The organism is Candidatus Kurthia intestinigallinarum (assembly GCF_003991225.1).
Lineage (GTDB): Bacteria > Bacillota > Bacilli > Bacillales_A > Planococcaceae > Kurthia > Kurthia populi.
On the sequence record NZ_JTFC01000007.1, the window covers coordinates 1 to 57671 of the forward strand.

The 57671-nt window shown below is 37.9% G+C and carries 51 protein-coding genes and 2 other annotated features (1 of these 53 running past the window's edge); of the genes, 43 read left to right on the forward strand and 8 right to left on the reverse strand.

Annotated features, from left to right (window positions below; all coding sequences use genetic code 11):
- Nucleotides 1-145: transposase (locus QI30_RS01550; RefSeq protein ID WP_148113845.1), on the forward strand; the 145-nt coding region annotated here is incomplete at its 5' end.
- A 118-nt stretch (nucleotides 146-263) separates the two neighbouring features.
- On the opposite strand, the gene QI30_RS01555 is transcribed toward QI30_RS01550, so the two are convergent.
- Nucleotides 264-2735: a transglycosylase domain-containing protein gene (locus QI30_RS01555; protein WP_126989194.1), complete on the reverse strand. Its 2472-nt coding sequence runs from the start codon at nucleotides 2733-2735 to the stop codon at nucleotides 264-266.
- A 311-nt stretch (nucleotides 2736-3046) separates the two neighbouring features.
- Nucleotides 3047-3236, forward strand: a binding site (T-box leader).
- A gap of 121 nt (nucleotides 3237-3357) precedes the next feature.
- Between QI30_RS01555 and tyrS the strand changes: the two genes are divergently transcribed.
- A complete protein-coding gene (tyrS, locus tag QI30_RS01560) occupies nucleotides 3358-4626 on the forward strand; it encodes a tyrosine--tRNA ligase (RefSeq protein WP_126989195.1) in 1269 nt (422 codons plus the stop codon).
- A 43-nt stretch (nucleotides 4627-4669) separates the two neighbouring features.
- Here tyrS and QI30_RS01565 read toward each other — a convergent pair whose 3' ends face one another.
- Nucleotides 4670-4906: a glutaredoxin family protein gene (locus QI30_RS01565; RefSeq protein ID WP_126989196.1), complete on the reverse strand. Its 237-nt coding sequence runs from the start codon at nucleotides 4904-4906 to the stop codon at nucleotides 4670-4672.
- Nucleotides 4907-4976: 70 nt separating this feature from the next.
- On the opposite strand from QI30_RS01565, the gene QI30_RS01570 reads away from it, so the two are divergent.
- Together QI30_RS01570 and QI30_RS01575 are read left to right on the forward strand one after the other, a co-directional pair.
- A complete protein-coding gene (locus QI30_RS01570) occupies nucleotides 4977-5297 on the forward strand; it encodes a rhodanese-like domain-containing protein (RefSeq protein ID WP_126989197.1) in 321 nt (106 codons plus the stop codon).
- On the forward strand, nucleotides 5294-5890 hold the full coding sequence (locus QI30_RS01575) for a YIP1 family protein (RefSeq protein ID WP_126989198.1): 597 nt from the start codon (nucleotides 5294-5296) through the stop codon (nucleotides 5888-5890). The genes QI30_RS01570 and QI30_RS01575 overlap by 4 nt, the downstream gene beginning before the upstream one ends.
- A 52-nt stretch (nucleotides 5891-5942) precedes the next feature.
- Here QI30_RS01575 and rpsD read toward each other — a convergent pair whose 3' ends face one another.
- From rpsD to hisJ, 3 genes are all read right to left on the reverse strand, one after another.
- The gene (rpsD, locus tag QI30_RS01580; RefSeq protein ID WP_126989199.1) at nucleotides 5943-6545 is read right to left on the reverse strand and encodes a 30S ribosomal protein S4; all 603 of its coding nucleotides are present in this window, start codon (nucleotides 6543-6545) and stop codon (nucleotides 5943-5945) included.
- 247 nt (nucleotides 6546-6792) lie between these two features.
- Nucleotides 6793-7272 carry a GAF domain-containing protein gene (locus QI30_RS01585; RefSeq protein WP_126989200.1) on the reverse strand — a complete coding sequence of 160 codons (480 nt, stop codon included), beginning with the start codon at nucleotides 7270-7272 and terminating at the stop codon, nucleotides 6793-6795.
- A gap of 14 nt (nucleotides 7273-7286) precedes the next feature.
- A complete protein-coding gene (gene hisJ / locus QI30_RS01590) occupies nucleotides 7287-8078 on the reverse strand; it encodes a histidinol-phosphatase HisJ (protein ID WP_126989201.1) in 792 nt (263 codons plus the stop codon).
- Nucleotides 8079-8213: 135 nt separating this feature from the next.
- Here hisJ and QI30_RS01595 point away from each other — a divergent pair, with 135 nt between their 5' ends.
- From QI30_RS01595 to QI30_RS01635, 9 genes are all read left to right on the forward strand, one after another.
- On the forward strand, nucleotides 8214-9914 hold the full coding sequence (locus QI30_RS01595; protein ID WP_126989202.1) for a septation ring formation regulator EzrA: 1701 nt from the start codon (nucleotides 8214-8216) through the stop codon (nucleotides 9912-9914).
- A gap of 141 nt (nucleotides 9915-10055) precedes the next feature.
- Nucleotides 10056-11213 (forward strand): cysteine desulfurase family protein, encoded by a 1158-nt coding sequence (locus tag QI30_RS01600; RefSeq protein ID WP_126989203.1) that lies wholly within the window; start codon nucleotides 10056-10058, stop codon nucleotides 11211-11213.
- The gene (gene thiI, locus QI30_RS01605; protein WP_126989204.1) at nucleotides 11200-12405 is read left to right on the forward strand and encodes a tRNA uracil 4-sulfurtransferase ThiI; all 1206 of its coding nucleotides are present in this window, start codon (nucleotides 11200-11202) and stop codon (nucleotides 12403-12405) included. Before QI30_RS01600 ends, thiI begins: the two co-directional genes overlap by 14 nt.
- A 217-nt stretch (nucleotides 12406-12622) precedes the next feature.
- The gene (gene mbcS, locus QI30_RS01610; protein WP_126989205.1) at nucleotides 12623-14194 is read left to right on the forward strand and encodes an acyl-CoA synthetase MbcS; all 1572 of its coding nucleotides are present in this window, start codon (nucleotides 12623-12625) and stop codon (nucleotides 14192-14194) included.
- A gap of 116 nt (nucleotides 14195-14310) precedes the next feature.
- Complete coding sequence (rarD, locus tag QI30_RS01615) at nucleotides 14311-15204, forward strand: EamA family transporter RarD (protein WP_126989206.1); 894 nt, start codon at nucleotides 14311-14313, stop codon at nucleotides 15202-15204.
- Between the two features lie 20 nt (nucleotides 15205-15224).
- Nucleotides 15225-16247, forward strand: coding sequence for a signal peptide peptidase SppA (gene sppA, locus QI30_RS01620; RefSeq protein WP_126989207.1), 1023 nt, complete (start codon nucleotides 15225-15227; stop codon nucleotides 16245-16247).
- Between the two features lie 11 nt (nucleotides 16248-16258).
- Nucleotides 16259-16777 (forward strand): RDD family protein, encoded by a 519-nt coding sequence (locus QI30_RS01625; RefSeq protein ID WP_126989208.1) that lies wholly within the window; start codon nucleotides 16259-16261, stop codon nucleotides 16775-16777.
- Between the two features lie 37 nt (nucleotides 16778-16814).
- Complete coding sequence (tpx, locus tag QI30_RS01630) at nucleotides 16815-17315, forward strand: thiol peroxidase (protein ID WP_126989209.1); 501 nt, start codon at nucleotides 16815-16817, stop codon at nucleotides 17313-17315.
- An 89-nt stretch (nucleotides 17316-17404) separates the two neighbouring features.
- The gene (locus tag QI30_RS01635) at nucleotides 17405-18343 is read left to right on the forward strand and encodes a class I SAM-dependent methyltransferase (protein WP_126989210.1); all 939 of its coding nucleotides are present in this window, start codon (nucleotides 17405-17407) and stop codon (nucleotides 18341-18343) included.
- A gap of 54 nt (nucleotides 18344-18397) precedes the next feature.
- Here QI30_RS01635 and QI30_RS01640 read toward each other — a convergent pair whose 3' ends face one another.
- The gene (locus QI30_RS01640; protein WP_029499460.1) at nucleotides 18398-18847 is read right to left on the reverse strand and encodes a universal stress protein; all 450 of its coding nucleotides are present in this window, start codon (nucleotides 18845-18847) and stop codon (nucleotides 18398-18400) included.
- Nucleotides 18848-19127: 280 nt separating this feature from the next.
- Here QI30_RS01640 and ald point away from each other — a divergent pair, with 280 nt between their 5' ends.
- Nucleotides 19128-20246 (forward strand): alanine dehydrogenase, encoded by a 1119-nt coding sequence (ald, locus tag QI30_RS01645; protein ID WP_126989211.1) that lies wholly within the window; start codon nucleotides 19128-19130, stop codon nucleotides 20244-20246.
- Between the two features lie 101 nt (nucleotides 20247-20347).
- Here ald and QI30_RS01650 read toward each other — a convergent pair whose 3' ends face one another.
- Entirely contained in the window at nucleotides 20348-21430 is a 1083-nt protein-coding gene (locus tag QI30_RS01650) for a M24 family metallopeptidase (RefSeq protein ID WP_126989287.1), read from the reverse strand.
- Nucleotides 21431-21648: 218 nt separating this feature from the next.
- On the opposite strand from QI30_RS01650, the gene QI30_RS01655 reads away from it, so the two are divergent.
- From QI30_RS01655 to rplT, 27 genes are all read left to right on the forward strand, one after another.
- Nucleotides 21649-22329 (forward strand): metal-dependent hydrolase, encoded by a 681-nt coding sequence (locus QI30_RS01655; RefSeq protein WP_126989212.1) that lies wholly within the window; start codon nucleotides 21649-21651, stop codon nucleotides 22327-22329.
- A 105-nt stretch (nucleotides 22330-22434) separates the two neighbouring features.
- Nucleotides 22435-23745, forward strand: coding sequence for a DRTGG domain-containing protein (locus tag QI30_RS01660; RefSeq protein ID WP_126989213.1), 1311 nt, complete (start codon nucleotides 22435-22437; stop codon nucleotides 23743-23745).
- 103 nt (nucleotides 23746-23848) lie between these two features.
- The gene (locus tag QI30_RS01665) at nucleotides 23849-24778 is read left to right on the forward strand and encodes a DHH family phosphoesterase (protein WP_126989214.1); all 930 of its coding nucleotides are present in this window, start codon (nucleotides 23849-23851) and stop codon (nucleotides 24776-24778) included.
- Complete coding sequence (dnaE, locus tag QI30_RS01670) at nucleotides 24717-27875, forward strand: DNA polymerase III subunit alpha (RefSeq protein ID WP_370323568.1); 3159 nt, start codon at nucleotides 24717-24719, stop codon at nucleotides 27873-27875. Before QI30_RS01665 ends, dnaE begins: the two co-directional genes overlap by 62 nt.
- A 127-nt stretch (nucleotides 27876-28002) precedes the next feature.
- Nucleotides 28003-28647, forward strand: a complete 645-nt coding sequence (locus QI30_RS01675) for a FadR/GntR family transcriptional regulator (RefSeq protein ID WP_126989215.1) — start codon at nucleotides 28003-28005, stop codon at nucleotides 28645-28647.
- A gap of 3 nt (nucleotides 28648-28650) precedes the next feature.
- Nucleotides 28651-29514, forward strand: a complete 864-nt coding sequence (gene accD / locus QI30_RS01680; RefSeq protein ID WP_126989216.1) for an acetyl-CoA carboxylase, carboxyltransferase subunit beta — start codon at nucleotides 28651-28653, stop codon at nucleotides 29512-29514.
- Nucleotides 29507-30463, forward strand: a complete 957-nt coding sequence (gene accA / locus QI30_RS01685) for an acetyl-CoA carboxylase carboxyl transferase subunit alpha (RefSeq protein ID WP_126989217.1) — start codon at nucleotides 29507-29509, stop codon at nucleotides 30461-30463. The genes accD and accA overlap by 8 nt, the downstream gene beginning before the upstream one ends.
- Nucleotides 30464-30638: 175 nt before the next feature.
- On the forward strand, nucleotides 30639-31595 hold the full coding sequence (gene pfkA / locus QI30_RS01690; RefSeq protein ID WP_126989218.1) for a 6-phosphofructokinase: 957 nt from the start codon (nucleotides 30639-30641) through the stop codon (nucleotides 31593-31595).
- Between the two features lie 20 nt (nucleotides 31596-31615).
- Nucleotides 31616-33373, forward strand: a complete 1758-nt coding sequence (gene pyk, locus QI30_RS01695) for a pyruvate kinase (protein ID WP_126989219.1) — start codon at nucleotides 31616-31618, stop codon at nucleotides 33371-33373.
- A 445-nt stretch (nucleotides 33374-33818) separates the two neighbouring features.
- Nucleotides 33819-34934 carry a citrate synthase gene (citZ, locus tag QI30_RS01700; protein ID WP_126989220.1) on the forward strand — a complete coding sequence of 372 codons (1116 nt, stop codon included), beginning with the start codon at nucleotides 33819-33821 and terminating at the stop codon, nucleotides 34932-34934.
- Nucleotides 34935-35066: 132 nt separating this feature from the next.
- Nucleotides 35067-36329 carry an NADP-dependent isocitrate dehydrogenase gene (gene icd, locus QI30_RS01705; protein WP_126989221.1) on the forward strand — a complete coding sequence of 421 codons (1263 nt, stop codon included), beginning with the start codon at nucleotides 35067-35069 and terminating at the stop codon, nucleotides 36327-36329.
- An 87-nt stretch (nucleotides 36330-36416) separates the two neighbouring features.
- Nucleotides 36417-37355: a malate dehydrogenase gene (gene mdh / locus QI30_RS01710; RefSeq protein ID WP_126989222.1), complete on the forward strand. Its 939-nt coding sequence runs from the start codon at nucleotides 36417-36419 to the stop codon at nucleotides 37353-37355.
- 142 nt (nucleotides 37356-37497) lie between these two features.
- Complete coding sequence (locus QI30_RS01715) at nucleotides 37498-37938, forward strand: MaoC family dehydratase (protein WP_126989223.1); 441 nt, start codon at nucleotides 37498-37500, stop codon at nucleotides 37936-37938.
- A 49-nt stretch (nucleotides 37939-37987) separates the two neighbouring features.
- Nucleotides 37988-38695 carry a response regulator transcription factor gene (locus QI30_RS01720; protein WP_126989224.1) on the forward strand — a complete coding sequence of 236 codons (708 nt, stop codon included), beginning with the start codon at nucleotides 37988-37990 and terminating at the stop codon, nucleotides 38693-38695.
- The gene (gene pnpS / locus QI30_RS01725) at nucleotides 38695-40158 is read left to right on the forward strand and encodes a two-component system histidine kinase PnpS (RefSeq protein ID WP_126989225.1); all 1464 of its coding nucleotides are present in this window, start codon (nucleotides 38695-38697) and stop codon (nucleotides 40156-40158) included. The genes QI30_RS01720 and pnpS overlap by 1 nt, the downstream gene beginning before the upstream one ends.
- Nucleotides 40159-40503: 345 nt before the next feature.
- Nucleotides 40504-43131, forward strand: a complete 2628-nt coding sequence (gene polA, locus QI30_RS01730; RefSeq protein ID WP_126989226.1) for a DNA polymerase I — start codon at nucleotides 40504-40506, stop codon at nucleotides 43129-43131.
- A gap of 11 nt (nucleotides 43132-43142) precedes the next feature.
- A complete protein-coding gene (mutM, locus tag QI30_RS01735) occupies nucleotides 43143-44015 on the forward strand; it encodes a bifunctional DNA-formamidopyrimidine glycosylase/DNA-(apurinic or apyrimidinic site) lyase (RefSeq protein ID WP_126989227.1) in 873 nt (290 codons plus the stop codon).
- Nucleotides 44016-44026: 11 nt separating this feature from the next.
- Nucleotides 44027-44629, forward strand: a complete 603-nt coding sequence (gene coaE, locus QI30_RS01740) for a dephospho-CoA kinase (RefSeq protein ID WP_126989228.1) — start codon at nucleotides 44027-44029, stop codon at nucleotides 44627-44629.
- A gap of 149 nt (nucleotides 44630-44778) precedes the next feature.
- On the forward strand, nucleotides 44779-45798 hold the full coding sequence (locus QI30_RS01745) for a glyceraldehyde-3-phosphate dehydrogenase (RefSeq protein ID WP_126989229.1): 1020 nt from the start codon (nucleotides 44779-44781) through the stop codon (nucleotides 45796-45798).
- Nucleotides 45799-45987: 189 nt separating this feature from the next.
- On the forward strand, nucleotides 45988-46473 hold the full coding sequence (gene nrdR / locus QI30_RS01750) for a transcriptional regulator NrdR (RefSeq protein WP_126989230.1): 486 nt from the start codon (nucleotides 45988-45990) through the stop codon (nucleotides 46471-46473).
- 30 nt (nucleotides 46474-46503) lie between these two features.
- Entirely contained in the window at nucleotides 46504-48291 is a 1788-nt protein-coding gene (locus QI30_RS01755) for a DnaD domain protein (RefSeq protein WP_126989231.1), read from the forward strand.
- A gap of 9 nt (nucleotides 48292-48300) precedes the next feature.
- Nucleotides 48301-49233, forward strand: a complete 933-nt coding sequence (gene dnaI / locus QI30_RS01760; RefSeq protein ID WP_126989232.1) for a primosomal protein DnaI — start codon at nucleotides 48301-48303, stop codon at nucleotides 49231-49233.
- 55 nt (nucleotides 49234-49288) lie between these two features.
- Nucleotides 49289-49523, forward strand: a binding site (T-box leader).
- Nucleotides 49524-49604: 81 nt separating this feature from the next.
- The gene (thrS, locus tag QI30_RS01765) at nucleotides 49605-51536 is read left to right on the forward strand and encodes a threonine--tRNA ligase (protein WP_126989233.1); all 1932 of its coding nucleotides are present in this window, start codon (nucleotides 49605-49607) and stop codon (nucleotides 51534-51536) included.
- A 307-nt stretch (nucleotides 51537-51843) separates the two neighbouring features.
- Entirely contained in the window at nucleotides 51844-52572 is a 729-nt protein-coding gene (locus QI30_RS01770) for a glucosaminidase domain-containing protein (protein WP_126989234.1), read from the forward strand.
- A gap of 338 nt (nucleotides 52573-52910) precedes the next feature.
- A complete protein-coding gene (gene infC, locus QI30_RS01775; protein WP_126989235.1) occupies nucleotides 52911-53417 on the forward strand; it encodes a translation initiation factor IF-3 in 507 nt (168 codons plus the stop codon).
- 34 nt (nucleotides 53418-53451) lie between these two features.
- On the forward strand, nucleotides 53452-53649 hold the full coding sequence (gene rpmI / locus QI30_RS01780; RefSeq protein ID WP_010288254.1) for a 50S ribosomal protein L35: 198 nt from the start codon (nucleotides 53452-53454) through the stop codon (nucleotides 53647-53649).
- 78 nt (nucleotides 53650-53727) lie between these two features.
- The gene (gene rplT, locus QI30_RS01785) at nucleotides 53728-54087 is read left to right on the forward strand and encodes a 50S ribosomal protein L20 (RefSeq protein WP_126989236.1); all 360 of its coding nucleotides are present in this window, start codon (nucleotides 53728-53730) and stop codon (nucleotides 54085-54087) included.
- Nucleotides 54088-54183: 96 nt separating this feature from the next.
- Here rplT and QI30_RS01790 read toward each other — a convergent pair whose 3' ends face one another.
- The gene (locus QI30_RS01790) at nucleotides 54184-54621 is read right to left on the reverse strand and encodes an Rrf2 family transcriptional regulator (RefSeq protein ID WP_126989237.1); all 438 of its coding nucleotides are present in this window, start codon (nucleotides 54619-54621) and stop codon (nucleotides 54184-54186) included.
- A 170-nt stretch (nucleotides 54622-54791) separates the two neighbouring features.
- Here QI30_RS01790 and hmpA point away from each other — a divergent pair, with 170 nt between their 5' ends.
- Both hmpA and QI30_RS01800 read left to right on the forward strand, forming a co-directional pair.
- A complete protein-coding gene (gene hmpA / locus QI30_RS01795; protein ID WP_126989238.1) occupies nucleotides 54792-55958 on the forward strand; it encodes an NO-inducible flavohemoprotein in 1167 nt (388 codons plus the stop codon).
- A gap of 331 nt (nucleotides 55959-56289) precedes the next feature.
- On the forward strand, nucleotides 56290-57671 hold the 5' portion of the coding sequence (locus tag QI30_RS01800; RefSeq protein WP_126989239.1) for a DUF5776 domain-containing protein. Its footprint extends 346 nt past the window's final position; only the first 1382 of its 1728 coding nucleotides appear in the window; the start codon lies at nucleotides 56290-56292; its stop codon lies off the right edge, out of view.

Genomic DNA, 57671 nt, shown 5'->3' on the forward strand with positions numbered 1-57671 from the left:
TGACGTAGAACCAGTTTTTGGATTTCTGAAGGCTAATTTAGGTTTCACTCGATTCTCCGTCCGAGGAAAATCGAAAGTAAAAAATGAAATTGGCCTCGCATTAATGGCGACAAACTTAAGAAAATACGCAATAAGGGAATGGTAATTCCCAATTTGCGCATAAAAATAGAGAAGGTGATGTCAAATTCGACATCACCTTCTCTATTAAAGACTGGAATTTTTACTTATGTCCCAGCCTCTTTCATTAAATGAGCTTCCCATTATTAGAAGCCGTTATCGGTTTGTGTTGTGCCTGTAGAATTTGTTGTTCCAGAAGACGTAGTACCGTTCGTATCAGTAGTACCGTTTGTACCAGTAGTACCGTTTGTACCAGTAGTATCGTTTGTACCAGTAGTATTTGTTTCTTCGCTTTCTTTTTTAGGTCCATTTAAGGCCTCTGGATTGCCACCGAAAGGCTGTAAAATACTTGTTGGTGAGTACGTATTTAATGATAGGTTTGCATTTACAAGATCGCTTGAGCAACTATAACCTTGAATTGAACAAGTTGAACGTGTTACGACATCTGATGGACGACTGAAATAGTCGCCATTAGCCGTTGCTAGATCTGGATTTGTATCGTAGATTGAGTTCATCAATTGACCCCATAGGCGGTTTACACGTTCAGATGGTTTACCGTAATAGCCTGAACCATAATCTAATGTTTTAGGCATATCATAGCCTAACCAAACTCCTAATGAAATGTCTTTGTTATAACCCATAAACCATACATCGTTATAGTTTTGTGTTGTACCAGTTTTAGCTGCAAAGTCCGCATTGAACTTTAATGTGCCATTTGCTTTTTTACCTGTTCCAGAATCTAAAACATCTCGTAGCATATCATTAATAATATAAGATGTAGCTTGGGAGAATACTTTTTTAGATTTTGATTTATGTTTATAGATTGTTTTGCCATCCTTGTCAACAATTTTAGTAATCATATAAGCATCAACATATTTACCACCATTAGCAAACGTTGCAAATGCATTGGTGTTTTCCTCTACAGTAGAACCAACTTGCAAGCCACCCAGTGCAGCAGAATAAGTTGTACGGTCTGTTTCTGTGATGTATTCAAAACCTAGTTTATCTAAGTAATTCATAGGTTTATTAGCAAAGTTTAAACCATATAAACGTACAGCGGGTAAGTTTAATGAGTTTTTCAATGCGTAACGTGCAGAAACAATCCCTTTTGGTGTAGCACCGCCATAGTTTTCAAGAGGCTTAGCAGTTGACCAACCATGAGATGTTACTTCAACATCTGGCAGGGCACTACCGGCGCTAATAATTCCTTTTTCAATTGCTGGTCCATAAACAAGCAATGGTTTAATAGTAGAACCAGGCTGACGCTTAGACGATGTTGCATGATTTAAATTTTCTAAATCATAGTCGCGACCACCAATGAAACTTTTGATTTTACCAGTAGAATTTTCAATTGCCATTGCACCTACTTGCACAGGGGCCTCAACTGTTTTTGTTTCGCCGGTTTCTTTATCGGTTGTTTGTGTTGATAATGTTGTGCCATAACTTGAGAAATTCGTTTTAACATTATTCATCGCATCATACATCTTTTTATCAACAGTCGAATAAATTTTATAACCTTTTGTACGTAATTCACGGTCAGCTAAAATTTCATATTTTTCACGAAGGCGTGCTTCTTCATCAAGACGATTTGTATCAATACCATCTTTTTTTGCAAGGATTTTAGCCATTTCTTCTGTTGCACGTTTTTCAATTTCAGTTGTTACATAAGGGTATTTTTCCGTTGCGCGAGGTTCGCGTTCACGGAAATCTTTTTTTATGTTATATTTTAATGCTTTTTTATATTGTTTTGTTGTGATTTTATCAGTTTCATGCATACGATATAACACAGTTTTCATACGGTTAATACCAATTTTTAATTGCTTATTATCTTTTAAAGCACCTGATTGCGTATAAGGTGTATAAGCATATGGAGATTGCGGAATACCAGCAATATATGCAGCTTGTGCTAGGTTTAAATCTTTTGCTTTGACGTTAAAAATACCTTCTGCTGCCGTCTCGACCCCAGCGATGTTTGTGCCCGTAGAGTTACGACCATAAGGGATAACATTTAAGTAGGCCTCTAAAATTTCATCTTTTGTCATGAATTTTTCCAAACGCTTTGCAAGTAATAATTCTTTTGCTTTACGTTCGTAAGATACTTCATTCGTTAAGATTTGGTTTTTAATTAATTGCTGTGTTAGCGTAGAACCCCCTGTTTGAGAGTCTGAATTTGAAATATCTTGGAATAAACCACGTAATACCGCTTTTGGCACGATACCATCGTGATTTTCAAAGTTTTCATCCTCAGTTGCGATTACAGCATTAATAAGATCTGGTGATACTTTATTTAGTGTAATTTCTGTACGTTCCAAATCTGTACGCATTTTCCCTAAGTATTGATTGCCCGCAAAGTATAGTTTACTCGTTTCTTCATAATTGTGAACGGTAGAAACCATTTCTTGTTTTGAAACAAGTGGTTCTTCTTTTACGAGTGAGGCAAAATAACCTGCGCCAATCGACCCGACAAATACGATACCAAGAGCGATGATAAGAGCGAATAGTAGCAGAAGATTTCGCACAACGCTTGTCGTAATACGGAAATATTTCATCCAAGTTTTATTCGATAATTCATCGATTCGTGCATCAAATTGGTCGACCCATTGTTTGATTTTATTCACTCACATGACGTTGCAAAAAGCTCACCAAGGCGTGATGTTGCTACTTTCTGAACGCCTTCCTCCTTTATGTTCTAAATTAAGGGACTACATTAGTGCAACGGCTAATATAGTTTTGAATGTTGTTGTCAAAATGTATTATGTATCATTTACTGATTCATACACTACATCTTACCCTAATACGTCATTAATATGCCACTCAAAATAATTGGCACCTATTAGTGTTTTATTTCACTAAAATCTCGTCTATTATACCATATTCACGTTCTTTTATTGACAATTGATTTTGGAACAGTGATAATAGCCTATATATGATTCGAACGGTGATGAATGCGAAGTAATCAGTGGATTCCCTGTATAGAGAGCTAGCGGTTGGTGGAAGCTAGTCATAATGCATTGATGAATTACACATTCTGAGGGAGACGTATACGCTGCGATAAGGCGAAAAGAAGCGGGAGATTTTTTATCTCCAAGCCGGGTGGTACCGCGTTATACGTCCCTAACGTCCCTGCATCAATTTTTATTGATGGCAGGGACGTTTTTATTTTATACGTCATATAAAGAGGAACGGATCGTACGTAGTTTTGTTCCCAAAAAAGACGCTTAAATTTTAGGAGGAATAACAATGACAAACGCTTTAATTGAAGATTTAAAATGGCGCGGCCTATTGTACCAACAAACAGACGAGGAAGGTATGGCAAAGTTATTAGACGATGAAAAAGTAGCATTATATGTTGGCGTAGACCCAACAGCGGATTCTATGCATATCGGTCATATTGTGCCAATGTTAACACTACGTCGTTTTCAACAAGCAGGGCACCAACCAATTCTTTTAGTTGGTGGAGCTACGGGTATGATTGGAGATCCTTCAGGTCGTTCAACGGAACGTAACCTTTTAACTGGAGAACAAATTGAACATAATGTGAATTGTATTAAAGGTCAACTTGGACGCATTTTTGATTTTAATAATGAAGCAAACGGCGCGCAATTAGTAAATAATTACGACTGGTTTGGTAATATGACAACAATCGAATTTTTACGCGATTTCGGTAAATTGATTAACATCAATTACATGCTTGGTAAAGATACCATTTCTTCTCGTTTAGAATCAGGTCTATCATTCACAGAATTCACATACACATTAATTCAAGGTATGGACTTCAATCATTTATATAATCACCACAATGTACGTATTCAAGTAGGAGGTTCAGATCAATGGGGTAACATTACCACTGGTCTTGAAGTTATTCGTAAAACACATGATGAAGAAGCAAAAGCATATGGCTTCACAATTCCACTAGTAACAAAAGCTGATGGTACAAAATTCGGTAAAACAGCAGGTGGCGCAGTGTGGTTAGATGCAGAAAAAACATCTCCATATGAATTCTACCAGTTCTGGTTAAATACGGGCGATGCTGATGTTGTAAAATACTTGAAAATTTTCACATTCTTATCTCGTGAAACGATTGAAGCATTAGAAGAAAAAGTAGCAACAGAAGCACATTTACGTGAAGCGCAAAAAACATTAGCATCTGAAATGACAAAATTAATTCACGGCGAAGAAGGTTTAGAGCAAGCACTTAAAATTACAGCTGCTTTATTCTCAGGTGATTTAAAAGCATTATCAGTAGAAGAAATGAAAGTAGCATTTTCAGGGGTTCCTTCAGTAGAAGTAGCAAAAGAAGATGCTAATATTGTTGATTTATTAGTAGAAGCAAAAATTTCATCATCAAAACGTCAAGCACGTGAAGATGTAACAAATGGTGCAATTTCTGTGAATGGTGAGAAAGTAAAAGAATTAGACTATACAGTTGATACAAAAGACCGTTTAGAAGATGCCTTTACAATTATTCGTCGTGGCAAGAAAAAATACTTTATGGTGAAATTTGCATAACTAAAAAAAGAGTTTCTCTCTAACTAATGGGAGAAACTCTTTTTTATTTGCTAAGATGCTGAATAATTTTAGTTGCTTGATTAGGATCATAACCTAAAATCCAGTGCCCTTCAAGAAGTGTTTGAGGTGCCCCTAAACGTCCTGTTTGCGCCATTAAATATTGAGAAATTTCAGGTCCATCAATTAAAATTGTTTCAAATTCAATTTGTTGTTCCAGTAAAAATTTTTTCATTAATGTACAGTAACCACAGTTGGGCGTCGAATAAATAGTTGCTTTCATTTCATCACATGTCCTTTCATGTTAAGCTAACTATAGCGAATATTTTTAAAATACTCAAGGGAGGTACAGTATGCAACATATTACAGCAGAAAAAGTACAACACTTGCTAGAAGAAGGAGAAACCTTGCATGTAGTTGATGTTAGGGAGGATTTTGAAGTAGCACATGGGATGATTCCGGAAGCTATTCATATACCTCTAGGAGAGTTACCATATCGTATATCAGAGCTTGACCAAAGAGTTCCGTATATTTTTGTTTGCAAAGCAGGTGTACGTAGCTATAATGCAGCTACATATATGGAAAGTATGGGGTTCGAAACGACAAATTTAAGTGATGGTATGCTTGGCTGGTTAGGTCCATTAACATTACTAGAAGTGGAGGGAAATAAATGAATTTAGAATTATTCAAGTTAGCTTGGAAAAGTCCCAGAGAAGCAGTTCATTATGTAAATAAAAATAATTTCTCAAAATATTGGTTTGTACTATTTTTAGCAGGTTTTGGTAATGTTATTTTTAGTAATATTGACGACAAAACATTTGAAATTACTTGGTTACAAGTATTAGTGTCAGTCATTTTAGCCATTCCAAGTGTCTGGCTAGGCGCGATTATTGCCGGTTTCTTTACTCACTTTATTGCAAAGTGGTTTTTCAAAGGAACAGGGACATTTAAAGAAATGCGAAAAGGTTATTATGTATCGCTTTTACCTTATGTCATTGCTACACCAGTAGCATTGATTTATGTGATTTTATCAAAAGTAGCAGCGTTTAACTTAGAATATTTTGTTTTATTTATGAGTTTATTAATTGTTGTTATTGGGATTGTGACACTCGTCTTAGAAGTTATTGTTATTTCAGAGGTAGAAAAATTATCTATTGGACGTTCAATCGGTGTTATTATCGTTATGATTATTTTTGGTATTATTCTAGTTTTCTTCATTGTATTTATCGTTGCGAGTATTTTACTGTTAATTGGTTTTGGGTCGTAATAAATAAAAAAAGCAGATTGCCTTTTGGCAATCTGCTTTTTTAAATACGCTACTAGCGAGAGTAGAACTCTACAATGTACGCTTCGTTGATTTCAGAAGATAATTCAGAACGTTCTGGTAAACGTACGAAAGTACCTTCTTTTTTGTCAGCGTCGAAAGTTAAGTATTCAGGAACGAATGTGTTAACTTCGATAGCTTCGTTTACAGCAGTAAGGTTAAGAGATTTTTCACGAAGAGAAATAACTTGACCTGGTTTTACGCTGTAAGATGGGATATCAACGCGTTTACCATCAACTGTTACGTGGCCATGGTTTACTAATTGGCGAGCTGCACGACGAGTGCGAGCTAAACCTAAACGGTAAACTAAGTTGTCAAGGCGAGTTTCAAGTAAGATCATGAAGTTTTCACCGTGTACACCTTGTTGTTTGCCAGCTTTAACGAATACGTTGTGGAATTGACGTTCAGTCATACCATACATGTGGCGTAATTTTTGTTTTTCTTGTAATTGTAAACCGTACTCAGAGATTTTTTTGCGTTGAGTAGGGCCGTGTTGACCTGGAGCGTATGGACGTTTTTCGATTTCTTTACCAGTACCGCTTAAAGAAATGCCTAAACGACGAGATAGTTTCCAAGATGGACCTGTATATCGAGACATTTAAAGTCCCTCCTATGATTTTTATTTGGTATAAAACAAAAATCAGTCGTATTTAGTTATAACTGACATTTTGCTTTCATGTATGTTCGTTCATGCAGCCGACGAATTACTTATACACCATCTAGTTAAAAACTAGAGGAACAAACTGAACAGCTATACCATACAACCGCTGCGTTTATTTTACACAAGAGCTATTGTACGGGAAGAGATAGTATAAAGTCAAGCGTAAAACAAAAGATGCTATATACTATAAGTATTTTTCAAGTGTGCGAGCAAATAACTCAATGCCTTCTTTATCTATTTCTGAAAAACGAGAAACTGTAGGGCTATCAATATCTAATACACCGTATAAAGAGCCATTTTTAGAAAGCGGAACGACGACTTCAGAATTCGTAGCGGCATCACAGGCGATATGACCAGGGAAGTCATGTACATCTGTTACTAGCTGTGTTTCCATTGTTTTTGCGGCTGTACCACAAACACCTCGTCCAATTGCGATGTGTACACAAGCAGGCAAGCCTTGGAACGGACCAAGTAATAATTCGTCTTCTTTATAAAGGTAGAAACCACACCAGTTGACATCGTCTAAAAACTGATTAAGTAATGCAGAAGCATTGCTTAAAATAGCGATTTGATCTTTTTCTCCTTCTAATAGTGCGGATAATTGTTTTGATAATAGTGTATATTGGGCAATTAAATCGCCATCGTATGCTTTTTTTTCGAACATAATTGTTCCTCCAATTATTTTATAATGTCAGTATAATATTTGTGTAAATCTGCTACTTGATGCGCATCGGAGCCAAATATCAGTGGTAAGCCAATATTTTTTGCGTAAGTAATATATGGTTTAGGTGGATAGGGTTCTTTACAATATTTCTTAGAAAGGCCGGCACTATTCACATCCAATTCATAGCCATCTTCAAGCATCGTATCTAAAATATGATGTATATGTGCCTCATCATTAATTGTTTGGCCATGTGCGAGTTGGAATTTATGAATAAGTGTAGGGTGACCGATTCTTTTTGGTTTAAAGCGTCCTAGATCCGCTTTAATCGATTGCATAACTGTATCGTAATACAATTTATAAACTGCAGCAACAGAACCTACCTCAGCTGCAAAGTTATTAAATACTTCAGTTGAAAAATCGATACACGTGTACTGTCCTTGATGTTTTAAAAAATGAACGGATAAGATAGCATCATCAAATAGATAGCCAAATTCATTTAAAAAATCGGTTGTTTGTTTTTCGAATCCGACTATGTAATCTAACTCTACTCCTAAACGAATTTTAATTTTATTTGCATAATCCGTTTGAAGTTTTTGAATTTCGGAAACGTATTGATAAAAGGCTTTTTGCGTCATAAAGCTATCCTGATCAGGTGTGGGGTCGATAAATCCATTTGGAATGGGTGCATGCTCAGTAAAAGTAATATCACCGAATCCTTCGTTAATTGCTTTTTCAATATAGCTAATTAGTGTATCAGTTGAACCGTGTGGGCAATATGGTGAGTGAATATGGCCATCTCGTTTCATAGAATTCCCTCCAATTTAGTGGAAAAATGATGAAAATGTATAGAAATCGATAAACAAAAGTAATAAAAACATGGTACTATTAAACATAATATAGAATAAGAAAAGTAAATAGTACAAGGACAAGGGGGACTTACGATGATCAAATACATTATTCCAATCATCATCGTACTAATCGTAATTATAGCAGTCATCTTTGTTTTTCGTAACAAGCATCTAACAGAGATGCGCCGACTGCAAGCGCTAAAAGATGATCTTCAGAAAAAACCAGTACAAGAAGAGCTAGCGAAAGTCAAAGGCTTAAATATGAACGGTCAAACAGAAGCAATGTTTGAGAGCTGGAAAAACAAGTGGGAAAATTTAGATGATCAAGAGTTCCCTAAAATCGACAACTTGTTACATGCATTACGTGGTAATGTTGATCGTTTCCAATTTGGGAAAGCAACGATTGTAGAACAAGAAATTGAATCACATATTCATGGGGCAGATAAAATAATTGATCAAATTTTAGAAGAGTTAGATCATTTATTAAACAGCGAAAAACAAAGTAGCATTGAAATTGAACAACTTCAAGAGCAATATAAAACATCAAGAAAAACGCTACTAGCACATCAGTATTCATTTGGACCAGCGGCACGTCCCCTTGAAGAACGTCTAGAATTATTTAATCCACAATTTGAAGATTATCACCAGTTAACAGATGCCGGAGATTATTTGAAGGCACGTGAAATTGTGGAACATTTGAATCGTGAAGGGCAAGAAATTTTTAAATTAATTTCAACAATTCCAGGGTTACTTAGAGAAATCCAAAAACAAATTCCATCAGATTTACAGGAATTGCGTTTAGGTCATAATGAAATGGAAGAGACAGGGTTCTTTCTTAAGCATTTGGAAATTTTAGAATGGATTCAAGCGACCGAGCTAGAATTAACAGAGCTAAAAGATAAAATTGCGGAGTTAGATATTGGTACGGCAGAGCTTCGCGTTCAAGAAATTCGTGAAGACATCGAACATTATTTTGATTGTCTCGAAGCAGAATATAACTCGAAAAAATATGTTGATCAGTATGTAACACCTGTAGGTACACGTTTACATGAAGTGCTATCGTACACATTAGCTACTGCTCGTGAAACAGAAGAAGTGCAAAAGGGCTATCATTTAACGGGTGACGAAATTGCGACACCATTGAATTGTAAGCAAGAACTTGTAACCGTACAACAGCGCTATGAGACAATTGTACATGAATTAGAGGAGCATCAAGCGGCTTATACAATGGTAGAAGGCGAACTAAAAGAAATTGCAAATGATGCAGAGCGTATTTTTGAAGAGCAAGATGCATTTTCGGATCGTTTAAAAAATTTACGTATTGACGAAAATAATGCGTCTGATACGTTGAAGCAATTAACCGCAACACTGCGAGAGACGGAACGTCGATTACATAAGGCAAATATTCCAGGTATTCCAGATGACATCGAGTCTCGTTTGTCAGAAGCAGATGAACAATTGTTTGTTGCAGATCAAAAATTGAAAGCTGTACCACTTGATATGCCAGAAGTTTTTGAAGCAGTAAAAACTGCAGAATTAGCTGTTACAGAAACGACAAAGCATGTAGATAGCATGATTGAAGATGTGAAGTTAGTAGAGCTACTGATTCAATATGGTAATCGCTACCGTACAACAAAGCCTGGTATGAATGACAGCCTAGTTGAAGCAGAGGATGCATTCAATAATATGCGTTATTCAAAGGCGCTTGAAATTGTTGCAAAAGCGGTTGAGAAAGCAGAACCAGGGGCGCTTAAAAAGATGGAAGAGTTAGTTGATGAAGTATTAAGTAAATAACCATTAATTAGTGCATCAGAATAAAAAATATCTGATGCACTTTTTTTATTGGTTCAAATTCCTGTTAAAGCACATTTTTTGTTATATAATATGTACTTAGCAAAAGACATATGTTTTTGTTAGAAGGAAGGAATTGACACAATGATTTATCTTGATCACAGTGCAACAACGAAGCCAAGTGCTGATGTCATGAAAGCATTCGTACAGGCAAATGAACGCTATTATGCCAATCCTGCGTCTCTTCATGAAATGGGCGTTGAAGTGAATATATTACTAAATCGTTCTCGTGAACAAATAGCAGGGCTTATTCATACAGAACCTGAACATGTTATTTTTACATCAGGTGGCTCAGAATCAAATAATTTTTTAATTAAGGGAATTGCACGCGCAAATACACATCGCGGAAAACATATTATCGTTTCAAGTATCGAGCATGCTTCTGTTTTAGAAACAGCTCGTGCATTAGAAAAAGAAGGATTTCATGTTGATTATGTTGATGTCGATAAGCACGGTATTGTTGATCTAAATAATTTAAAAGCAAAATTAACAAAAGATACAGTTGTCGTAAGTATTATGCATGTTAATAATGAGATAGGTGCTATTCAACCAATTGAAGAAATTGCAAAAATTGTTCATGAGGGCAGTCGTGCATTTTATCATGTAGATGCTGTACAAAGCTTTGGTAAATTGCCAGTTTACTTTAACGGTGAATTAGGTCCAGATGCGATTTCTGTTTCTGGCCATAAAATTAATGGGTTAAAAGGAACGGGGATTGCAGCACTTAGAAAACGTACAACAATCGAAGCAATTATTCACGGAGGAGGTCAAGAAATGGGCCTTCGTAGCGGTACGGTGGCTGTACCACAAGATGTTGCAATCGCAAAAGCAGCTCGTTTGGCGGAGCAGCATCGCACTGAAAATGTGCAACAGTATATAAAATGGCGCAATGCAATCCACACATTTTTAGATCCTATGGAAGATGTGTATGTGCTTTCTTCAAATGAAGGAGCACCGCATATCGTATCATGCTCAATTCGTGGTATTAAAGGTGAAGTAATTGTAAATGCAATGCAACGTCAAGGCGTGATTGTTTCAACTTCAAGCGCTTGTCACTCAAAAGACAATCAAATTAGCCATGTTGTACAAGCGGTCGGGGTTCCAGACGGATTTGCACGTGGTGTTATTCGTATAAGCTTTGGGCAAGGTTTAACAGACGCAGATATTGAAAAATTTAAAGAGGCATTTTCAAATGTCGTGAAACAAGTAAGAGGAGAGATTAAAACCCATGAAATGGCATGAGATTTTAGTACGTTACGGTGAAATTACGACGAAAGGGCGTAACCGTAATCAATTTATTAATCGTCTACGCGATAATTTAAAAAGCACGTTCAAAGATTTAGAAGGTATGAAAATTCGTTTAGAGCGAGATCGTCTGTATATTAACAGTCCATCAGATGACGATATGAATGCATTAATTGAACGCTTACCAGATGTGTTCGGTATTCAATCATTTAGCCCCGTAGCAGAATGTGCAACGGATTTAGAAGCAATGAAAGCATTAGGTAAAGAAATTGTTGCAGATTTAAACTATGAAGGAAAATCATTCAAAGTGAATGTGAAGCGCTCATATAAAAAATTTGAATTAGAAACATATGAATTAAATCGTGTAATCGCAAGCCATGTATTAAGTGAATTACCAGGTATGACTGTTGAAATGAAAAATCCAGATATCGAATTACGTGTAGAAGTACGTGAAGAAGCCACATATATGTCAGTAGATGTGATTCCTGGCGCTGCTGGCTTACCTGTAGGTTCAAATGGTAAAGCCTTATTACTATTATCTGGTGGTATTGATAGCCCAGTAGCAGCTTATTTAATGATGAAACGTGGCGTAACAGTAGAAGCGATTCACTTCTTTAGTCCACCGTTTACAAGTGATCAATCGTTAGGGAAAGTAAAAGAATTATCTCAAATTGTAAGTAAATTTGGGGGTAAAATTCGTTTGCATGTTATTCCTTTTACAGAAATTCAACAAACGATTCAACAAGCGGTACCTAAAAATGTCACAATGACTACAACACGCCGATTGATGATGCAAGTAGCAGATTTAGTACGGGAAGAGACAAAATGTAAAGCGCTTGTTACAGGTGAAAATTTAGGTCAAGTAGCTTCACAGACGTTGGATAGCTTAGCAGCGATTAACGCAGTAACAAATACACCGATTCTACGTCCATTGATTACGTATGATAAATTAGAGATTATCGATATTGCACAAAAAATTGGTACGTATGAAACGTCGATTATTCCATTTGAAGATTGCTGTACAGTATTTACGCCGGCGAATCCAAAAACAAAACCTCGTATAGAAAAAATGGAATACTACGAAAGCTTTACAGATTTTGATGAAATGATTGCAAAAGCGGTGCGTAATCGTGAAATACATGATTTCCCTAAGAAAGAAGTCAAAGCAGACTTTGATGATTTACTATAAGAAAAAAACTTTTCTGGAATCTCTCGAATTTTTTCGAGAGATTTTTGTGTTTTAAACAGAAAAAATATTCCTTTTTCGAGAAAATAAATGTAAAATATAAATGTATAAAAATTCCAATGGTTTTTATATGACAAATGTTAGTACAAGGTACTAATGTTTAGTGTTAGTATGTGGTTAATTGATAAACGAATCGAGTTATTTATTAGGGGGAGTTCATATGGAACAAAAAGATCTTATCGCACCACAACGCTATAATTTAGCGGAGGAAATTCGTCGATTTGCAACTGGGGAAAACCGTACGGCACTAATTTATGAAGATGAAGCGGGCAACAAAAATCAGATTTCATATGATGATTTAGTAAAACGCGCTAACAAGGTATCACATGCATTACAAGCACAGGGGTTACAAAAAGGTGATGTCATGCTTGTTATGGTACCAAGATTGATTCAGGCATATACAATTTACCTAGCTGCCATTCAAGCAGGCATTGTTGTAATTCCAAGCTCTGAAATGCTTCGTGCAAAAGACATTGATTATCGCATTACACATAGCCATGCAAAAGCAGTGGTTGCGTATGCGCCATTAATTGATGAGTTTGAATACGCTGAGCATGTGGAAGGCTTAAAAAAATTCACGATTGGTGAAGCAGAAGGATGGACAAATCTTTCAACGTTTGCCGATGACTTTAGCGAAGACTTTGATGTGGCAGACACAAATAGCAAAGATACAGTCTTTCTTTCTTACACAAGTGGAACAACTGGTAACCCTAAGGCAGCAGTTCACACACATTCATGGGCATACGCGCATTTACGTACAGCATCACGTGCGTGGTTAGGTGCCGAAGAAGGTCGTATTGTTTGGGCAACAGCAAGTCCAGGCTGGCAAAAATGGATTTGGAGCCCGTTTTTATCTGTATTAGGAACAGGTGCAATTGGCTTTATTTATAATGGTCATTTTGAGCCGAATAAATATTTACAACTACTACAAGATTATAAAGTCGAAGCATTATGCTGCACACCAACGGAATATCGTATTATGTCAAAAATCGAAAATTTAAGTGACTATGATTTAAGTCAGCTTCAAAGTGCTGTTTCAGCAGGTGAACCACTAAATATTGAAGTAGTAGATACATTCTTACGTGAATTTAATCTACTTGTACGTGATGGCTATGGTCAAACAGAAAATACATTACTAGTTGGAACAATGTTAGGTATGGAGCCTCGTCCGGGCTCAATGGGACGTCCGACTCCTGGGAATATTGTTGATATTATTAATGAAGACGGTGAACCATGTTTACCAGGCGTTGTTGGGAATATTGCTGTCCATAAAACGACACCAGCATTATTTAAAGAATACTTTGAAGACCCAGAGCGTACAGCTAAACAATATATCGGTGATTACTACATTACGGGTGACCGTGCACGTAAAGATGAGGATGGTTATTTCTGGTTTGAAGGTAGACGTGATGATATCATCATTAGTTCTGGTTATACGATTGGACCATTTGAAGTGGAAGATGCGCTTATAAAACACCCTTCTATCTCAGAATGTGCAGTTGTCGCAAGTCCACATGAATTACGTGGTGCGATTGTAAAAGCATTTGTTGTATTAAAAGATACAGCTCGCCGCGAAGACCCCACGTTTGTTAAAGAACTACAAAACTTTGTTAAAGAGCATACAGCACCATATAAATATCCTCGCGCTATTGAATTTTTAGATGAATTACCAAAGACAGCATCTGGTAAAATTCGTCGTATTGAATTGCGTGAAGCAGAATATCAAAAATAGTAACGACTAGAAAAGCAGGTTTGTGTTCTCTCACACATAAACCTGCTTTTTGCTATTTACTTTTGTGAAACCAACTCCCTATAATAAACACATTGATTTAAAAAGGGGATGCTTGAATGCAATATGATAAACAAGGAATGATTGCGGCATTTATTGCGTATGTTTTATGGGGGCTATTCCCACTGTATTGGAAAGCATTAACATATGTAGATAGTGCAGAAATTTTAGCGAGTCGCGTTATTTGGAGTTTTATTCTAACGCTTATTTTTGTTGTGATTTTACGAAAAGGCCATCAGTTAATTCGTGATGTGAAGGAGCTATGGCAGCATCAAAAAACATTTTGGACATTGGCTGTAGCAGCTTATTTAGTAACATTGAATTGGTTTTTATACATTTGGGCAGTCAATCATAATCACATTTTGGAAACAAGCCTAGGCTATTATTTAAACCCAATTGTTTCTATATTACTAGGCATCATTTTCTTAAAGGAGCGTTTAGCAAAAGCACAATTGGTTGGTGTCATAATAGCCGTTATTGGTGTTGCTATTATGATTATTAATTATGGTACGATCCCATATGTTTCATTTGGTTTGGCGCTATCATTTGGTTTTTATGGCTTATTGAAAAAGCGTATCCAATTAGATGCTACACGTGGTTTAGTTATTGAAACAGCATTTGTGTTACCTATCGCATTACTGTATTATGCTTATTTAGCAATTGAAGGAAAAATGTCATTTGGTATGGTAGACTTAAATACAACTGTACTTTTAATTGGCGGAGGCGCTGTAACAGCTATTCCACTTATTTTATTTGCAGTGGGTGCGCAAAAAATCCCGCTTTATCTTGTTGGGTTTATTCAATATGTCGCACCTACCATGACGTTGTTATTAGGCGTCTTTGTATATGGTGAATCATTTGGTTCTGTAGAGATGCTGTCATTTGGCTTTATATGGCTAGCATTAATTATTTTCTCTGTATCAACAATTGTAGAGGTACGGAAGCATCATTAATTGAGAGGGGTTTATTGAATATGAATGCAAAACGTTGGTGGGCAATCGGGATTGCAATTTTCCTATTTGTTGCTTCAACTGGTATTACAGCGATGAAATCACTTATGGCTCAAGATTTTAGTGGGCAGTTGACATCATTGTTAGATGAATCAGAAGAGGAAACATTATTTGAAGAAAAAACAGTAGCATCGGGTAATTTAGATTCTCGTATTGCTATATTAACAGTAGACGGTACAATTCAAGATACAGGAGATTCTGCATCTCTTTTATCTTCAGAAACATATAACCATCAAGCATTTTTAGAGCAACTTCAACAAGTGAAAGATGACGAAACTGTAAAAGGTATTATTTTAAAGGTTAATTCACCAGGTGGTGGAGTCATCGAATCAAAGCAAATTTATGAAGCAATTAAAGCAATTCAAAAAGATCGTAAAATCCCTGTGTATTCTTCAATGGGCTCAATGGCTGCGTCTGGCGGTTATTATATTTCAGCACCTGCAGATAAAATCTTTGCAGATGAAGAAACAATGACCGGTTCAATTGGAGTTATTATGCAAGGTGTTAATTATTCAAAATTAGCCGAAAAATATGGTATTGAATTTGAAACAATTAAAACAGGTCCATATAAAGATATTATGAGTGGCTCACGTGAAATGACAAAGGATGAGCGTAAAATTTTACAAGATATGGTCAATGAATCATACAACCGTTTCTTAAATGTCATTGCAGATGGCCGTGATATGTCAAAAGCAGATGTGAAAAAATTGGCAGACGGTCGTATTTATAGTGGTTCACAAGCTAAAAAAGTAGGTTTAGTAGATGAGTTAGGCTATGAGGAAGATGCGATTGCTTCAATGAAAAAAGACTATGATTTAAAAAATGCAGAAGTATTTGAATACACAGCGAGCTCAGATTGGACATCGATGTTTGCAGTGAAAGTAAACTCCATTTTATCAGGTTCAGCTGATTCGCAAATAATCGGGAAATTATTAGCAAACTACAACAGTGCACCACGTATGATGTACTTATATGGTGAAGAGTAGGAGGGCGAATCATGGAGCAAACTTACGATACAACCTATGAAGCGAAGGTAGCGGGGTTTTGGATTCGTTTTTGTGCATATCTTGTGGACATTTTAATTGTTTGGGCTGTGTTGAAACTATTAATCGTACACAATTTATTTAGTATCACAGGTCTTGATAGTGTCACAGTGTGGGTATTTCATTTAGAAGATATTGTAGCAGGTCTGTTATTTTATTTATATTTTGTCATCATGACAAAAATAAACGGTCAAACACTTGGAAAAATGATATTTGGGTTAAAGGTTGTTACGGATACAGGATTACCATTAACTTGGACGACTGTTATTGTACGAGAATGGTTTGGCCGCTATATTTCAGCCACGATTCAGCTACTTTATCTCATTGTGGCTATCACACCACAGCATAAAGCAGTGCATGATTATTTAGCTGATACGCATGTTGTTCATGAAAATACATTTAAATTAGTGAAAAAGAAGCAACTTCCTCCATTTACTGAAGTGAAAGAGTTGCAAGGTGAAGGGCAAGTTTAGTAAAATTGGGATAGATTATTTAGGAGGCGTTGTGAACATGGTACAAGTAACATTCGGTAATAACCCAGTCACTCTAGTTGGACAAGAAATTAAAGTAGGCGACAAAGCACCTGATTTTAAAGTGCTTGATAATGCGCGTGCTGAAAAAACATTAGCAGATTACGCAGGTAAAAAACTTTTAATTAGCGTAGTGCCTTCATTAGACACAGGCGTTTGTGATCAACAAACACGTAAATTTAACGAAGCTGCTAGTGAACTAGGTGAAGACTACAAAGTTTTAACAGTTTCTGTAGACCTACCATTCGCTCAAAAACGTTGGTGCGGTAATGCAGGCGTTGAAAACGTTGAAACATTATCAGACCATTATGCAGTATCATTTGGTGATGCATATGGCGTACACATGAAAGAACACCGCTTACTAGCTCGCTCAATCTTCGTAATTAACGAAGCAGGCGAAGTGACATATGTGGAATATGTATCTGAAGGTACAAACCACCCAGATTACGATAAAGCGTTAGAAGCATTAAAAGCACTTTAATCGTTATTACTTACGTTTTGAACGAGATGTCCTCTTGCATTTTTGGATGAGGACATCTTTTTCACGTTTAAAGGAGAACTTACTTAAAAATGGAAAAAATAGAACAATTATTTACGTTTATCGATAGCACAGCAGGGAGTGTACAAGAGGCTAAAAATGTATCTTATTTAGAAGGTGTATTAGCCGCATTAAATGGCTGGTTAGATGGTGAAAACGTACCAGAAGGCGAATGGGAACGCAATGACATTCGTAAAGGAATTCAATTATCCTTATTAAAAGGTATGCGAGAAAGTGCGCAAGTCAATCATCAAATGACACCGGATTCTCTAGGATTACTAGTAGGTTATTTAGTGGAACAATTCTTTGAAGAACAATTAACGAAAAAAGAAATAATTACAATGCTTGACCCAGCTGTTGGGACAGGGAACTTATTACTAACGGTTATGAATTTAATTGGTGATCAAGTAACAGGGGCGGGTATCGAATTAGATGATTTATTGATTCAACTTGCAGCAGCTTCTGCAGATTTACAACAGCAGCCAGTGGCGTTGTACCACCAAAATGCTTTAATGCCCTTATTAATTGACCCAGTAGATGCAGTTGTTTGTGACGTGCCGGTTGGTTACTATCCAGACGAAGAGTATGCAAACGCGAATTATACAATTCATGCAGAAGAAGGCATGACGTATGCGCATCATTTATTCATTGAAAAATCAATCAATCAATTACGTGACGGCGGCTATGCATTCTTCTTAGTGCCAAGTATGATTTTTGAATCTGAGCAAGCACGTCAGCTATTTACGTATATTAAAACAAATACGTGGATTCAAGCGGTTATTCAGTTACCTAGCACATTATTTAAAAAAGAACAAATGGCAAAAAGTATTTTTGTTGTGCAGAAGAAATCAGCTACAGAAAAACCTGTAAAAGATGTGTTATTAGCAAAAGTGCCGAGCCTATCAAACCCACAAGCATTAGAGCAATTTTTCGCTCGTGTGCGTCAGTGGAAAAAGGACGAAGAAAAATAATAAAAGAGGATGCCATCCCCGGCATCCTCTTTTTTTGTAGCTTTAAGGCAATTATTAAGCGTCTAATTCGCTTGGTGTACGAACAACTAATACGTCGCATTTTGCTGAGCGTACGATGTTAGCTGATACAGAACCGATTAGGAAACGTTCTACTGCGTTAAGACCAGTTGCACCACAAATAATTAAATCTGCTTCTGTTTTTTGAGAGATTTCTTTTGTAATCATTGTTTTAGGAGAACCGTATTCGATTACAGCTTCAGCTTTAACACCAGCTTGTTCTGCTTCAGCTTTGTATTCGCTTAATTTTTCTTCAGCAAATTCTTTCGCACGTTCTTGGATTGAACGGTCGTATGCTTCGATTGCAGCGAATGAACGTGTATCAATGATATTTACTAAGTGTAATGTTGCATCATTACGTTTTGCTACTTCCACTGCTTTGTGAAATGCATATTTCGCTTCATCTGAACCATCTACTGCTACTACGATATTATTATAAGTTGCCATAACTAAATTCCTCCCTACTCGTTATATCCACATTATAACATTTTCTTTTGTAAAAGATAGGCTAAAAATTAACAGATAATTGAAGAAATATTGAACTTTATTGGTGATAATATTTTAATGCTATAGTAAATAGGAAATAGAAATAACTAAAACTTCTTTCAACCATTATTTTGAAATAGTTGATTAAAAAGGATGTACAAAAAAACACCACATGTTACAATGGAATTGCTTAACCACTATGGAAGCGCTTACTAAAGAAATTATTGGAGGCTTGACGCAAATGATTATTGGTGTACCTAAAGAAGTTAAAAACAACGAAAATCGTGTAGCAATGACGCCTGCGGGGGTAGTTCACTTAACAACATTCGGACATGAGGTTGTCGTGGAAACAAATGCCGGTGCTGGTTCAGCGTTTACAGATGAAGAGTATGTAGCAGCAGGGGCACGTATTGTTGATACGGCAGCAGATGCATGGAATGTTGATATGGTCATGAAAGTAAAAGAACCGATTGAGCAAGAGTTTGGTTTCTTTAGCGAAGGATTAATTTTATTTACGTATTTACATTTAGCTCCAGAACCTGAGTTAACAAAAGCATTAGTTGATAGTAAAGTGACAGCCATTGCATACGAAACAGTGCAGTTAGCGGATGGCTCACTACCACTATTAACACCAATGAGTGAAGTGGCTGGTCGTATGGCAACACAAATTGGTGCTCAGTATTTAGAAAAAATTCATGGTGGTAAAGGGATTTTATTAAGCGGTGTCCCGGGTGTTGAACGTGGAAAAGTAACAATTATTGGTGGCGGTCAAGCTGGTGAAAATGCGGCGAAAATTGCTGTAGGTATGGGGGCTAAGGTAACAATCTTAGACATTAATCCAGCTCGTTTACGCGAATTAGATTTAATTTTTGGTAGTGATGTACAAACATTAATGTCCAATCCATTTAATATTGCACAATCTGTAGCACAAGCTGATTTAGTTGTTGGTGCTGTATTAATTCCTGGAGCAAAAGCACCAACGCTTGTAAGTGAAGAAATGATTCAAGCGATGACACCAGGCTCAGTTATTGTCGATATTGCGATTGATCAAGGTGGTATTTTTGCGACAACGGATCGTGTGACAACACATGATGACCCTACGTATGTAAAACATGGGGTTGTTCATTATGCGGTAGCGAATATGCCAGGTGCAGTACCTCGTACATCAACAATTGCATTAACAAATGATACAATACCGTATGCGGTGCAAATTGCGAATAAAGGATATGAACAAGCACTGCTTGATAATGAAGCATTGAAAAAGGGCTTAAACGTAGCAAATGGTTATGTAACGTTTGAAGCGGTAGCAGAAGCACTTGGCTATGATTATATTTCAGCAGATGTTGTATTAAATCATTAATATAAAAGAATAATTATAAAAAAAGAAGGACTTGCGCGTTGGGGCAAGTCCTTCTTTTTGTTGGAAAATAATAATGGAAGTAAGGTCAGGTGTTTATTTCATTATTTTGGTTCGATGATTTGTAATTCTTTCGGGAATGATGTTAATACGTCTACACCATCAGCTGTTACATAAACGTCATCTTCAATACGTACGCCAGCTGCATCGCCTTTGTAAATGCCTGGTTCGATTGTGAAGACCATGCCTTCAACAACCTCTTTTTCATTTGCACCGTGCATTGAGGGTTCTTCATGTACGCTAATACCTAAGCCATGGCCCATACGGTGTGTATAATATTCGCCGTAACCAGCATTTTCGATAACATCGCGAGACGTTTTATCTAAATCCATTGCGCGAACACCTGGTTTAACCGCATTGATTGCTGCTTCATTTGAGGCACGTACTGCTTCATAAATTGCGCGTTGTTCATCATTACGTGGTTCGCCAAATGCGACTGTACGCGTGATATCAGAACAATATCCTTCATAGATAACACCTAAATCAAATAATACTAAATCACCTTTTTGGATTTTTGTATTACCTGGTGTGCCATGTGGAGAAGCAGCATTAAGACCTGTTAATACCATTGTATCAAATGACATGTAGTAGCCCTTTTTCAAAATTGCTGTTTCGATTGCAGATAAAACTTCGATTTCTGTTTTACCTTCTGCTAATTCATCACAACCAACTTGAATGGCATAGTCTGCTAATTTGGCAGCTTCACGCATTTTTTCAAGTTCGTCAGCAGATTTTACAAGGCGCATACCTGCAATTTTGGCATCTAAACCGCTAATTGTTACGCCAGAGAAAATCGCTTCTAATAATTCTAAACGTTCTACAGTTACGTGTGATTTCTCAATTGCTAAAGTTTGAACTGTTGCGTATTGGGCTGCTGTATTCTTTAAGATTTCCCAAGCATTTTCTTTGTCATCATGACCTACCGCTTTAAAGTTCCAACCAGTTGCTAATGCATCAGGTACTTCCATTTTAGGGCAAATCATAAATGGATCTGCATCTTTAAACACCATTACACCAAGTAAGCGCTCATGTGGATCGCTTTTAAAGCCTGATAAATAAAATACGTTATCTGGTGTTGTGATGAATGCTGCATCGATATTTTGTTCTTTTAAATAAGTTTGAATCATTTCTACTTTAGTAGCCAATGAAAAACCCTCCTTATGAAAATTGAGTTGTCCTCACACATAATGGGTATAAGGTAAAAGGACCGTTTTGTTCTGACCTTTTATGTTATATACAAAATGCTCACTTCATAGTGTATCAAAAAAAAGGAAAAATGAATAACGGCAACGAATTAAATATAGTAATGAAGGTATTAAAAAAAGTTTTACTAGGAGGCATAAAAATGAAAGTAAGTTATCATGGACATTCAGTAGTAAAAATTGAGACAAATGGCAAGACAATTTTAATTGACCCATTTATTAACGGCAATGATCTAACCGATTTAAAGGTGGCTGATCAAAAACCGGACGTTATTATTTTATCTCATGGCCATAATGATCATGTTGGCGATACGGTTGAAATTGCAAAAGCGAATGATTCACTTATTATTGCACCAGATGAATTATGTACATTTTTATCTTGGAAAGGCTTAAAAACACATCCGCTACATATTGGTGGCGCCGCGCAGTTTGATTTTGGTAAAGTGAAGCTGACACAAGCATTCCATGGCTCCTCTTATACAACAGAAGATCAGCAAATTGTTTACACAGGGATGCCAGCAGGGATTTTATTATTTATTGAAGATAAAACGATTTATCATGCAGGCGATACGGCTTTATTTAGCGATATGAAGTTAATTGGAGAACGTCATCCAATCGATTTAGCTTTTTTACCGATTGGGGATAATTTTACAATGGGACCTGAAGATGCGGCGACAGCAGTTGAATTTTTGAAACCAAAAACAGTTGTGCCAATTCACTACAATACGTTCCCATATATTAAACAAGATCCACAACAATTTGTAGAGTTAGTTCATTCTTCGGAAGTGAAAGTGCTTTCAGCTGGAGATGAAGTAGAACTATAACAGAAAATCAGCGGAATTACAGCTTTTTCGCTGCCAAAACTACGTGATTGTTGTTAAGTTATGGTACACTAAAAGGTAGAAAGACGTTGGAAATTAGGTGATTTTTTGGTTACAAAACATGAGAAAATTATTCAGTACATCGAATCTCTACCAGTAGGTGACAAGATTTCAGTACGTCAAATCGCAAAAGACATGGCTGTAAGCGAAGGAACAGCATATCGCGCGATCAAAGAGGCGGAAAATAGAAGACTTGTTAGTACGATTGAGCGTGTAGGAACGATTCGTATTGAAAAGAAGAAAAAAGAAAATATTGAACGGTTAACGATGGCGGAAATTGTTAATATTGTGGATGGACAAGTTCTTGGTGGCAAGGGCGGTCTACACAAAACATTAACGAAATTCGTTATTGGTGCCATGAAAATGGACGATATGATGCGTTATACAGATGCCGGGAGTTTATTAATTGTCGGTAACCGTAGTGATACGCATGAAGCGGCATTAAAAGCTGGCGCAGCTGTATTAATTACAGGTGGCTTTGATGCATCGGAAAGTACAAAACAATTAGCAGATGAATTAGAATTACCGATTATTTCATCAAGTTATGACACGTTTACAGTTGCTACAATGATTAATCGAGCCATCTATGATCAATTAATCAAAAAAGAAATTCTGTTAATTGAAGATATTGTCGTAGCCATTCAAGATACCTCTTATTTAAAGGTAAATGCGACGGTTGAAGATTTCAATGAATTGAATTCAAAAACAACGCATGGTGGTTATCCAGTCGTTGATAAGCATCAAAAAATCGTGGGGATTGTGACGTCAAAAGACGTAATTGGTAAGCAAGAAAATGAATCAATTGACCGTTTAATGACGCGTAATCCGATTACAGTTACAATGAAAACAAGTGTCGCAACAGCTGGTCACCGTATGATTTGGGAAGGCATTGATTTATTACCAGTTGCAGATGAGCATGGTGTTTTACAAGGTGTTGTCAGCCGTCAAGATGTTTTGAAAGCATTGCAAATGGCACAGCGTCAGCCACAACATGGTGAAACAATCGATGATTTAGTGAAAAATGAAATTCAAATGTCTGAAGATTTCATGGATACAGTTGTTGATTTTACGGTGACACCACAAATGACGAATCAGTTTGGTGCCATTTCAAATGGTGCATTTACAACACTATTAGTAGAAGCAGGTGCGCAGGCGTTGAAAAAAACGAAGCGTGGTGAAAGTCTCGTTGAAAATATGACGATTTACTTCATGAAACCTGTTCAAATGGAAAAACAAGTACGTGTCGTACCACGTATTCTGAATTTGAGCCGTAAAGTGGTTAAAATGGATTTTGAAGCATTTTCTGATGATGTACTTGTCGCAAAAGCAATGATTACATTCCAATTGTTAGAACGCTAAAACATAAAAAAGTAGGCAATTTCGACTTTATCGAGGTTGCCTACTTTTTAATACCAAGGTTTTCCTTTAAAATGAAAGAAAAAGATGTTAGGGAGATGATTTTATGAAGCAAGAGATTATCGGGAAAATTGAACAATATGATACGATTATTATTCATCGTCATGTACGTCCAGATGAAGATGCATATGGCTCACAATTAGGATTAGCATCATTATTACGCACGAACTATCCACATAAAATGATTTATACGACAGGCTTACATAGTGCACCGCTTGATTATTTAGGGAAACCAACAGGCGTAGATGATACGGCATATGAGGGAGCATTAGTTATCGTAACGGATACAGCGAATACAGACCGTGTAGACGATCACCGTTATACAACGGGTGCTTATTTAATTAAGATTGATCATCATCCAAATGAAGATAAGTATGGTGATATGCGCTGGGTGAATATGGATGCGAGCTCATGTTCAGAAATGATTTTTGATTTGGCTAAAACAGCTGAATGGACATTAACCGCTGAATCAGCACGTTATTTATTCGCCGGAATTGTAGGGGATACAGGGCGTTTCCAATATCCAAGTACAACTGAATTAACATTTAATACAGTTGCAGAATTAATTGACTATGATTTTGATCGCTCGGCATTATTTAATGGCATGTATGAAGTATCATGCAATGTATTACAACTACAAGGTTATATTTATCAAAACTTTTCAATGGACGAAAATGGTGCAGGATACATCAAGCTAACGAAGGAGCTATTAGCGCAGTTTGATGTAACGGTTGAGGAAACCAATAATCTTGTCCCTTCACTAGGAAATGCAAAAGGTATTGTTGCATGGGCAATGTTTGTAGAGGAGGACGATCAAATTCGTATTCGTTTACGTTCAAAAGGCCCAGTAATCAACACAATTGCGAAACAGTTCCGCGGAGGTGGTCACCCTGTAGCAGCGGGAGCGACGATTTATGATTGGTCAGAAGCGGATGATGTTATTCAAGCGATTGAAGCGTTATGTAAACAGCAGTAAAAGAAAAGAGGTTGATACGATGAACGTCGTCTATACAGAAATAGTTACGGCCGCGGATATGTTACAAAGTACGATTCGTATCGATGAATTGACACAAAAAATGACACAGCAACAGGTCCAATTGGCAGCAATCACCAATTCAAAGCTTTATGGTGTGCTGCCTTTTTGGCATGCGTTAAAAAATGCAGGTTTGTCGCCGGTTATTGGCTTAACATTGCATGTAACAGTGTCACAACATAGAAGACAGCTCATTGTTTATGCGAAAGATGTCCAAGGTTATGGGCAATTATTAAAATTATCATCTGCTAGTTCGTTACGTGAACATGGAGATATTCCACTTAAATGGCTACAAGGCTACCGAGTAGGATTAAAAGCAATGATACCATTATGCGATGCAACATGGTTAAGTGACCCGAAAGAAGATTTAGCAACGTTAAAAGCTTTATGGCTAGAAGATTGCATTGCTGGAGTCGCGCGTCCTGGGGGGCATAAATCGATAGAAGAAACGTATTACGAGGAACTTTGTAGTAATTTGAATTTACCGATAGGTGCGACCCATAGAAGCACATTTTTAGAAGAAGAAGATGTATTGGCATTTGAAATTGCGCAGGCAATTGAAAGTGGTCAAAAGTTAAATGAGCGAGAAGCATTGGAAGAAACCGCTCGTTATCAATATGTACCAACGGCGCAGCAACTAACGGAATGGTTTATAGATCGCCCCATGTGGCAAACACAAATTTATGATTTTTTAGCAGATTGCCAATTAGAGTTGCCGACTGTGACATTTCATATGCCTAAATTCCCATTAGCTGAAGCGGAAACCGCGGAAAGTCGCTTAAAACAGCAATGTGAAGCGGGCCTTGTCAAACGCTTTGGACAAATTACAGCGGATTATGCGGAGCGACTACGCTATGAATTATCAACTATTAATAAAATGGGCTATGCAGATTACTTTTTAATTGTGGCTGATTATATTGAGTATGCGAGAAAGCGCGGGATTTTAACAGGACCCGGTCGTGGGTCATCAGCAAGCTCCCTTGTTGCGTATGCAATGCGAATTACAGATATTGATCCATTAAAATATGGCTTATTATTTGAGCGATTTTTAAATCCAGAGCGTGTGACGCTACCGGATATTGATGTCGATTTCGCCGATCATCGTCGACAAGAAGTTATTCACTATGTAGCTGAAAAATATGGCGCAAATTATGTATCGCAAATCATTACATTTGGTACATTGTCTGCAAAAGCAGTGTTACGTGATGTAGGGCGGATGTTTGGCTTAACAATGGAAGAATTATCACACTTATCTTCTCTTGTACCATCTAAGCCAGGTTCTACCCTTAAACAGGCATTAGCAGAAGGCGGTCTTAGACAGTGGCGTGAGCAAAGTCCACAGCATGACAGCATCGTTTCGGTAGCACTTCGTTTAGAGGGACTACCACGAAATGCTTCTACTCATGCGGCAGGTGTCGTATTGTCACCGGAGCCACTTGTTGAAACAGTGCCAATCGAAAAAGGGCATGAAGGATTGTATTTGACGCAGTGGCCAATGCAAGAAGTAGAGCAAGTAGGCTTATTAAAAATGGACTTTTTAGGCTTGCGTAATTTAACAACCCTTGAAATGATTCGAAATATGATTTTTGCGGACACTAGGAAAACATTAAAATTCGAAAAAATCCCATTACATGATGCTAAAACATTTGAATTGCTACGTCGTGGCGACACATTAGGTGTATTCCAGTTAGAGTCGACTGGTATGCGAGAGGCATTACGGGAAATCGCACCAACGCAGTTTACAGATATTATTGCAATCAATGCATTATATCGTCCAGGGCCAATGGATTTTATTCCGGTTTATGCACGTCGTAAGCATGGTATAGAAACGGCCGAAATGCCACATGAAGCATTGCGTCCTATTTTAGCTGAAACGTATGGTGTCATCGTGTATCAGGAGCAAATTTTACAAATTGCCAGCCGCTTTGCTGGTTTTACCATGGGCGAAGCGGATTTATTACGCCGAGCAGTTAGTAAGAAGAAACGTGAAACATTAGATCAAGAGCGTGCACATTTCGTTAAAGGAGCTTTAAAGCAAGGCTTTGATCAAGATATTGCAAATAATATCTATGATTTAATCGTTCGTTTTGCGGATTATGGGTTCCCAAAATCCCATTCTGCTGCCTATAGTGTAATCACATATCAAATGGCCTATTTGAAAGCGAATTTTGCACCATACTTTTATGCAGCCTTACTGTCTTCGGTTCTTGGAGATAAAGACAAAACAACAGCTTTTATGCAAGAGATGAAGGAGCGTGGCATTAAGCTATTACCACCATCGATTACGAAAAGTGGCAAGGGATTCCATGTTGAAAATGGGGATGTTCGCTTTGCATTAGGCGCGATACGGGGCGTGCCTAATGCATTTTTAGAGGAACTAAATTATTTGCGGAAAAACGAGCGTGCTACATGGACCAATTTATATGCGATGGCTGCAGATTTTCCAGCAAAACAATTTAAAGAAGCAGCGCTTGAGCCATTAATTAAAGCGGGCGCATTCGATGAATTTGGAAAAGACCGCGCCGTACTTTTAGCATCGATTAAAGGGGCCATTGCACAAGCTACTTTACAGTCAGATTTAGCAGATGAGAGTGAAGATTTTCAAGATATTGCTTTATTTGGAACACCTAAGTACGCAAAAGCAGAAGCCATGACAGAAAAACAAAAGCTAGAATACGAAAAAGAAGTGCTCGGGTTTTATTTATCACCACATCCTATTATGTCGTTAAAAAAATCGCTTAGTATTGATAGTGTAACGACAAAAGATATTAGTTATGCAAATGCAGATTCTCATGTTCAATTGATTGCACTTATACAAAGTAAAAAACAGATTCGTACAAAAAAGGGAGAGCCAATGGCCTTTTTGCAATTAGAAGATGAAGAAGGAAGTATCTCATCAACACTATTCCCACGCGATTATGCAGCGGTGATGTCATGGGTTGAAGAAGAGATGACGGTTATTGTACGTGGTAAAGTAGAACGACGTAATGGTAAGAGCCAACTCATTATCAAACAAATTGAACGTATTTTAGAAGTTTAAATTACTACTAGGTATTAAAAACTGTGCTTTTGGCACAGTTTTTTCTTTACGAATGGAATATTTTTCGGTATGCTAATAAAAAGTGGTCAGACCACTTTTGTTAGCTATTTGCTAAGGAGAGATCGGGATGACAGAAAATCAATCAAAATCAAAAGTGTTTATTGAAACAGTGAATGACTTAAAAGGAATTATTCAAGAAGAAGGAATTAAACCAGGTGATAAATTACCTTCAGAGCGTGTGTTAGCGGAACGACTAGGTGTGGGGCGTTCGTCGGTTCGTGAGGCACTGCGTAGTATGGAATTACTTGGCTTAATTCAAACGCGCCAGGGTGGAGGCACCTATTTATCGGATTATCGTAATCACCAACTTGTTGAAGTGCTTGCACAGTTTATTTTGCCAGATGAAGCTGGAAGTGGTTATGTTTTTTCAACACAGCGCATTTTAGAGCGTGATGCTATTTGTATGGTAGCGCTGGATGAAAACCTATGTAAATCGCCGGTATGGGAAAGTCTTTTACATAATGTAATCGAAGGTCAAACGGTCATGCGTGAAGATATTATTCGCGAAATGATTGTGGCGACGAACAATCGTCTTGTTTATAAAATTTGGTTATTGCTAAATCAATATGCACTTCGTCCGTATCAAGGTACTACGACGGAGAACGAAAAAGTTCATTTAGAGCGATTTTTAAGCAATTTACGAATGGGCCAACCTGCCTTAGCGCTTGAAGCGTATGAGGAATGGATAGACACATTAGCGAAGGAGCGATAGTTTATGAATATTCGAGAGATTTTTAAAAAAGGCAAAAAGAAAAAACATTTTGCAATGCCGCATGATGACGCGCGTTTAACGGAAGATTTGTTAAACTGTGAAAAATGTAATCATGTAATGAAAAAAGCAGATTTTACGGAAGTATTTGGGGTATGCGACCGTTGTGGCCATCATCATAAAATGCATGCACAAGATCGCTTGGCAATTACGCTAGATGAAGGCTCATTTGTGGAGTTAGATGCTGCGTTAGATTCAGCCAATCCATTAGAATTTCCGGGTTATCTTGAAAAAGTAAAAGCTGATCAACAAAAAACAGGCTTAACAGAAGCGATTGTTACAGGAAAAGGTAGAATTGGCGGCGAACAAGTAGTTGTTGCTGTAATGGATGCTCATTTTCGCATGGGATCGATGGGATCAGTTGTAGGGGAGAAAATTACACGTGCAGTGGAAACAGCAACGGAACTTGGGGTACCGTTTATTATTTTCACAGCAAGTGGTGGCGCACGTATGCAAGAAGGGGTATTGTCATTAATGCAAATGGCAAAAACAAGTGTTGCGCTTAAACGTCATGCGGATAAAGGGTTATTATTTATTTCAGTAATGACGCATCCAACAACAGGTGGTGTGTCAGCAAGTTTTGCATCAGTAGGAGATATCAATTTAGCAGAACCACAAGCTTTAATTGGCTTTGCAGGTCGTCGAGTGATTGAACAAACGGTACGCGAGAAATTACCAGATGATTTCCAAACAGCAGAGTTTTTATTAGAGCATGGCCAACTAGATGCCATTATCGAACGTAAAAATATGCGTCAAACATTAAGCACATTTGTGAAATTACATACGAAAGGGGCAGCACATCATGGCTAAGCAACCGCTATCATTTGAAAAACCATTAATTGAGCTACGTGCCAAAATTGATGAATTAAAAAAATTAACGACAACAGAAGCGCTAGATTTTAGCGAAGAGATTGCACAGCTAGAACAGCGCTTCAGCGTTCTTGAGAAAAATATTTACACAAACTTAAAACCTTGGGACCGTGTGCAAGTAGCACGTATGGCAGATCGTCCAACAACGCTTGAGTATGTGGAATTTATTTTTGATGATTTCATTGAGCTACATGGTGATCGTCAGTTTGGCGATGATGCAGCAATCGTTAGTGGGATTGCGACATTGAACGATGTGCCTGTTACAATTATTGGTCATCAACGTGGCCGTGATACAAAAGAAAATGTCCGTCGTAACTTTGGGATGCCACACCCAGAAGGCTATCGCAAAGCACTACGCTTAATGAAACAAGCAGAGAAATTTAATCGTCCAATTGTGTGCTTTATTGATACAAAAGGCGCTTATCCAGGTAGTCAAGCTGAAATGCGTGGGCAAAGTGAAGCAATTGCACGTAATTTAGTCGAAATGGCGGGCTTAACTGTACCGGTAATTAGTATTGTCATTGGTGAAGGGGGAAGTGGTGGCGCACTAGCATTAGGTGTTGCCAACCGTCTGCATATGTTGACGAATTCAACATTTTCTGTTATTTCACCAGAGGGGGCAGCTTCTATTTTGTGGCGTGATGGCTCAAAGGCACAGCAAGCCGCAGAGGCAATGCGTATTACAGCGCCCGATTTAAAAGATATGCATATTATCGATGAAATTATTCCAGAAGTATTAGGTGGGGCACAAAAAGACCCGAAACAGCAAGCTACATTTGTGAAAGAAACGCTCGAAAAGTCCTTAACAGAGCTGTTAGCGCTTTCAAAAGAAGAATTAATTGAGGACCGATATAAAAAATATCGAGAAATCGGTATTTTTACACAATAATTATTTCCAAACTGACAAGAAATCGGTATGATAGAACATAGAGAGAGATGTTAGACCTCATACGAGATATTTCTCGTATAAGCTCTAATTATCTCGTTGAATGATTCGGCTGAGTCATAGCAAACTGCTATGTTCAGCCCATCTTTGTTTTAACTGACTATTAGGAGGTCATCCTATGAAGAAAATTGGTGTTTTAACAAGTGGTGGCGATTCACCAGGTATGAATGCAGCCGTACGTGCAGTTGTTCGTAAAGCAATTTATCATGAAATGGAAGTCGTTGGTGTTTACCAGGGCTACCAAGGATTGATGGAAGGCGAATTTAAACTACTTGAAATCGGTGATGTTGGGGATATTATCCAACGCGGTGGTACGATGCTTCATTCTGCTAGGTCATTGGAATTTAAAGAAGACGAAGCGCAACTGCAAGCAATTGAGCGTATGCGCGCAGCAGGTATGGAAGGCCTTGTCGTAATCGGTGGAGATGGCTCTTATCGCGGGGCATTAGCACTGAGTGAAAAAGGTTTCCCTACAGTAGGTGTGCCAGGGACGATTGATAATGATATTCGAGGCACGGATTATACGATTGGTTTTGATACAGCATTAAATACAGTAATTGAAGCAATTGATAAAATCCGAGATACGGCTACATCACATGATCGAACATTTGTTATTGAAGTAATGGGGCGTGACGCGGGAGATATCGCCTTATGGGCAGGTTTAGCAGGTGGTGCAGAAACCATTCTTGTTCCTGAAGAAGCGACAAATATTGATGAAATGGTCAAACGTTTGCAACGTGGTAAAGAACGTGGTAAAAAACATAGTATTATTATCGTGGCAGAGGGTGTTATGTCAGCGAATGAACTGAAAAACATTCTATTGGACAAAGGTATTGATACGCGAGTTTCTGTATTGGGTCATATTCAACGAGGTGGTTCACCAACAGCGCGTGACCGTGTGTTAGCAAGCATGATGGGTGCACATGCGGTAGAAGTGTTAATGAATAATGTCGGAGGCCGTGCCGTTGGTATTCGTAATCAAGCGGTGGTAGACTATGACTTGAAAGAAGTATTTGAAACAGAACATCATTTAGATCAAGCAATGTTTAAATTATCAAAAGAATTATCCATCTAACTTACGGGAGTGTTCAACGAATGAGAAAAACAAAAATTGTATGTACAATCGGTCCAGCAAGTGAATCACATGAAACGTTAGTAAGCTTAATTGAATCAGGTATGAATGTTGCACGTTTAAACTTTTCACATGGTTCTCATGAGGAGCATGCGGCACGTATTCAAGCCATTCGTCAAGCCGCAAAAGAAACAGGCAAAATTGTCGGTATTTTATTAGATACGAAGGGTCCAGAAATTCGTACAAATAATATGGAAAATGACGCGATTGAACTTGTAACAGGTCAAACAATTGATATTTCAATGACAGAAGTGCTTGGCACAACAGAAGTATTTTCAATCACATATGAAAAATTAATTGAGGATGTTCACGAAGGTTCTGTCATTCTATTAGACGATGGTTTAATCGAATTACACGTAACAGGAACTGACAAAGAAAAAGGCTTAATTCACACAACAGTTGAAAATGCTGGAACATTAAAAAATAAAAAAGGTGTAAACGTACCAGGTGTATCTGTTCAACTTCCAGGGATTACAGAAAAAGATGCGGCAGATATCGAATTTGGTATTGAACAAGGCGTTGATTTTATCGCAGCTTCATTCGTTCGTCGTCCATCAGATGTATTAGAAATTCGCGAATTATTAGAACGTCATGATGCACATATTCGTATCATTCCAAAAATCGAAAATCAAGAGGGTGTCGATAATATTGATGGCATCTTAAAAGTTTCAGATGGTTTAATGGTAGCACGTGGCGACTTAGGTGTAGAAATTCCTGCAGAAGAAGTACCAGTCGTGCAAAAAAGCTTGATTCAAAAATGTAATAAACTAGGGAAACCAGTCATTACAGCAACACAAATGTTAGATTCAATGCAACGCAATCCTCGTCCAACACGTGCAGAAGCAAGTGATGTGGCAAATGCAATTTTAGATGGGACAGATGCAATTATGCTATCTGGTGAAACAGCTGCTGGTTTATACCCTGTAGAGTCTGTTCAAACAATGCATAAAATTGCATCACGTATTGAAGATACATTAAATCACAAAGAAATCGTACGTGCGCGTAGCAAACAAAATGGTGCAACAATGACAGAAGCAATTGCACAATCAGTTGCGTATACATCATTAAACTTACAAGTGTCAGCTATTTTAGCGCCGACAGAAAGTGGTGCAACAGCACGTGCTATCGCGAAATATCGTCCTGGTGTGCCAGTTGTTGCGGTAACTTCATCTGATGTGACGAGCCGTCAATTGACACTTGTTTGGGGTGTACAACCATTAACAGCGCCAAAAGTTACGTCTACCGATGAAGTCTTAGAATTAGCTGTACAGAAAGCACTTGAAAGTGATGTTGTAAAATATGGTGATTTAGTTGTTATTACAGCAGGTGTACCAGTTGGTGAAGCGGGTACGACGAACTTAATGAAAGTGCATATGATTGGCGATAAACTCACAAAAGGTCAAGGGATTGGTCGTGCTGCAACAAACGGTAAAGCACTTGTAGTGAAAAACGCAGCAGAAGCTTTAACCGAAGATGCGACTGGTCGAATTATTGTAACGATTGGTTCAGATCGAGAAATGATGCCAGCAGTTGAAAAATGTGCCGGATTAATTACAGAAGAGGGCGGTTTAACATCTCATGCAGCAGTTGTTGGTTTATCATTAGGTATACCAGTAATTGTGGGTGTAAAGAACGCAACAACTGTTATTGAACAGGGCCAAGAAATTTCTATGGATGCAACTTCAGGTGTTATTTACAAAGGGTATTCAAGTATTCTATAACAACCAAAATATTATAATAAAAAAGCGAATGGTCAAAAAAGATCATTCGCTTTTTTGCTGGATTTTAAACGTAGAACGACTAGGAAAAAAGTGGACAATCGAGCAACAATAATGTTTATAACAGCATATAAAAACATTTATAGATGACGTAATAAGCAAGGTATATAGTGTGTGAAAAGTTACTTTTTATATAAAAAATTACATTAAAACCCATTTGAGTTTTATATAACCATCTTGAAATTTACGATTTTTTCTAGAAAAAATCGTATTTCTCTACTAAAAACGCCAAATTTATTAAATGATTAGTTTTAATTCACAAAGCCGTCAAAATTGATTATAATAATTCATGTAAGCGATTTACTTATAGAATCATATAATTTTTTTGGGGTAATAAGTGGGAACATTTATTACAAATACTTATGATATGAATAGGAGCGATATTACTATGGCATCAACAAAAGGTTTAGAAGGTATCGTAGCAGCAGAAACAAAAGTAAGTTCAATCATTGATGATAAATTAACATACGTTGGTTACAGCATCGACGATTTAGCTGAAAATGCATCATTTGAAGAAGTGGTATTCTTACTTTGGAACACTCGTCTTCCAAATGCTCAAGAATTAGCAGAATTAAAACAACAATTAGCAGACAACATGGAAATCCCAACTGCAATCGTTGATTTATTCAAATCTATGCCACTTGATCAAGTGCATCCAATGGCTGCTCTACGTACAGCGATTTCAATGTTAGGAACATTCGATAAAGAAGCAGACGTTATGGAAACAGAAGCAAACTACCGTAAAGCAATTCGTTTACAAGCGAAAATTGGTACAGTAGTTACTACTTTTGCACGTGTGCGTAACGGTCAAGAACCAATTGCACCTAAAAAAGACCTTAGCTATGCAGCTAACTTCTTATACATGCTAAAAGGTACTGAACCTGAAGCTATCGAAATCGAAGCATTCAACAAAGCGTTAGTTCTTCACGCTGACCACGAATTAAATGCATCAACTTTCACTGCACGCGTATGTGTAGCTACTTTATCTGATATTTACTCAGGTATCACTGCTGCAATCGGCGCATTAAAAGGTCCATTACACGGTGGCGCTAACGAGCAAGTTATGAAAATGTTATCTGAAATTGGTTCAGTAGACAATGTTGAATCTTACATTCAAGATAAATTAGATAACAAAGTTAAAATCATGGGATTCGGTCACCGCGTATACCGTTCTGGTGATCCTCGTGCACCACACTTACGTAAAATGTCTGAAAAACTTACTAAATTAACTGGTAAACCAGAACTTTACGATATGTCAGTGAAAATCCATGACATGATCTGGGAACAAAAACACTTACCTGCAAACGTTGACTTCTTCTCAGCATCAGTTTACGATTCATTGGAAATCGAACATGATTTATTCACACCAGTATTCGCTGTATCACGTACAGCTGGTTGGTCTGCACATATTTTAGAACAATATGCAAACAACCGTTTAATCCGTCCACGTGCTGAGTACGTAGGACCTGGTTTACAAAAGTACGTTCCAGTTGAAGAACGCTAATAACTTAGCGAATTTTCGCTCAAATGCGAAATGCTTCAAATAGAACTGTATGATATAATGTAATAGTCAGTGGGCTTGTTCCTTATTGGACCAAGCCCATGATTATGATTAACTTTAGGAGGCGCAATTTACATGGCAAAAATTACTATGGAAAACAACGGTGTGTTAAACGTACCGAACAACCCAACAATCCCATTCATCATCGGTGACGGTATCGGTCCTGATATCTGGCACGCAGCTTCACGCGTTATTGACGCAGCTGTTAAAAATGTTTACAATGGCGAAAAATCAATCGAATGGTTAGAAGTTTTAGCTGGTGAAAAAGCATTCAACGCTACAGGCGAATGGTTACCACAAGAAACTTTAGACAAAATCAACGAATACTTAATCGCTATCAAAGGACCTCTTACAACTCCAATCGGTGGCGGTATCCGTTCACTAAACGTAGCATTACGTCAAACTCTTGACTTATATGTATGCTTACGTCCAGTACGTCACTTCGAAGGTGTTCCTTCTCCAGTTAAAAAACCAGAAGACGTTGACATGGTAATCTTCCGTGAAAACACTGAAGATATCTACGCTGGTATCGAATACAAAGCTGGTTCAGACGAACAAAAGAAGTTATTAAACTTCTTACAAACTGAACTAGGTGTTAACAAAATTCGCTTCCCAGAAACTTCAGGTTTAGGTATTAAACCAGTTTCTAAAGAAGGTACAGAACGTCTAGTACGCGCTGCTATCAATTATGCAATCGATAACAACAAACCAACTGTTACTTTAGTACACAAAGGTAACATCATGAAATTCACTGAAGGTGGATTCAAACAATGGGGTTACGATTTAGCTGCAAACGAATTCGGCGATAAAGTATTCACTTGGGCTCAATATGATGCAATCGTTGAAGCTGAAGGTACTGAAGCTGCAAACGCTGCACAAGCTAAAGCTGAAGCTGAAGGCAAAATCATCGTAAAAGATTCTATCGCTGATATCTTCTTACAACAAATCTTAACTCGCCCTAAAGAGTTCGACGTAGTAGCTACAATGAACTTAAACGGCGACTACATCTCTGATGCATTAGCTGCACAAGTTGGTGGTATTGGTATCGCTCCAGGCGCTAACATTAACTACGTAACTGGTCACGCTATCTTTGAAGCTACTCACGGTACTGCTCCAAAATATGCTGGTCAAGACAAAGTTAACCCATCATCAGTATTACTTTCAGGCGTATTAATGCTTGAACACTTAGGCTGGCAAGAAGCTGCTGACGCTATTACAGCATCAGTAGAAAAAACAATCGCTTCTAAAGTTGTAACTTACGACTTCGCACGTCTAATGGATGGCGCTACTGAAGTGAAATGCTCAGAATTCGCTGACGAATTAATCAAAAACCTTTAATCCTTAAGGGTTATAAGAGGTGAAGCTTGCTTCATCTCTTTTTTTATACTCAATTACCATTTTATTGTAGAATAGGAGGATTTTAATATGTCTCATAAACGTAAAAAGATTTCTATTATCGGTAGCGGGTTTACCGGATCTACAGCTGCTTTTTTAGTAGCGCAAAAAGAACTTGGTGATGTGGTGCTAGTCGATATTCCACAAGCAGAAAATCCAACAAAAGGAAAAGCGCTTGATATGGCAGAGGCTGCACCAATTTTAAGTTTTGATTCACAAGTAACAGGAACAGCTAATTATGAAGATACAGCAGATTCAGATGTTGTCATCATTACAGCAGGGATTGCTCGTAAGCCCGGAATGAGTCGTGATGACCTTGTGAAAACAAATCAACGTGTCATGGAATCGGTAGCAAAAGAAGTGGCTAATTATTCGCCAAATGCCATTTTATTAGTATTAACGAATCCAGTGGATGCGATGACCTATACGGTTTATAAGGCATCTGGTTTTCCTAAAAACCGAGTGATTGGACAATCGGGTATTTTAGATACGGCTCGTTTTCGTACCTTTGTAGCAGAGGAGCTAAATATATCGGTGAAAGATATTTCAGGCTTTGTTTTAGGTGGGCACGGAGATACGATGGTACCGCTTGTTCGTTATTCTTATGCCGGTGGTGTACCACTGGAATTATTAATCGATAAAGAGCGACTAGACGCTATCGTGCGACGTACACGTGTCGGTGGTGGTGAAATTGTTAACCTCTTAGGTAATGGTTCTGCTTACTATGCACCTGCTGCCGCGATGGTAGAAATGGCAGAAGCCATTTTGAAGGACCAACGCCGCATTTTACCGACAATTGCTTATTTAGAAGGTGAATATGGACAATCAGGTATTTATTTAGGTGTACCGACAATTTTAGGTGCAGAAGGCATCGAAGAAATCATTGAACTACCACTGACAGATGAAGAGCAGCAGGCATTGAATTATTCAGCAGATGCAGTAAAAGATGTTATGCAGGCATTAGATTAAGTAGCAAAAAAGGTTGGGCCGCCTGCTCGACCTTTTTTGTTGGCCTAAATGTTAGAAAGTAAGTAATGCAACACTTGTGCTCGATTTTTCATCCTATAACTGATACTATAAAAACAGAGTAGGAGAGAGGAGGCTGGATACTATGTTATTAGGTAAAAATAACCGCATTGGTAAAACATTTGAGCAAGTAGAGGTTGGCGATTCTATTCAAATTACAGAAAAAATTGAAGACCAGCAATTACTGCTCTATTTAGGGTTAACAAATGATAGCAATCCGTTATTTATTCAACATGATTACGCAAGTCGAACGGAATTTGGACGTCCAATTGTACCGACTGTCCTATTAAATGGCATTATTACGTCAACAATATCAAAATATTTGCCAGGTCCAGGCTCGCGAATTATGGAGCTTGCACTACAGTTTCCCGGTATCCTCTATCATTACGAAACGATTCATATCGTCTTAAACGTCATCGATAAGCGGGAATCGATTCAAGGAATTATGATTCATGTTGAAGGACGTAACCTATCGACAGATGAATTAATTGTGACTGGAACGGTAATCGCAATACCACCTAAATGAGTGAATTTGAGATGGGGGTTTCAAACGAACATTTTGGAGGCAAACAAACATGACAAATAAAATTTTAGTAGTAGAAGACGAATTAGCAATTTCAACATTATTACAATACAACTTGAAACAAGCAGGTTATGAAGTCATTCAAGCTTTTGATGGACAAGAGGGCCTTAATAGAGCAGTGGCAGAATTACCTGATTTAATTTTGCTTGATTTAATGCTTCCTAAAAAAGATGGTATGGAAGTATGCAAAGAATTACGCATTCAAAAAATTGGTACACCTATTATTATGCTAACAGCAAAAGACGATGAGTTTGATAAAGTGTTAGGACTCGAATTAGGCGCGGATGATTATATGACAAAGCCATTTAGTCCACGAGAAGTAGTAGCGCGTGTAAAAGCGGTGCTACGTCGCTCAAAAGTGCAGGAACAAACGACAGAAGTTGAACGTGAAAAGACGTATCATATTGGTGCGTTAAGTGTTTATCCAGACCGCTTTGAAGTAACATTAGATGGTAAGGAATTAGAGTTTACGCCAAAAGAATTCGAGTTACTTGTTTATTTGTTAGATAATAAAAATCGTGTATTGACGCGAGACCAATTACTAAGTGCAGTATGGCACTATGATTTTGCGGGCGATACACGTATTGTAGATGTACATATTAGCCATTTGCGTGATCAAATTGAAGAAAACAGCCGTAAGCCTAAATTTATTAAAACGATTCGTGGGTTGGGCTATAAATTTGAGGAGCCCAAAGGATAATGAAATCAATGCGAGTACGCTTATTAACAGCGTTTGGTTTCTTGTACGCAGCTGTGTTAGCAAGCCTAGGTTTTGGTATCGGTCAATTATTACCTGCTTATATTGATACGACAATTGAAAAGCGCCTTTCTGCAAGTGATGCGCTATCACAGGCTACTAATCGCCAAGTCCATGATGCATTATCATTTTGGCTTGTGTTAATTGGTGCGCTCATTGTAGCATTTATTGTACTAATGCTACTTAGCAATCGTATTTTGCATAATGTGACGTCTTCTGTCGACCATGTGACGAATACAGCTTTAGAATTAGCAAAAGGAAATTACCGTGCGCGTGCTTATGAATCTGCAGAAGCACCGACTGCTTCATTAAGTAGCTCCATTAATGTGCTAGCCCGAAATTTACAAGATATGATGATGACGCGTGAGATTGAACAAGAGCGTTTAAAAACACTGATTGAAAATATGGGCAGTTCGTTGATTATGATTGGACGCGAGGGCGATATTTCTGTCGTCAATCGTGTGTTTTTAAAGCTATTTGAAAAAGAATATGATGAAGTGACTGAGCATGTATTCCGGGATTTAGGTATGCCACTTGAGCTCGAAGAATTTGTTGACCATGTCTTTATGACAGAAGAAGCGTATCGCCAACAAATTCAGATTCCGCTTGATGGTGGAATGCGTCATATGGAAGTGTATGGTGCGCCAGTAATTGGGGAGCATGGGCACTGGCTAGGTGTGGTCATTGTCATGCATGATATTACAGAGCTTAAAAAGCTAGAACAGGTTCGTAAAGATTTTGTTGCCAATGTCTCACATGAATTACGCACACCGATTACGTCGATGAAAGGCTTCTCCGAAACATTGCTTGACGGCGCATATAAGGATGAAGAAACATTACTAACATTCCTTGAGATTATGAATCAGGAAAGCAATCGTCTTCAAATGCTTGTCAATGATTTACTAGAGCTTTCGAAGCTTGAAAAACATGGCTTTCAGCTAGATTTATTGCCGACAAGTTTGAATGATTTAGTGAAGCGAGCAGCAGAGATGTCTGCACAGCATCTTGAAGAAAAGGAAATGATACTACAGGTTGAAGCACCCGATGACATTGTTATATTAGGTGATGCGAATCGTTTGATGCAAGTTATTGTGAATTTATTATTTAATGCCATTAACTACTCGCCTGAGCACACGACGATAACGATGCGACTAAGTGACAATTCGAAATTTGGCATTTTAGAAGTGAAAGATGAAGGGATTGGGATTGCGAAAGAAGAAATTCCGCGCGTCTTTGAACGCTTTTATCGTGTTGATCGTGCGCGTAGTCGAAATTCAGGTGGTACAGGTCTGGGCCTGGCGATTGTGAAGCATTTAATTGAAATTCATCACGGTAAAATCCAGGTTGAAAGTGAAGTAGGCCAGGGTACAACGATGCGTGTTATGCTACCGAAAATACCATCTTAACAATATCTTTACAATTCGTTTATAAAGTCTTCAAAGAGTATTGGTACTATAAATAGCGAAGGCCCCCTTCAAATTCCCTTTTATTCAGACGATCCCCTTGTTGCCAATTGGTAATTTTGCGTCTGGAGCTACTTGTGTGTGGCGAAAATCGTGACGAAATCGCAGACGGACAGAAACGAGGGTGTTCTGTGACGAGAACGGCTGCTATTTTTTCACCATTTGACCGGTAGAAGTAACCGAGACTTCTACCGGTCTTTTTTTGCGTTAAAAAGAACGTGTGTGCGACGATTTGTTGCTGGCATGGTAAGATAGAAGAGATAAGTTTACTAGGAAGGGAATGTAACGATGACAAAAGAAAAGTTACTATTATTAGATGGCAACAGTTTAGCCTATCGCGCATTTTTTGCGTTACCACTTTTAACAAATGAGCAAGGCATTCATACAAATGCCGTATATGGCTTTACGACGATGCTACAAAAGATTTTAGGAGAAGAAAATCCAACGCGCATTTTAGTCGCCTTTGATGCAGGGAAAACGACATTCCGCCATAGCACATTTAAAGACTATAAAGGAGGTCGTCAAAAGACACCGCCTGAGCTGTCAGAACAATTCCCGTATTTACGAAAATTATTAGATGCGTATAATATGAAGCGCTATGAATTAGAAATGTATGAGGCGGATGATATTATTGGAACATTGAGCCGTCAAGCAGATGAACAAGGCCTTGAAACGATTATTATTTCAGGTGATAAGGATTTAACACAATTAGCATCGGATAATACAACAGTTTATATTACGCGTAAAGGCATGACCGATATTGAGCACTATACACCGGCACATATTCAGGAAAAATACGGTTTAACACCGCTGCAAATTATTGATATGAAAGGCTTAATGGGCGATTCATCAGATAATATTCCAGGTGTCCCAGGGGTTGGTGAAAAAACGGCCATTAAATTATTAACGCAGCATCCGACCGTTGAAGAAATTTATGCACATCTTGAGGACGTCAAAGGTGCAAAATTAAAAGAGAAACTTATGGCGAATGAGGAGCAAGCTTTAATGAGTAAAGAGCTTGCGACAATTAACCGTGATGTACCACTTGAGTTATCGATTGATGATTTGGCATGGAGTGCACCAGATACAGAAGCGTTATTTGGTATTTGGCGTGAGCTGTCATTTAAATCATTAATTGAAAAAAGTGATTTAGCTGTTGAGGAAACGACAGAGAAAAAAGATATCGCGTGGGAAATCGTCGATGATATGACGGATAAATTAACGGACACAATGGCTGTGCATGTCGAGCTAGAGGATGAGCATTATCATAGCTGTGCGATTTTAGGTGTTGGTTTTACGGCTGGTGAAGCTTCTTACTATATGCCATTTGAAGCGGTACAGCAATCTGAAGTAGTCAAAGCATATTTAGCAGATGATACGAAAATAAAATATGTTTATGATGTGAAGGCACAACGAGCTGCACTTCACCGCTTTGGTATCGCATTAAATGGTGTCAAAGCCGATATGCTATTAGCTGCCTATATTGATGAAGCAGGTCAAAACTTAGACGATGTGGCTACGGTTGCGAAAAGCTATGGCTATTATGATGTGCAAGTAGCGGAGCAAGTCTATGGTAAGGGCGCAAAACGTGCTATACCAGAGCAAGTCGTACTAGCAGAGCATGTAGCACGTAAAGCATTAGCTGTTTGGCATGCGCTTCCGACGATTGAGAAAGCATTACAAGTTAAAGAGCAATTTGAATTATACAAAACGATTGAGTTACCACTAGCACTTATTTTATGTGACATGGAATGTGCTGGGGTTGTTGTAAATGAGCAACGTCTAATCGAAATGGGTGAGGAGCTTACATTAAAATTAGATGCGATTGAGCAAAAAATCTACGCATTAGCAGGAACAGAATTTAATATTAATTCACCGAAACAACTAGGCGTTGTTCTATTTGAAAAACTGGAACTTCCTATTATTAAAAAGACAAAAACCGGTTATTCAACAGCAGCGGATGTGCTTGAAAAGCTACAACCTGAGCATGACATTATTGATTACATTCTAGAGTTTCGTCAGCTTGGAAAGTTAAAATCAACGTATATCGAAGGCTTATTAAAGGTCGTACATGAAAAGGATCATAAAATTCATACACGTTATCAGCAAGCATTAACTGCTACAGGACGTCTAAGCTCGATTGACCCGAACTTGCAAAACATTCCAGTCCGCTTAGAGGAAGGGCGTAAAATTCGTCAAGCATTTGTACCAAGTCATGAGGGCTGGAAGTTGTTTTCTGCCGATTACTCACAAATTGAATTACGTGTATTAGCGGATATGGCAGATGAAGCGAACTTAATCGATGCTTTCAAGCATGATTTAGATATTCATACGAAAACAGCAATGGATGTGTTTGGTGTAGCGAAAGAAGATGTGACATCAAATATGCGTCGCCAAGCAAAAGCTGTAAATTTTGGTATTGTATACGGTATCAGTGATTATGGATTATCACAAAACTTGGGTATTACGCGTAAAGAAGCGGCCAAATTTATTGAACGCTATTTTGAAAGTTACCCAGGCGTACAGGGCTATATGAGCTCGATTGTTGAACAAGCGAAAAAGGACGGTTATGTTACAACGCTACTAAATCGTCGTCGTTATTTACCGGATTTAAAGAGCCGTAACTTTAATGTACGTAGCTTTGCAGAACGTACAGCAATGAATACACCAATCCAAGGGACAGCAGCAGATATTATAAAAAAAGCAATGATTGATATGGCGGCTGCACTAAAAGCGAAAAATTTACAAGCAAAAATGCTTCTACAAGTACATGATGAGTTGATTTTTGAAGCACCACCTGAAGAATTAGCTATTTTAGAAGAGCTTGTGCCGGCTGTGATGGAAGCAGCTGTTAAATTAAAAGTACCATTAAAAGCAGATGCTGCATCTGGTAATACATGGTACGACGCGAAATAGGAGGAGAGATTTTGCCTGAATTACCAGAAGTAGAAGGTGTTGTTCGTATGCTGAAACCAGCTGTTGAACATAAAACAATTCAACGTGTCATCGTGTCTCCGGTTATTTACGCATCAAAAGCGGCTGGAAAAGAAGCAATTATTAAAGGCCAAACACCAGAAGCATTTATTGCAGCAGTAGAAGGAATGACGATTGAACATATTGAACGACATGCAAAATATATTTTCTTTACGATGTCGAAAAACGGCGGGCAACAATTAATCGTCAATCATTTAGGGATGTCAGGAGCATGGTTTCATGTTGCACATCCGGATGATGTGACAGAAGGGAAATTTCACAAGCATATGCATGTGATGTGGCAGTTAGCAGCGGAAGAATGGTTAATTTATGCGGATATTCGTCGCTTTGGCGAATTACGCTTATTGCGAGAAGTTGCGGATTATCCGCCGCTACTTGCAATGGCACCTGAACCGTTTGACGACGTTGCAATGGATTATTTTCTAGAAAAATGTACGCAGAGAAAGTACAATAATAAAGCCATCAAAGCTGTTATTATGGACGGACAAGTCGTAAGCGGCTGTGGGAATATCTACGCAACCGAAGCACTATTTAGAACAAAAATACATCCGGGACGAAAAGTGTCCCAAATAGATAAAGCCCAATTACGACAGTTATTTCAAGAAATTGTTGCAGTTTTGACAGAAAGCATCGCATTTGGTGGCTCTTCTATCTCAGATTATCGAAATATTAACGGTGAAGCAGGAGGCATGCAACACCATTTGCAAATGTATGGGATGAAAAAATGCCCAATGTGTCATACTAATACAGAGCAACAAATTATCGCTGGACGAAACTCCTTTTATTGTCCAAACTGTCAACGCTAGGGGGAAGAAAAATGATTATCGGTTTAACAGGAAGTATTGCAAGTGGAAAAAGTACGGTCGCAAAAATGTTTGAGGATTTAAAGATTCCAATCGTTGATGCGGATAAAGTAGCACGTGTTGTAGTCGAACCAGGTCGTGAAACATTACAGCAAATTGCGGCTCAGTTTGGCGACGATGTCATTTTAGAAGATGGCCATATGAATCGTAAAAAAGTAGGAGATTTGATTTTTCATGACCCAACAAAGCGAAAACAATTGAATGAGATTATTCATCCGGCGATTCGAAAAGAAATGCTTCGACAACGCGACAAACACTTGTCTGACGGGCATCCACACGTTGTTATGGATATTCCGTTATTGTTTGAAAGTGGTCTTCAAAGTTATGTCGAGAATATTCTTGTCGTTTCTGTTTCAGAGGAAAATCAATTAAAACGCTTGATGGCTCGAAATGATTTAACCGAGCAAGAGGCACGCGCACGCATTAGCTCACAACTGCCGATTTCAGTAAAAGAAAAAGGAGCAGATGCGGTTATTTATAACAATGATTCGGTTGCATCAACAAAAGAACAATTACATTATATTTTAAAAAAATGGGGTGTTCTACAAGAGCTGTAAAAAGCTCTTGTTTTTTTGTTTATTAAATTGTCAGAAAATAAAATCTTTAAAATTTAAGTGAAAAAAGGTTTTCCTTTTCGTTTAATGTGCTATACTAATTGCAAATAAGATGTTCAATTCAAACACAACCACATAGGAGGATTTATATAATGACAGTTTCAATTGCGATTAACGGATTTGGCCGCATCGGTCGTATGGTATTTAGAAAGGCTATGGCAGAGGATTTAAATATTGTAGCAATCAATGCTAGCTATCCTTCAGAAACTTTAGCTCACTTAATTAAATATGACACGACACATGGTCGTTTCGATGGTTCTGTTGAAGCCGGTGAAGATTTCTTAGTTGTAAATGGTAAGCGCATACAATTAGTAGCTGAGCGTAACCCACTTTTATTACCTTGGAAAGAAATGAACGTAGATATCGTGATCGAAGCAACTGGTAAATTCAATGAACGTTCAAAAGCTGCACAGCATTTAGAAGCCGGTGCCAAAAAAGTAATCTTAACAGCACCTGGTAAAAATGAAGACGTAACAATTGTGATGGGTGTAAATGATGATAAATTAGATTTATCAAAACATGATGTCATTTCAAATGCATCATGCACAACAAACTGCTTAGCGCCAGTAGCAAAAGTCTTAAATGACACATTTGGTATCGACAACGGTTTAATGACAACTGTGCACTCATACACAAATGATCAAAAAAATATCGATAACCCACATAAAGATTTACGTCGTGCACGTTCTTGCGCAGAATCAATCATTCCAACTTCTACAGGTGCTGCAAAAGCATTAACACTTGTATTACCGGAATTACAAGGTAAATTACATGGTATGGCTTTACGCGTTCCAACACCGAATGTGTCATTAGTAGATTTAGTTGTTGATTTAAATGAAACAGTAACGGTTGAACAAGTAAATAATGCATTCAAGAAAGCTTCTCAAGGCGCATTAAAAGGTATCTTAGATTACACAGAAGAGCCACTTGTATCAAGCGACTTCAACACAAATCCTGCATCAGCAACAATTGATGGCCTAACAACCATGGTTATGGGCGATAAAAAGGTAAAAGTACTTGCATGGTATGATAATGAGTGGGGTTATTCTTCACGTGTTGTTGATTTAACGAAAAAAGTAATCGCTGGTTTAGCAACAGCAGTTAACGCTTAATTTAAACCCTAAAAAAATCCTAATTCATATGTATTGAAAAAGACCGAGAATGCCACTCGGTCTTTTTGCGTTTTAAAACGGAAGAAAGTCAGACTTTTCTTTAGAAATAACGACATCTATTCGATTTTTAATGTGGTTTTTTGATATAATAAGTAAACTATAAGATATATATCAGGAGAGTAGAAAACTATGAGATGTCCAACGTGTCAATATAACGGAACAAAAGTAATTGATAGTCGCCCTGTAGATGACAATAAGGCAATTCGCCGCCGTCGTGAATGCGAATCATGTGGCTTCCGTTTTACAACATTTGAAAAAGTAGAAGAAATGCCATTGATCGTTGTGAAAAAAGATGGTTCTCGTGAAGAATTTAGCCATGAAAAAGTGCTGCGAGGGTTAATTCGTGCGTGTGAGAAGCGCCCGGTTGCATTGTCTGTACTCGAAGAAATTGTTTTTAATATTGAAAAAGAATTACGACGACAAGGTAATGCAGAAGTAAAATCAGAAGATGTTGGGGAAATGGTTATGGAGCGCCTTGCAAAAATTGATGAGGTATCTTATGTGCGTTTTGCATCTGTTTATCGTCAATTTAAAGATATTTCGGTGTTCTTGGAGGAAATGCGTGATTTGCTGGAAAAGCAAACGAAGGAAAAAGAGCAATCGAATGATGAATAGGAAACAAGGGCAATAAGGAGGCGCATTACAGTGGTAAATTTATATCGAGAATTACAGCCAGTAGACCGACTGTCGATTCGTATTCCTTTCCCATTATCAAGCTATGAACGAAAATTAATTACATTACTTTATCAACCATTAATCGGTCCCGATGCTGTTAGCTTATATTTTATGCTATGGGCTGAGGGTGAGGATATGATCGAAACAAATCTGTCGCATTATCATTTAATGAATGCGCTTGATATGCCGATTGCACAAGTGTTTGAATCACGTATTGCATTAGAAGCGATAGGATTATTACGTAGCTGGCGTCGTGAGGAAGATACGATGCGATCCTTTATTTATGATGTCATGCCACCGCTTGATGCGAAATTATTTTTTGATGACCCTATTTTATCGATGTTTTTATATAGCAAGATTGGGGAGCATGCGTATCGTTTATTAAGACAGCGCTTTATTGTGAAAGGGTCGACAACGGCAGGTTATAGTGATGTGTCGCGCTCATTTATGGATGTCTATCAGCCGGTGCAGCAACATATGCCACCAAATGACTTGCAGATGTCTACAGGTGTAGAGAAGCCAAAAGACATCCCATTTGATACACATGATTTTGACTTTGAGGCACTACGTCAAGGATTGTCAGAGCAATTAGTGCCGCAGTCTGTTTTGACACCGGAAATGAAAGTGCTAATTGCAAAAACGGCCTTTTTATATCATTTATCACCGAAAGATATGCAGCAAATTATTATGATGGCTTTAGATGAAACGATGCACATTAATGAAGCAAAATTAAAAAAATCAGCATCCAGCTATTATAAGATGACGATTTCTACAGAGCCACCGACAATGAAAAAATTTGTGAAGGTGGAAGAAAAGATACAAACTGAAGAGCCACAAAAAGAAAGTAAGACGAAAAAGGATGGCGTGATTGAAAACTTCAATGCATTGTCACCAATTGAAACGCTAAGTGCGCTTGCAGGAGATAGACCACCTTTTCCAAAAGATATTGAGTTAGTAGAAGAATTAGTTATGTCGTATGATATGCCAATGCCTGTCGTGAATGTATTGATTCATTATACGTGCTTACGAAATAATGGTCGCTTGAATAAAAATTATATGCATGCAATCGCGAGTGCTTGGCGCTACTCAGGTGCTGAAACAGCAGAAGAAGCGATGAAGATGGCACGTGACTTTGAGCATAAAAAGCAAGTGAAGGAAGAGCCGAAGACATTAGTAGCAAGTGATGCGATGCATGAGCAATATAAAGTGCTACGTGCAGCGGCGGGCGCTTTTTATCAAATCGAAGTGGCAAAAGATGGTGCGTATTCAGAAACGGAATTGAAAACGAAAACGATTGAGCTTTTTGAGCAAACAGAGCCCATGACCTTCCTTCAAATGTTGAATGACGGTAAAGAACCATTTTCTAATGATGTAAAAGTGATTCAAAAAGCGCTGGAATCATTTGATATGCCACAAGAAGTGTTTAATGCATTGATTCATTACGCTTATTTTGTGAGCACGAATTCAATTAATCTGAATTTCTTAGAGGCCATTGCAGGGAGCTGGCGTAAGGAAAATATTGCGACTGCTGAAGCAGCACTTGATTATGCAAAGGCGTACCAGCAATCAAAATCAACGAAATATTATAAAACATCCTATACGAAACAACCACAAGTAGATGAAACAAAACTACCGGGCTGGTTTAAAGATGGTCAGCATAAAAAACATGTGGAAGAACAATCTGAACAGACGACCGAAAAAGATTTTGAGGCGGAACGTCGGAAAATATTAGAAGAACTCGGCCTTGATGAAGGGTAGGTGAACGCCGTGGAACCGATAAAAAATCAAATCCAAAAGAAAATGGATGGCGCATTTGAAGAACGTTTAGCGAAGATGCAACAAGGTGTGCTGGCACATCCAGCGATTCAGGCGTTTATTCAGCAACATCAGTTATCAAAAACAACAATAGAACGTGGTATGAATAAGTTATTTGAATACACATCACAACAACATGACTGTAGTCAATGCGAGTCGGTGGCGCTGTGTAAAAATCCAATTAATGGCCTTGTACCGCAACTAATTGTAGAACGTGGCAATATCGATTTAGAGTATGTACCATGTGAGACGAAACGCATAGAGGATGACCGCCGTAAAACGGCTTCAATGATTTCGAGTATGCACATGCCTCGTGAAGTAATGAAGGCGACACTTGAAGATATTAAAGTCGATAGTGAACAGCGTCTTAATGCGTATAAAGAAGCAATGGCCTTTATTAGCCAAACGAAAAAAGATCCGGAGCATTTGCCACATATTGGTCTTTATTTACACGGGAGTTTTGGTGTCGGAAAATCCTTTGTGCTAGCAGCGATTGCAAATGAGCTTGCATCGATGCAAGTACGTACGATTTTAGTGTATGTGCCAGAATTTTTACGTGAGCTAAAAAGTGCAATTGGTGAAAATTCGTTAGAAGAAAAGATTGATTTCGTTAAAAAAGCACCTGTTTTAATGCTAGATGATTTAGGTGCGGAAACATTGACAGCGTGGACGCGTGATGAAATTTTGGGAACGATTCTCCATTATCGTATGGCGGAGAGCCTGCCTACATTTATTTCATCGAATTTAAATTATGAAGAGCTTGAGCAGCATTTGGCACGAACAAAAGGGGATATTGACCCTGTCAAAGCAGGCCGAATTATGGAGCGTATTCGCACAATTACAAAATCTGTTGATATGACAGGTGAAAATCGTCGTAGCTTTTAATCATCACCTCTTGAAGTTTTATAAAAAAACGTATATAATTTGTTTCATAAAATGAATAAATGCAACGAAAAGGACAACAATGATTTGTACGACTTTCAGAGAGAGAAGTATTAGGTGCGAGCTTCTTAGTACGGCAAATGATTTACCACCTTGGAGCAGCGGCAGTGAAGTATGAGTAATTGTCGACGGTAGCGGCCCGTTAGCCGATCGAGAGCTTCGTCTTTGTACGCCACTAGTGGGTACATGGAAGGAAGAAGGGTGGAACCACGAGTATACATCTCGTCCCTTTGCGGACGGGATTTTTTTTATGCAAAAAATCTCCAGCTTGTGGCCTAGAGCGCTCGAAACATACCAAAGGAGAGAATTTTAAAATGGCAGACATGATTAACTTAACATTCCCTGATGGCTCTGTAAAAGAGTTTGAAAAAGGGATCACTACAGATGCAGTAGCAGCGGCAATTAGTCCAGGATTACGCAAAAAAGCACTTGTTGGTAAATTCAACGGAGAACTAGTTGATACAAAAACACCACTTGAAAAAGACGGTACAATCGCCATCTTAACACAGCAAGATGACGAATCACTTGATGTTATGCGTCACTCAACTGCGCACCTTTTAGCGCAAGCATTAAAACGTCTATATCCTGGCATTAAATTAGGTATCGGACCAACAATTGAAAATGGTTTCTACTATGATGTTGATTCTGAAACACCAATTACTGCTGAAGATTTCCCGGCAATTGAAAAAGAAATGAAACGCATCGTTGCAGAAAACTTAGATATCGTACGTCATGACGTATCTCGTGCAGACGCACAAGCGAAATTTGAAGAAATTGATGATGAATATAAATTAGAACTTCTTGAAGCAATTCCTGAAGACGAACAAGTATCAATCTATTCACAAGGCGAATTCTTCGACCTTTGCCGTGGTATCCACGTACCATCAACAGGTAAAATTAAAGAATTCAAATTATTGTCAGTAGCAGGTGCGTACTGGCGCGGAGATTCTAAAAACAAAATGTTACAACGCGTATACGGTACTGCATTCTTCGATAAAAAAGATTTAAAAGCACATCTTCAAATGCTTGAAGAAGCAAAAGAACGTGACCACCGTAAACTAGGTAAAGAATTAGAATTATTCACTACAAATAAATTAGTAGGTCAAGGTTTACCATTATGGTTACCAAACGGCGCAACAATCCGTCGTACAATTGAACGCTACATCGTTGATAAAGAAGTTTCACTAGGCTACAAACATGTTTACACTCCAGTAATGGGCTCTAAAGATTTATACGTAACTTCTGGTCACTGGGATCACTACCAAGAAGATATGTTCCCACCAATGGAAATGGATAACGAAACATTAGTATTACGTCCAATGAACTGCCCTCACCATATGATGGTATACAAATCAGCAATGCGCTCATACCGTGACTTACCACTTCGTATCGCAGAGCTTGGTATGATGCACCGTTATGAAATGTCAGGTGCTGTATCAGGGTTACAACGTGTACGTGGGATGACTTTAAACGATGCCCACCTTTTCGTACGTCCGGATCAAATTAAAGAAGAATTCAAAAAAGTAGTTGAATTAATCTTAGCTGTGTATAAAGACTTCGATTTAAATGACTACGAATTCCGTTTATCTTACCGTGACCCTCAAGATACTGAAAAATACTTCGATGACGATGCGATGTGGGAAAAAGCACAAAGCATGTTAAAAGAAGCAATGGATGACCTTGGCTTAGATTACTACGAGGCTGAAGGCGAAGCAGCGTTCTATGGTCCAAAATTAGACGTTCAAGTAAAAACTGCTATCGGTAAACAAGAAACATTATCTACAGTACAACTTGACTTTTTATTACCAGAACGCTTCGACCTTGGCTATGTAGGTACAGATGGTGAATTACACCGTCCAGTTGTTATTCACCGTGGTGTTGTATCAACAATGGAACGTTTCGTAGCCTTCTTAATCGAAGAATACAAAGGTGCATTCCCAACTTGGTTAGCTCCTGTACAAGTTCAAGTAATCCCAGTATCAAATGACGTTCACTTCGACTACGCGAAAAAAGTAGAAGAACAACTTCAAGCTGCTGGTATTCGCGTAGAAATGGATTACCGTGAAGAAAAACTTGGTTATAAAATCCGTGAAGCACAAATGAAAAAAATTCCGTACATGTTAGTACTAGGGGATAAAGAAGTAGAATCTGACAGCGTAAACGTACGTAAATATGGCTCTAAAGATTCTGAAACAGTAGCGTTTGCTGAGTTCTTAGAAAAATTAGTGGCAGAAGCAAATCGCTAAATTTTATAAAAAGAGACTGTGACAAAACACGTCATTTTCCTTTTTAGCATTCGCAACGAAAAACCGGAACCGCGCCCCAGCGCGATTCCGGTTTTTTTATGCTCATAGAAGCGGTTGTTTTTACACATATGTCAAAGCCTCTTTCTTTTATGCGATTTTTTCTGCTTTTTTTGATGTCATTTGTAACATTTACATAAAAAATAATACAAATGTATGATTTATTGTTTGTTTGTGCATATTTTTGTGAAAATAGAGGAATGTAGAAGGATATAGATAAAGTACAGAATTTAACTGAAAGAGGGATTTTATGAAAAAAATATGGAAACGAGCCGCTACCGCTGTGGCTTTTACAGGAATATTATCAGCGGGAGTAATGGACGCACATGCAGATTATAAATCAGATTTTGTTTATACATATGCTGGCAGTGCCCAAACACTTGCGAATCAAATGAATTTATATCCATCTGTTATGATTGCGCAAATGGCTTTAGAAAGTAATTACGGTACGAGTGGACTAACGCAATCAGCAAATAATTTATTTGGTGTCAAAGGTAGTTATGGCGGTAAATCAATTGTGCTTAAAACACAGGAGCAAAAAGGGAAGAAGCTCGTAACAATTAAAGATCATTTCCGTTCATATCCATCTAAATGGGCATCAATGGTTGATTACACGAAAGTGATGCAAGGCAGCCACTTAAGCGGCGCTTGGGTATCAAATACATCAAACTACCGCCAAGCAACGCGTGCACTACAAGGGGTTTATGCAACAGATCGTTATTATAGCTCGAAATTAAATGCCATTATTGCACAATATGGCTTAACACGTTATGATACAAAGCAAGCGAAAACAACGAAAGTAAGCTACAAGGTGAAATCTACTTCAACATCAGGCCGTATTACACATACAGTTCGTGCTGGTGAGACATTATCGAGTATTGCGGTGAAATATGGTGTGCCAGAACGTACCATTGCAGCTAGAAGCGGCTTAGCGAATACCAATCATTTAGTAGCGGGGAAACGATTAGTTATTAAATAGTAGAAAAAAAGGGATGTGAAACTTTTATTGAAAATAAGTTTGACACCCCTTTTTCTATGTGATAATATAAGTGAGGTTAATGAATACAATAGTTTGAGGTTAAGAAGAGGCTGCCCGCTTCTCACCTAGTTCTCGTCTTTAATTAGTACGAGCGGGTTATGAAAACAAATCGCACATGCGCATTTCGCATGAACATATATATTGCGGGCGGACATTTCGAATTTCGACTATGTCCGCCTTTTTTTGTGGACATCGAAATACCGACCGATTTTCGGGCAATCAAGCCCAAACACTGTATTCGCGACACTACTTGGAGGTGGATTATCATTAGCAAAGACATGTATGTAAACGACGGTATCCGTGCCCGTGAACTTCGTGTTATCGACCAAAATGGTGAACAGCTAGGAGTTAAAACACGTAATGATGCTTTGAAAATTGCAGAACGTGCAAACTTGGATTTAGTCCTTGTGGCTCCACAAGCTAAGCCACCGGTTGCTCGTATTATGGACCATGGTAAGTTCAAATTCGAACAACAAAAGAAAGATCGCGAAGTACGTAAAAACCAAAAAGTAATCGTATTAAAAGAAGTACGTTTAAGTCCTACTATCGATGAACACGATTATCAAACAAAATTACGTAACGGGATTAAATTCCTTGAAAAGGGAGACAAAGTTAAAGCGTCTATTCGCTTTAAAGGTCGTGCAATTACGCACAAAGAAATCGGTCAACGTGTATTAGACCGTTTCGCTGAAGACTGTAAAGAAGTAGCAACCGTTGAACAACGTGCGAAAATGGAAGGTCGCAGCATGTTCTTAGTATTACAACCTAAGAACGAAAAAAAATAACTTTTTAGTTGAACAAGCTTAGGAGGAATTCGAAATGCCAAAAATGAAAACTCACCGTGGCGCTGCTAAACGTTTCAAAAAAACTGGTAGCGGTAAATTAAAATTTGACCGTGCTTACGGAAGCCACTTATTCGCAAACAAATCTACAAAACAAAAACGTCACCTACGTAAAGCTGGTATCGTATCAGCAGGCGACTACAAACGCATCAAATCTTTATTAGCTTACAAATAATCATTTAGATCGTTCAAACAACATAAAAAATATAGAATATTCATCTTACATAGAGATGAATAGCAGGAGGTAATTAGTATGCCACGCGTAAAAGGCGGTACAGTAACACGCGCACGTCGCAAAAAAGTTTTAAAATTAGCTAAAGGTTACTTTGGTTCTAAACACACATTATACAAAGTAGCTAACCAAGCAGTAATGAAGTCAGGTCAATATGCATACCGTGACCGTCGTCAAAAGAAACGTGATTTCCGTAAATTATGGATCACTCGTATCAACGCAGCTGCACGCATCAACGGTTTATCTTACAGCCGTTTAATGCACGGTTTAAAACTTGCTAACATCGACGTTAACCGTAAAATGTTAGCTGAATTAGCAGTATCTGATGCTGCTGCATTCGCTCAATTAGCTGAAGCTGCAAAAGCTCAATTAGCTAAATAATTAGAAGCACCGATGCTTCTTTAAAAGGCGCAATCTTAGGATTGTGTCTTTTTTTGCGTAAAAAAAGACTTAAGCACATGGCTTAAGTCCTTTCATTTACTCATTGAATAATAATGCGGCAATTTCCTGTTTATTATGAAGAAAATCACTTAGCTTATATTCATCAAGTACCGTTATATATGCGTGAAGTGCCTTATTTAAAGCACCTTTTAAATTACAGACTGGAGAGATTACGCACCCGATTGATTCGGGATTAAAACAATCGACTAAATAGAAATCTTCCTCTGTTTGACGGACGACTTCGCCTATTCCAATTTCTTCTGGGCGTTTTGCAAGACGAATACCACCGCCACGACCTCGAATCGTTTCGACATAGCCCATCTTACCAAGCTCATGCGATACTTTCATTAAATGGTTTTTTGAAATACCATACGCATCTGAAATTTCTTTAATTGTTGATAAAGCGTCAGGCTCTTTAGCACCAAGAAATAAAAGAACTCGCAATGAATAGTCTGTGTACAATGTTAATCGCACTTGATTCACCACCTATTCATAGATAGTATAACAGAGCAATGAAAAAGAGTCTTGTATTTAAAGATGTATTTAAAATATGTCTTTTCTGTTAAAGATGTATTTTATATATTGCTTTTAAAATTTTAGCGGAGTATATTAAAGGTGTTAAAAGAAGAGAGGACGTGTCGAACATGTTATCACAACAAACAATGAACGTTATTAAATCAACTGCTCCAGTATTAGAAGTACATGGTGTTACTATTACAAAAACATTTTATAAAAATTTATTTGAAGCACATCCTGAACTATTAAATATTTTCAACCATACAAATCAATCAAAAGGGCGTCAACAAACAGCTTTAGCAAATACAGTTTATGCTGCAGCAGTCAATATTGAAAACTTAGAAGCTATCCTACCAGTTGTTCATCAAATCGGCCAAAAACACCGCTCATTAGGAATTTTACCGGAACATTATCCAATCGTTGGACAATTTTTACTTGCAGCAATTAAAGAAGTTTTAGGTGATGCCGCAACGGATGAAATCTTAGGCGCATGGGGCGAAGCATATGGGGTAATCGCAGATGCATTCATTCAAACAGAAGAGGTCTTATATCAAGAGGCAGAGCAAAAAGATGGTGGCTATCGCGGCTTCAAACCATTTAAAGTAACGAAAAAAGTGGTGGAAAATGAATTAATTACATCATTTTACTTAGTACCAGCAGATGGTGCGGCATTACCAGAATATTTGCCAGGTCAATACATCTCTGTACAAGTAAATATTCCGGGGCATCCATATACACACAACCGCCAATATTCATTATCACAAGCGTATAACGGTCAAGAATACCGTATTTCTGTAAAAGCTGAAAAACAAGCGACACCAGCTGGCGTCGTCTCAAATTACTTACACGCAAATTTAAATGTGGGTGATGAATTAATGGTATCTGTACCAGCAGGTGATTTCGTTTACAATACAGCAAAAGGAACACCTGTAACATTTTTAGCAGCAGGTGTTGGTGCTACACCACTTGTAGCAATGTATCAAGCTGCAGTAAAAGAAAATGATGCAAAAGTGAAATTCATTCATAGTGCATCTCATATTCCATTACACCCATTCGAACGCGAATTATTAGGCATTGCATTCCCAAGTAAAAATGCGACATACGTTCCTGTAACAACAGCAGCATCAGGCCATATCGACCAAGACTTCTTAGCTGCACAAGTTGATTTAACTGGCGAAGTATACTTATGTGGTCCGGTTGGCTTCATGGAAGCGATGATTCAACACTTAACAGCATTAGGTATGTCAAAAGAAAATATTCATTTTGAATTTTTTGGTCCAGCAACGGCGCTATAAAAACAAAAGAAGAGGCTGGGACAAAACACGTCATTTTCCTTTTTTAGCGTTCGCAACGAAAAACCGGAACCGCGCTACAGCGCGATTCCGGTTTTTTTATGCTCATATGAACGGTTGTTTTTATACGTATATCAAAGCCTCTTTGCGTGGCAAAAATCCTGTGCATTCTCCAATGTTTCTACTAACTATGTTATAATGTGGAATTAGTTGTTAGCTATTGTAATAAATTTGTAACCATTTTGTTAAAGTAAAAAAAGAGTATAAATGGTACTATATTATTAATAGTTTTAAGTCATTTATACTAAATTGTTTCGAGGAAGGAAAGTGTAATATGGGAAAAGTGAAGTATTTTGTTGTGTGCTTAATTATTGCTGCAATTTCTTTTATTGGATATGAGCAAGCTGCTGCAAAAACATTAACAGCAGAAAATGATGGGCATGTAAACACAGCAAAACCAGAAAGTACAGTGCCTTGGGAGTATGGTCCGGAGACACCGAAATCTGCTATTCAGCCATTATCAACAAGTCCTGTCATTGCAGATATTTCAAAGTGGCAAGGAAATATTGATTGGTCAAAAGCATCTAAATCTTTAGACTTAGTTATTATTCGTACACAGTATGGTTCAGGCATGGAAGATTATATGCATGATTCGTATGAAAAGAGTGCAATAAAGTATGATGTGCCATTTGGTGTTTACTCATATGTATTAGCTAGTACACCCGCAAGTGCACGTGCAGAGGCGCGTAATTTTTATAATCGTGCTTCAAAAAACACAAAATTTTATGTGTTAGATGTAGAGGAATTTACAAATGAGCGCACACCATACACAATGCGTGCAATTGTTGAGGCTTATGTAGATGAATTACGAAGCTTATCAAATAAAAAAGTTGGCTTATATGTAGCCAATCACTTATATAGTAAATTAAATTTAAAGACGTCAGATTTCGATTTTGTTTGGATCCCGCGTTATAGTTCACAGAAACCTAGTCATGCGCATCATTTATGGCAGTATACAGATAGTGGTCGTGTGCCGGGGATTTCAGGTGGCGTTGATTTAAATCGTCTTGCATCAGGCGTGTCACTAAGCTTCTTTACAGGCGAATCGGTGACACAAGTAAGCAAGCCGACAACAACGACTTATTACAACACGAACCCAGGTAAAATTGTGACAAAGCAGTCCATTCCACAGTTTACAACAACGGCATTAAAAACGAAAAAAGGTACACTTAAAAAAGGTGACATTGTGAAAGTAAAACGTGTAGTGAAGACAGCTAATGGGACACCACGTTTACAACTCTCAAATGGACGCTATATTACAGCAAACAAGAAATATGTTTTAAAAGTAAATCCAGCGATTGATGTGGATGATTATTACACAGCAAAAGATAAGGTGAACTATGCATTATTAAAAAAATCGAATGCGACATTTACAAGTGTTGAATTCACAGATTCAAAAAAAGCAGATTCGATTGAAAAAGGCAAAGCTGTTAAAGTAAATGATATTTCCTATACAGCTGGTGGTACACCACGTTTAAAACTTTCAAATGGTCGTTATGTGACGGCAAAGAAAACAGTTGTTCAAAAAGTAAAAGATTCTGCGACACCAGTAAACTATTATACATCTGTAGATCATGTCAATGCAGTATTAGTGAAGCAAGATGAGTATAAATACAAAACAATGGCATTTAGTACATCTACACGTGGTGAAGCCGT

Coding starts and splice junctions, on each gene's coding strand:
- QI30_RS01640 (WP_029499460.1), bottom strand. CDS start 18,847: ATGGCAACTTATAATAATATCGTAGTAGCAGTAGATGGTTCAGATGAA.
- polA (WP_126989226.1), top strand. CDS start 40,504: ATGACAAAAGAAAAGTTACTATTATTAGATGGCAACAGTTTAGCCTAT.
- pyk (WP_126989219.1), top strand. CDS start 31,616: ATGAGAAAAACAAAAATTGTATGTACAATCGGTCCAGCAAGTGAATCA.
- icd (WP_126989221.1), top strand. CDS start 35,067: ATGGCAAAAATTACTATGGAAAACAACGGTGTGTTAAACGTACCGAAC.
- QI30_RS01650 (WP_126989287.1), bottom strand. CDS start 21,430: ATGATTCAAACTTATTTAAAAGAACAAAATATCGATGCAGCATTCATC.
- QI30_RS01595 (WP_126989202.1), top strand. CDS start 8,214: ATGATCAAATACATTATTCCAATCATCATCGTACTAATCGTAATTATA.
- hisJ (WP_126989201.1), bottom strand. CDS start 8,078: ATGAAACGAGATGGCCATATTCACTCACCATATTGCCCACACGGTTCA.
- tpx (WP_126989209.1), top strand. CDS start 16,815: ATGGTACAAGTAACATTCGGTAATAACCCAGTCACTCTAGTTGGACAA.
- nrdR (WP_126989230.1), top strand. CDS start 45,988: ATGAGATGTCCAACGTGTCAATATAACGGAACAAAAGTAATTGATAGT.
- thiI (WP_126989204.1), top strand. CDS start 11,200: ATGAAATGGCATGAGATTTTAGTACGTTACGGTGAAATTACGACGAAA.
- accA (WP_126989217.1), top strand. CDS start 29,507: ATGGCTAAGCAACCGCTATCATTTGAAAAACCATTAATTGAGCTACGT.
- rplT (WP_126989236.1), top strand. CDS start 53,728: ATGCCACGCGTAAAAGGCGGTACAGTAACACGCGCACGTCGCAAAAAA.
- QI30_RS01665 (WP_126989214.1), top strand. CDS start 23,849: ATGAAGCAAGAGATTATCGGGAAAATTGAACAATATGATACGATTATT.
- QI30_RS01655 (WP_126989212.1), top strand. CDS start 21,649: ATGAAAGTAAGTTATCATGGACATTCAGTAGTAAAAATTGAGACAAAT.
- QI30_RS01720 (WP_126989224.1), top strand. CDS start 37,988: ATGACAAATAAAATTTTAGTAGTAGAAGACGAATTAGCAATTTCAACA.
- pnpS (WP_126989225.1), top strand. CDS start 38,695: ATGAAATCAATGCGAGTACGCTTATTAACAGCGTTTGGTTTCTTGTAC.
- QI30_RS01745 (WP_126989229.1), top strand. CDS start 44,779: ATGACAGTTTCAATTGCGATTAACGGATTTGGCCGCATCGGTCGTATG.
- coaE (WP_126989228.1), top strand. CDS start 44,027: ATGATTATCGGTTTAACAGGAAGTATTGCAAGTGGAAAAAGTACGGTC.
- QI30_RS01570 (WP_126989197.1), top strand. CDS start 4,977: ATGCAACATATTACAGCAGAAAAAGTACAACACTTGCTAGAAGAAGGA.
- QI30_RS01635 (WP_126989210.1), top strand. CDS start 17,405: ATGGAAAAAATAGAACAATTATTTACGTTTATCGATAGCACAGCAGGG.
- rpmI (WP_010288254.1), top strand. CDS start 53,452: ATGCCAAAAATGAAAACTCACCGTGGCGCTGCTAAACGTTTCAAAAAA.
- hmpA (WP_126989238.1), top strand. CDS start 54,792: ATGTTATCACAACAAACAATGAACGTTATTAAATCAACTGCTCCAGTA.
- rpsD (WP_126989199.1), bottom strand. CDS start 6,545: ATGTCTCGATATACAGGTCCATCTTGGAAACTATCTCGTCGTTTAGGC.
- pfkA (WP_126989218.1), top strand. CDS start 30,639: ATGAAGAAAATTGGTGTTTTAACAAGTGGTGGCGATTCACCAGGTATG.
- QI30_RS01715 (WP_126989223.1), top strand. CDS start 37,498: ATGTTATTAGGTAAAAATAACCGCATTGGTAAAACATTTGAGCAAGTA.
- QI30_RS01575 (WP_126989198.1), top strand. CDS start 5,294: ATGAATTTAGAATTATTCAAGTTAGCTTGGAAAAGTCCCAGAGAAGCA.
- sppA (WP_126989207.1), top strand. CDS start 15,225: ATGAATGCAAAACGTTGGTGGGCAATCGGGATTGCAATTTTCCTATTT.
- rarD (WP_126989206.1), top strand. CDS start 14,311: ATGCAATATGATAAACAAGGAATGATTGCGGCATTTATTGCGTATGTT.
- citZ (WP_126989220.1), top strand. CDS start 33,819: ATGGCATCAACAAAAGGTTTAGAAGGTATCGTAGCAGCAGAAACAAAA.
- tyrS (WP_126989195.1), top strand. CDS start 3,358: ATGACAAACGCTTTAATTGAAGATTTAAAATGGCGCGGCCTATTGTAC.
- dnaE (WP_370323568.1), top strand. CDS start 24,717: ATGATTGGTCAGAAGCGGATGATGTTATTCAAGCGATTGAAGCGTTAT.
- QI30_RS01625 (WP_126989208.1), top strand. CDS start 16,259: ATGGAGCAAACTTACGATACAACCTATGAAGCGAAGGTAGCGGGGTTT.
- QI30_RS01565 (WP_126989196.1), bottom strand. CDS start 4,906: ATGAAAGCAACTATTTATTCGACGCCCAACTGTGGTTACTGTACATTA.
- QI30_RS01770 (WP_126989234.1), top strand. CDS start 51,844: ATGAAAAAAATATGGAAACGAGCCGCTACCGCTGTGGCTTTTACAGGA.
- QI30_RS01585 (WP_126989200.1), bottom strand. CDS start 7,272: ATGTTCGAAAAAAAAGCATACGATGGCGATTTAATTGCCCAATATACA.
- QI30_RS01675 (WP_126989215.1), top strand. CDS start 28,003: ATGACAGAAAATCAATCAAAATCAAAAGTGTTTATTGAAACAGTGAAT.
- accD (WP_126989216.1), top strand. CDS start 28,651: ATGAATATTCGAGAGATTTTTAAAAAAGGCAAAAAGAAAAAACATTTT.
- infC (WP_126989235.1), top strand. CDS start 52,911: ATGTATGTAAACGACGGTATCCGTGCCCGTGAACTTCGTGTTATCGAC.
- thrS (WP_126989233.1), top strand. CDS start 49,605: ATGGCAGACATGATTAACTTAACATTCCCTGATGGCTCTGTAAAAGAG.
- mdh (WP_126989222.1), top strand. CDS start 36,417: ATGTCTCATAAACGTAAAAAGATTTCTATTATCGGTAGCGGGTTTACC.
- QI30_RS01600 (WP_126989203.1), top strand. CDS start 10,056: ATGATTTATCTTGATCACAGTGCAACAACGAAGCCAAGTGCTGATGTC.
- ald (WP_126989211.1), top strand. CDS start 19,128: ATGATTATTGGTGTACCTAAAGAAGTTAAAAACAACGAAAATCGTGTA.
- mbcS (WP_126989205.1), top strand. CDS start 12,623: ATGGAACAAAAAGATCTTATCGCACCACAACGCTATAATTTAGCGGAG.